Below are 56425 nucleotides of genomic sequence, written 5' to 3' on the forward strand. Positions count from 1 at the left end.
CACCCCGGCATGGACGCCCCGGAAATCCGGTACATGATGGACGCCCGCGCGGCCCTGGGCGGACCCGTGCCCGAACGCCGCCACACCCACACCCCCGTCACCCTGCCAGAGGCCAAGTCCTACGACGTCGCCAAACGCGGCTCCGGCAAACAACTTGCCGCGACCACCATGGCCTTCGTCAGGCTCCTGAAAGACCTCATGCGGGACAAGAACTTCGGCAAACGCTTCGTCCCGGTCGTCCCCGACGAATCCCGCACCTTCGGCATGGACGCGTTCTTCCCCACCGCGAAAATCTACAACCCCAAGGGCCAGAACTACCTCTCCGTGGACCGGGACCTCGTCCTGGCCTACAAAGAATCCCCCGCCGGCCAGCTCATCCACCCCGGCATCAACGAAGCCGGCGCCGTCGCCGCGTTCACCGCCGCCGGCACCGCCTACGCCACCCACGGCGAACCCCTCGTGCCGATCTACGTGTTCTACTCCATGTTCGGCTTCCAACGCACCGGCGACGCCTTCTGGGCCGCCGCGGACCAAATGACCCGCGGCTTCATCATCGGCGCCACCGCAGGACGGACCACCCTCACCGGCGAAGGACTCCAACACGCCGACGGACACTCCCCCCTCCTGGCCTCCACCAACCCCGCCGTGAAAACCTACGACCCCGCCTACGGCTACGAAATCGGCCACATCATCCGCGACGGCCTCGAACGCATGTACGGACCAGACTCCTCTGACCGTAACCTGATGTACTACCTCACCGTGTACAACGAACCCATCAGCCAACCCGCGGAACCGGAAAACCTCGACGTAGACGGAGTCCTGAAAGGCATCTACCTGCTCGCACCGGCCAAGCCCGCGGACCGGGACAAAAAGCGCCCCCGCGCGCAGCTCCTGGCCTCCGGCGTCTCCGTCCCCTGGGCCCTCGAAGCCCAGAAACTCCTCGCCGAAGACTGGGCAGTCTCCGCCGACGTCTGGTCCGTGACCTCCTGGAACGAACTCCGACGCGACGGACTCGCCGCCGAAGAACACGCCTTCCTGAACCCCGGCGAGGAACCACGCACCCCCTTCGTGGCCCAGCAACTCGCCGGCGCCACCGGACCCGTCATCGCCGTCACCGACTACATGAAAGCCGTCCCCGACCAGATCCGCCAATTCATCCCCAACGAATTCGCCTCCCTCGGCGCCGACGGCTTCGGATTCTCCGACACCCGCCAAGCCGCCCGCCGCTACTTCAAAAACGACACCCACTCCATCATCGTCAAAACCCTCCAACTCCTCGCCCGCCGAGGAGAAGTCGACCCGCAAGCGCCGTCGTACGCCATGGACCGGTACAAACTCCTCGATGTAACTGCCGGCACCACCGGAGGGGCAGGCGGCGAAAGCTGAGACCAGCATTTCCCCTGCAAAAAGGAATCGGCGGTAGTGCTCCCTGAGCACTACCGCCGATGTGTTCCTACGCGCCGATCGAGCGGCGATCCACCACGAATCCTGTGGCGGCATTCTCCCTGACTGCGTTGATACCGGCCACGAGTGCCGCAATATCCGGGAACTTGGGCGACACCGCCACTACCGTTCCATCATCGGCTTTCAAACGGAAACGGAACGATTGCTCCCCAGCTGTCAATATCTCGAAAATGCCAGACATAAACCCTCTTTCCACCGCGGATGCGTCCTTGCATCCCCTTCGAAGACCACGGACTCTCGTGAAGTCCCTAAGAGAATATCGGCCATGGAAGCCCGCTAGTAGGCCTACCCATGGGTAATATTCAACCTTTTTCGGTAGACCTATATCGCAATGCGAGGCGCGCCTGGAGACCTCCGGGCCCACGGATAGGGTGAACCCATGAAAAACTTCAGCACCTTGCCCACCACTGGTGTGCTGTTGGCCGGCGGCGCGGGGACGCGCCTGGGCCTTGGCCCCAAGGCGCTGCTGCCCTTCCGCGGCCGCACCTTGGTGGAGGTACTCGCCAAGACATTGCTCGACGGCGGATGCCTCAAGGTAGTCGTGGTGCTTGGCGCCGGAGCCGAGGATGTCAGGCACGCGACGAACCTGGACGAGTACCTCGTGGTGGACAACCCGGAGTGGGCGTCCGGCATGGCGAGCTCATTTCGTATAGGTGTTGCGGCGGCTCCCCCGGGCCACAACGTCATGGTGGCCCTGGTGGACCAGCCCGGATTGACCACCGACGTCGTCGCCAGGCTCTTGGCCAGGCACCAACGTGGCCGGGTGACCGCAGCCGGTTACCCGGAGAATGTCCACAACGGCAGCACCACATCAAAACTCCGGCGCGGCCACCCTTTGATCATCGATTCCACCCTCCGTGCCGACGTCGCCGAGACCGCTTCGGGCGACGCCGGAGCGCGCCGTTTTCTCAAGGCGCATCCCGGGCTAGTCGACGTCGTCGACTGCAGTGACCTCGCCGATGGCACGGACGTGGACACGAAGGAGCAACTTCACCTGCTCAACGATTAGCTCACACCAGTTGCATGGTGGCTGCGGCGTCCTTCAGCGCCAGGTAGATCTTGTCCCGCGCGATGGGGAGCGACGTGAACCTCACCCCGGTGGCGTTCCGGATGGCATTGCCCAGTGCAGGCGCCACGGGGTTGAACGGGCTCTCGCTCATGGATTTCGCACCGAGCGGCCCCATCTCATCGTTTGTTTTCGCGAAATAGACCTCGCTGCGCGGCACGTCCGCGAAGGACGGGATGTGGTACTGCCGCAGGATGTCAGTGGTGACCCGGCCGGCGTCGTTCACGCGGACTTCCTCATACAGCGCGACGCCGAGGGCCTGGGCGATTCCGCCCTCCACTTGGCCGCGGCATTGCCGCGGATTGACCACAACGCCGGCATCGGCCGCCTGCACGCTCTGCAGGATGCGCAACTCCCCCGTGCCGGTGTTCACGGCAACCCGGAATCCGTGGACGTTGAACGCGACTGAACGCGGAGTTCCGCCCCAACGCCCCTCGGAGGCGAGTTCAATCCCGGCTGCCTCGGCTCGGCTGGACAGCTCGGCAAGCGTGAGGCGCGTGCCGTGGGATTCCACGGCACCCTCCACCAAGACACAGCTCCCCGCATCGGCCCCGAGGATTCCCGCGGCAAACGCCCGGAGGCGAACGGCGAGTTCCTGGGCCGCGAGGAGCGTGGCCTGCCCGGCCACCACGGTGCCCGCGGAGCCGAACGCGCCGGTGTCATGCTCCACAAGGTCCGTGTCGGATTGGCGCACGGCGACGTTCGAGGCCGTCGTGGACAGCGCGGTTGCCGCCAGCTGCGCGTGCACCGTGGTGGTGCCGTTGCCGAACTCGGCGGTCCCGACGGCAGCGTCGAAGGTGCCGTCCGGCAGGAGCCTGAGGTGTGTGTGCGCGAAGTGTCCGCGCGGCGGAACGGTGTCGATCATCGACAGTGCCGAACCGACGCCGGTGACCCACTCCGGGCCGAGATCGTCGAGCCCGGCGGCCCGGTAGCGTTGGCCGCCGCGATCCAGGGCGTCCCGGACCAACACCACGCACTGGTCCAGTCCGTAGCTCCCGTAGAACACGTCCTCTTCCGGTTCCGGATTCGTTGACAACATGTGGTCCCCCGGCCGGACCATGTTCCTGAGCCGGAAGTCCAAGGGATCCATGCCGATTCCGACGGCAAGTTCGTCCATGGCGGATTCGATCGCGAAGATCATCTGGCTGAGGCCATAGCCGCGGAATGCGCCGGCCGGGACCGTGTTGGTGTAGACGGCCTGCGCGTCCACTTTCTTGTTGGCGCATTTGTAGACCGCGAGGGACTCGCCGCAACCGTGGAACATTACTCCGGGCGCGTGGTTCCCGTACGCGCCGGTATTGGTTACCACATCCACCTGCATCGCGGTCAAGTGGCCGTCGCTGTCGGTTCCGGCCTTGACCTTGATGGTGAACGGATGGCGTGTGGTGGCCGCAGTGAACTGTTCGGTGCGGGTGAACTCCACTTGCACGGGCCGGCGCAGTTTGAGGGCCGCCATGGCCACGAGGTCCTCGGTGAGCACTTCCTGCTTGCCGCCGAAGCCGCCGCCCACGCGGCCGGCCACCACGCGGATGCGGTCTTCGGGAAGGTCGAACAGGCGGGCAAGGGTCCGCCGGACCAGGAATGGAACCTGGCTCGAGGAACGCACCACGAGCCGGTCCTCCCCCGGGTTTCCCGAGGGCTCCACCCACGCTATGGAGCAGTGCGTTTCCATCGCGACGTGTTGCACTCTCTGGGTTTGGTAGGTGTCCTCGTGGATGAAGTCGGCCGCGGCGAATCCGGTTTCGACGTTTCCCAACTCGGAATGGACTTCCGCCACGACGTTGTTCTGCGGGCGGGAAATCCGGGCCGTTTCGCCGTCTTTCTCTCCGTGGATTGCGGGCGCACCGGGCAGCAAGGCGTCCTGCGGCGAGAAGACAGCGTCAAGGAGTTCGTACTCCACTCTGATAGCCCGTGCCCCGGCTTCGGCTGCGCCCACCGATTCGGCGACGACGGCGGCAACCCGCTGGCCGATGAAGCGCACCACGTCGTCGAGGACGCGGGTGTCGTCGGGATCGTCGGTGTAGAGCTCGTGCTGGGCCGTCGAGAACAAGCGGTCCGGCGCGTCCGCATGCGTAAAGACCGCGACGACGCCCGGTACCTGGAGGGCCGCCGTCGTATCGATCGAGACAATCCGGGCGTGTGCGTGCGGCGAGCGCAGCAGCTTGAGGTGCAGTAGTCCGGGGAGCTGTTCTGCCGGAACATCGAGGGTGTAGCGGGCGGTGCCGGTGACGACTGCCCGACCCGCGGGCGCGGGAACGTCGTCGCCGAGCTGGCCAGTTCCGGCGTCGTGGGTGCTGTGCTCCGCGCGGGCGACCCCGCACACCGCGTCCGCAATGGAGCGGTAACCCGTGCAGCGGCACAGGTTTCCTTTGAGGTTTCTCGGGAGGTTGGCTTTTTGTTCCTCGTCGAAGGTGGCGGCGGTCATCATCATGCCGGCTGTGCAGAAGCCGCACTGGAAGCCCTGGTGTTCCAAGAACTGTTGCTGTACCGGATGCAGTTCCTGCCCACGCGACAGCCCCTCGATCGTGGTGACCGAGTGCCCTTCGGCGCGCACCGCCGGGTAGATGCAACTGTGCACGGGAGTTCCGTCGACATGAACGGTGCAGGCGCCACAGTCCCCTCCGTCGCAGCCTTTCTTGACGCCGAAGTTGCCCTGTTCACGAAGGAACGTCCGGAGGCACTGCCCCGGGCGGGGGGCGGCCTCGGTGGTGGTTCCGTTGATCTCGATTGCCATGCTTAGGCCTCCTTCTGCTGTGCGGGTTGGGTGGACGGTTGCGGCGAGGTAGCGTGCGGCGGCCAGAAATCGCCTGAGACGGTGAGCGGTCCGCTTGGAACCGGGCCGCACAGCTCCGCGCGGATCTCCTCGGCGAGGCGGAAGGTCATGGCCCGGCGCCATTCCGGGAGTCCGTGGATGTCGTCGTGGTAAAGCTCCGCAGGGATCGAACGCTCGACGGCGGCTGCCAGCTGCCCGGCGTCGGGCAACTCCGCGGTGGCGAACCGCAGCTGCACGGGCCGCTTGGTGGCGGCGGTGACGGTGAGGACCAGGGTGCCATCGGCGTCGAGCCTTCCGATCAGCAGCACCCCGGATCGGCCGAGGTTGCTCAGCGAGAGCCTGCGGAAAGCCACCTTCGCTGCCAAGGCTGACGCCGGTAGCTGGATGCTGCGCAGGAGTTCGCCGGGTGCCAGGCAATTTTTCCCGTCCCCGACAACGAACTCGGCCACAGGAACGGTACGGCTGCCGCCGTGCCTGCCGAGGATGGTGGCCGTCGCATCCAAGCCGGCGCACAGCGAAATCATGGGTCCGGCCGGGAGCGATGTGCACAGGTTACCGCCCACGGTGGACATGTTCCACACCTTGAAGGAGGCCACGAAGGAGTCGCAGCACGGGCGGAGAAGCTCCAGTCCCGGCCAGTTCCGGCCTGCCACCGCGTCAGATATCGGGAGGGCGTAGAGCTCGGCAACAGTGCAGGTGGCGGCCAATTCAATGCCAGCGTCGTTCACGGTTACGGCCGGCCACCCTGCTTGCCCCAGGTCCAGGAGGCGCTTCAGCGGCTCTTCGCTGCCGACCGGACTCCCGTAGGAGAACAAGACTGTACCGCCGGCAAGCCAGGCGTCGCCCTCGCGCCACTGGCCTGGATCCGTGGTGGAAACCACGGACTCGATGGTGTTCATGTCCATGGGGTCACCTTGCTGTGTTCGGGGGTGTTGGTCTGGTGGATGGGTCCTGTCCCGTCCTTGAGCGGGCCCACGGTGGAAGCCGGGCGGCGGGACGCGAGGATTTCGGCGGTAATGGAAACGGCCACTTCGGCTGGAGTGACCGCACCTAGATCCAGTCCGATCGGAGAGTGCAGGCATTCGAGGGCCTCGGCCGGGACGCCGCAGTCAAGCAGTCCGTCAATCCGCTGCCGGTGGCTGCGCCTGGAACCCATGGCTCCCACATAGGCAAGATCCAAATCCAGGGCGGTTTGCAGCAGCGGGATATCGAACTTGGGATCGTGGGTCAGCACGCACACCACGGTGCGGGAATCGATCCGGCCGGCGGCCGCTTCGGCGCCAAGGTAGCGGTGCGGCCAGTCCGTGACGAGGTGGTCGGCGGCGAGGAATCGGCCCTGGTTCGAAAACGCGGGCCGGGCGTCGCACAACGTGACTTCGTAGCCCAGGAGTTTCCCGGCGGAGAGCAAGGCGGCGCCGAAGTCGTTGGCGCCAAAGATCAGCATCCGGGCCGCGGGCGAGCGGCTTTCGACGAAGAGGGAAATGGGTTCGGCTTCCGGCCCGGAGCTCCCGCAACCTTCGGCCGGGGCGAGCCGCACGAGTCCTGTGCGTCCTCCATGCAGTAGTGGCTCGAGCTGGGCCGCGGCCGCGCGGATCACGGCGTCATCCCCGCCGAGAAGGGTGGAAAGTTCCTGTGACCCAGCGGCGGAAAAACGCGCCGGATCATGAACGACGACGGCGCCTCCCGCGGCGTCGAGCCTGCGGATGAGTGCCAGGGAGGTCGAGCGGCCGCCGGATGCGCTGTTCAACCAGGTCAAGTCCAGGCCGCCGGCGCCGGATGGTTGGATTGGCTGGATGTGGACTTCCAGCTCGCCACCACAGCTAAGCCCGACGGCGAACGCGTCCTCGGCGCTGTAGCCGAACGACTCGAGGCGGCTGCCGCCGTCGTGCATTGCTTGAAGGGCTGCCTCGACCACGGCCCCTTCCACGCAGCCTCCGGAGAGGCTGCCAAGGATGTCTCCGTGTTCGGAAACCAGCATGGAGGTGCCGAGGGGCCGGGGCACGGAGCCGCCTGCGGCCACAATGGTGGCAACGGCGCAACGCTGACCGGAGACCGCGGGCCGCCAGGTGCCCAGCGAGGGCATCAACTCCAGCATGGCAAAACCTCCTTTACCGAGGTCCCGGACCAGAGACCGGTCCGGTGCAGTGTGCGATCTTGCCTCATATTCTCATTCCTTGCGTCTGTACAGGAGAGCTTCGGGTAAACAGGGAACCCGTTTGCGTGAAGAGGACCGGGGCGGGCCTCTCATTTCCCACCCCGGTCCTTGGCGGAGCGGCCGTACCTCACCGCCGCCCGCCGTCGTCGTCCGCATTGATGCGGTTGGCGACGATCGGCGGACGCCTATTCATTGCGGTGGCTCGCGGCCGGACCGCCGTCTCAATGGCCGGCTAACCTCCGAGGAGGGCGCTGATCGGCCCGCGGGCGAAGTAGATCACGAAGCCCACGGTCACCACCCACATGAGCGGATGGACTTTCCTGCCCTTCCCCGATGCCGCGTGGATCACGGCCCAGGAGATGAATCCGACGCCGATGCCGTTGGCGATGGAGTATGTCAGCGGCATGGTGACGATGGTGAGGAAGGCGGGCAAAGCCACGGAGAACTTGGAAAACTTGATCTCGCGGATCTGTGCCATCATCATGGCGCCTACCACCACCAGGGCAGCGGCCGCGACCTCGAGCGGAACCACGCTGGTGAGCGGGGTCAGGAACATCGAACCCAGGAACAACAGCCCGGTCACTACCGAGGCCAGGCCGGTGCGGGCACCTTCGCCAATGCCGGCCGCGGAGTCGATGTAGACGGTGTTGGAGGAGCCCGACGTCGCGCCGCCGGCTACCGCCCCGAGGCCTTCGACGATGAAAGCCGACTTGAGCTTCGGGAACGTTCCGTCCTTGTACGCCACACCGGCGCTCTTGGCGAGGCCGGTCATGGTGCCCATGGCGTCGAAGAAGTTGGTGAACACCAGGGTGAACACCAGCATCGTGGCTGCCAGGCCGCCGATCCGCGAGAACGAGCCGAAGAGGTCGAAGTGGCCCACCAGGCTGAAGTCCGGGGCGGATACCAGCTGGCCGGACAGTACCGGCGTGTTGAGGTGCCAGCCCCCGGGATTGGCGGCGCTGCCAGGCCCGATGTGCAGGACGGCCTCGACGACGGCGGCGAGGACCGTGGTGGCGACGATTCCGATCAGGAGGCCGCCCTGGATCTTACGTGCCACGAGGATTCCCATGACCAGCAGACCGACAATGAAGATGAGGGTAGGTATAGAGGTGATGGAACCATCGGTGCCGAGTTGTACCGGCGGTCCGCCTTTTGTGGCGCGGACGAAGCCGGAATCGACGAAGCCGATGAAGGCGATGAACAGGCCGATGCCAACGGTGATGGCGGCCTTGAGTTCCTTGGGGACAGCCTTGAAGATCGCGGTTCGGGCACCCGTGACGCCGAACAGGACAATCAGGATGCCGTTGATGACCACCAGACCCATGGCTTCGGGCCACGTGACCTCGTGGATCACGGCGACTGCCAGGAACGAGTTGATTCCCAAGCCTGCGGCGAGCCCGAACGGCAGGTTCGCGATGAGGCCGAAAAGAACCGTCATGACACCGGCGGTCAGGCCGGTGACGGCCCCCACCTGCGCGGCGGACAACCATCCGCCTGCCACGTCCGTGGGTGCGTTCTGGGCCGAGAATCCGCCCAGGATCAGGGGGTTGAGGATGACGATGTAGGCCATCGTGAAGAACGTGACGATGCCGCCGCGGAATTCGCGGGCCAGGCTAGAGCCACGCTTGGTGATCTGGAAGAAACGGTCCAGGAAGGAATTCGACGCCGGGGGCTTGGGGCTGCTGCCCCGCCGTGCTGGCTCTGCGGCCGCTTGAATTTCAGCGGGGTCCAGGATTGTCATTTTCAGCCACCGGCCCTAGTAGTCAATCCTGGAGTCAAGCGTGTTCCAGGTGTTGAACGGTGCCAGGATGGCCGGCGCTTGGGGGTCGACCAATTCCAGTTTGGTGACCGGCATGAGCGCGTCCCGGTCCTCGTTCTCGAAATATTCGTAGAAGACAGCGTCGTCGAAACCCACGGAGGCGGCGTCGTGCCGGTCCGCGGCGAAGACTACGTTGCCGATCCGTGCCCAGAGGGCCGAAGCCAGGCACATGGGGCATGGCTCGCAGCTCGTGTAGAGGGTGGCTCCGCTGAGGTCGAAGGTGCCGAGCTCGCGGCAGGCGTTGCGGATGGCGGTAACCTCGGCGTGAGCCGTTGGGTCGTTGCTTGCGGTGACCCGGTTGACGCCTTCGAAGGCGCGGCCATCCGCGGTGACAATGACGGCGCCAAACGGACCGCCGCTGTTGAGGACATTGGCTGTTGCCAGCTCAATGGAAGTGGCCAAGTAGTGTTCGGCCGTGACGGTGGTACTCATGTGCGACTTCCTTAGTGCTGAGGAAGCCTGTAACCAGGGGGCATCTGAACATGACAGAGCAGTGCTGCGATTACCAGGCTTCAGCATGTGCTTTTGAAGGTTTCGCCTGGTAGATAGCTTCCCGGAGTCCGGGTGCCCGCCTTTGGCAAATTGAGATTAGCACCGGAGAAGTGAGCTGCGCCATAGTTTCTGGAAAAAAGGTTTCGACATGTGAAATTAGCTGTCGGCCGGGGGTCAGGCGCCGGTCACATTGACGCACTTCGACGGCGCGCCTACGCTGGGTCCCACCGGCAGGGTCGACCCGCCGACACCTGGATCAGCAGACAGGAACCACTGAGCTGGAACGCAACTACGCCGACCAGACAAGGATCCCTGTGTCCCCGAAATCCGATTCCCAGCCAGCAGCCCCAATAACGACTCCAGGCTCGGCCCCAACCTCTCCGAGGATGTGGATCAAGAATCCCCTCGCCGTGTTCACCGCCAACGGGCTCGACGCCGGCGGCGGCATCGTGGTCAGCGACGGGAAGATCGCCGAACTCGTCCCCGCCGGAAAGCGCCCTTCCGCGCCATGCGATGAAACCTACGACGCCGGCCGCCACGTCCTGCTGCCCGGGCTCATCAACACGCACCATCACTTCTACCAAACGCTCACGCGGGCCTGGGGACCGGTGGCCAATGCGCCCCTGTTTCCATGGCTGCAGAACCTCTATCCCGTGTGGGCGCGGCTGACACCGGACAGCCTCGAACTCGCCGTGAAGGTAGCGCTGGCGGAACTCCTGCTTTCCGGCTGCACCACGGCAGCCGACCACCACTACCTCTTCCCTGCGGGACTCGAGGACGCGATCGATGTCGAGGTCGGCGTCGTGCGTGAACTCGGCATGCGTGCCATGCTCACCCGCGGGTCCATGACGCTCGGCGAGGACGACGGCGGACTGCCGCCGCGGTCCACGGTGCAGCGCCCGGAGGTGATCCTTGCAGACAGCGAACGTCTGATCGGGAAATATCACGAACGGGGAGAAGGAGCGGTCATCCAGATCGCCTTGGCCCCTTGCTCGCCGTTCTCCGTGACCAGGGAAATCATGTCCGAGAGCGCCGCCATGGCCGAACGCCTGGACGTCCGGCTCCACACACATCTCGCCGAAACCATCGACGAGGAAGATTTCTGCCGCGAAATGTTCGGACTGCGCACGGTCGACTACCTGGACAGCGTCGGCTGGCTCGGAAAGCGCACCTGGCTCGGCCACGGAATCCACTTCGACGACGACGAGATCGCCCGGCTGGGTGCCGCGGGGACCGCCGTCGCGCACTGCCCGACGTCGAACATGCGGCTCGCGTCCGGCACCGCACGGGTGCTGGAACTTGAGGAGGCCGGCGTTCCGGTGGGGTTGGGAGTGGACGGTTCGGCGTCGAACGACACCTCCAACATGATCCTCGAAGCGCGGCAAGCGCTCTACCTGCAGCGGCTGCGCTACGGCGCGGACGTCACCGTGGAGCGCGCCCTCGGCTGGGCGACCCGGGGATCCGCCGCAGTGCTGGGCCGCACGGACCTCGGCCAGCTTGCTCCCGGGATGCAGGCAGACCTCGCCATGTTCACCCTCGACGGGCTGCGCTTCTCCGGCAGCCACGATCCCGTCGCGGCATTGTTGCTCTGCGGGGCGGACCGCGCGGACCGCGTCATGGTGGCGGGAAAATGGCGGGTCGTGGACGGTCGTATTCCGGATCTGGACATCCCGGAACTTATTGCCAAACATTCAGCCGCCGCACAGAAAATGATCAGAGATTCGGAGTAGCCTCTCGACTAGATCGTAGATCAGGAGGCAAATCATGACCGTCCCCCAGCACAACACGCCGGCTCCTCCAGGTTGGTACCCGGACCCCTCGGGCTCCGGGCAACTCCGGTGGTGGGACGGTAGCGCCTGGACCGGAAACGCCTGGAACCCACCGGCCCAGGCCGGTGCGGGTCAGCCCGGCGCAGGTCAGCCCGGCGCGGGTCAGCCCGGCACTGGGTGGCCTTCGGCCTCGCGGCCAGGGCAATACGCGGGGCCAGGGCAATACGCGGGGCCAGGACAGTACGCGGGACCAGTCCAGCCCATCCCGCGCCCGGAAATCAGCCGTCAGACCCCGGTTTACAACCCATTTATCTGGCTCGTCACGCTACTGCCGGTGATCACGCTGATCATCCTGCTTATCTGGAATCCGGTCTTCCATCTGCGATATGCGGGCGCCAGGCGTGTGCCGGTCATCGATCCCAGCTCGTTCAGCGCTCCATACTTCCTGCTCATCGCCACTGGCTGGCTTATTTACGGGGTCAGCGTCCTCTTGGCCTACTTGGACTGGCAAAAGCTGCAAAGGGACGGGGTGGTCCGCCCGTTCCACTGGGCATGGGCATTCCTCGGCGCGGGAGTCTACGTAGTGGGTCGCTCCGTGATCGTCCACAAGGTCGCCCCACGGCGCGGACTCGCACCGGTTTGGGCACTGATTGGCCTGTTTGCCGTGAGCTTCATCCTGGTGGCCGTCAAAGTGAGCATGATTGCTTCGACCATCGCCAAGACCTTGCAAATGTAGGGTTCTCTCCGCGCCCTGTTGGCCGAGATCGTGGGTGTGGCCCGAGCGCTGCGTTCTGGAACGCAGCACCCGGGCCACACCCACGTACTCACCTAAAAGGGTGGCACTTAGGAACGCTGCCGGCCGAATACCGGAAGCGTGCGCAGCCAACGGGAGAAAGTTCCCGGCATGCGGTCACAATCGGCCGGAATGTAGAAGTCTGGATCCGTGGCGCCGAATGGCAGGTACAGTTCCTGGCCGGGCGCCGGGAATTCCACGACGTTGTTCTTATCCTGCGAGTCCATCTGTCCTCCTATTTCGTGCGCTCAAGTTCTCCGGGGATGCGGCCAAAGCCTTTCGTCGAGCCCATCGAGGGGTCGAGTTCTTCGTCGGAACGTTGCCAGACCCTTCGAAGCGTCAACTGCCAGATCCTCGACGATTTCAATCTCTGTAATTTTCCGCATTCCGGAAAACAGTTTTTGTTATATGGAAAGAGTAGTTGGGCTTGTCGAATCGCGTCAAGAGGTGCCCGCGAGGCCCCGAGCCTGCCGCCGGCAAACGTCGGTCACAATCAGAAAGTAGGTAACGATTCTTGGGAAGTGATGTACACCACTGGCAAACGTGGGCTACGCTTTTTCCAATTCGTGGCGCAGGTCACGTAACCTGGGAGCAGCAGGCAGGGTCGTAATGAGCTGGCATCAACGGATGCCGGCTCTTTTTTGTTGGGTCGGCTCCACCAGAAACGCGTACGAAACACGCGCTTAATTTCATTGGTGGACCTTAGTGGTTCCACCTCACAGAAGTTGGGATATGACCATGAGCAACAAGATCGTCCTCGGCGACAACCAGTACGGCAAGGCAGAAGTCCGCGTCGTCAAAGTCACCCGCGACACCGACCGCCACCAGATCGAAGACCTGAACGTCACCTCGCAATTGCGTGGCGACTTCCAGGCTGCGCACCTCCAGGGCGACAACGCACACGTCGTCGCCACGGACACCCAGAAGAACACCATCTACGCCTTTGCCCGCGACGGCGTCGGCTCCCCCGAAGCATTCCTCCTCCGTCTGAGCGAACACTTCACCTCGGGCTTCGAGTGGGTCACGGGTGGCCGCTGGGAAGCTGAGGCCTACACGTGGGACCGCATCCAGGCCCACGGCTCCGAACATGACCACAGCTTTGTCCGCAAGGGTCAGGAAGTCCGCACCGCCGTCGTGGTCCGCGAAGGTAACACGACGCACGTCATTTCCGGCCTCAAGGACCTGACCGTCCTCAAGACCACGCAGTCCGGGTTCGTGGGCTACCCCCGCGACCGGTACACCACTCTGCCCGAGACCACGGACCGCATCCTCGCCACCGATGTCTCGGCCCGCTGGCGCTACAGCACCGGGCTCGACGTTGCCGGGACCGACTTCAACAAGAGCTACGAGGACATCAAGGCCCTGCTCCTGGAAGGCTTCACGGAGAACTACTCCCACGCCCTGCAGCAGACCCTGTTCGACATGGGCAAGAAGGTGCTGGAGGCCCACAGCGAAGTCGACGAGATCAAGTTCTCCATGCCCAACAAGCACCATTTCCTGGTGGACCTCAGCCCGTTCGGCCTCGACAACCCCAACGAGGTCTTCTTCGCCGCGGACCGGCCGTACGGCTTGATCGAAGCCACGGTCCAGCGCGACAACACCACACCTGCCCCGGCTGCGTGGAACGGCATCGCCGGCTTCTGCTAAGCCCCAAGGCACCCGCCCGGCTGACTCGTAGCAGGACCGTTTTGGCGCCTCAACGTTTTGGCGCCTCAAAACGGCATCACATGCGAGTCAGTCGGGCAATCACCCGCACCCAAAACCCACATTGTTAGCCAGACATTGTTAGCCAGACAAAGACGTCGGCCATGAACCAAGAAAGTCTGCCATGAACACGAAGAATAAGACCCGCGCCGCCGAGTCCGGGCCAGCCCGCCCCGAGGACAAGCGCCTCTCGATCGGGAGCACGTTCGCCTACGGCTTCCAGCACGTCTTGACCATGTACGGCGGCATCATCGCTCCGCCGCTCATCATCGGAGCGGCCGCAGGCATGTCCTCGCAGGACATCGGCCTCCTGATCGCGGCCTGCCTGTTTGTCGGCGGCCTCGCCACCATTCTGCAGACCGTTGGCATCCCGTTCTTCGGATCGCAGCTCCCCCTGGTCCAGGGCGTGTCGTTCGCCGGCGTTTCCACCATGGTGGCGATCGTCAACGGCGGCGGCGGGATCCAGGCCGTGTTCGGCTCGGTCATGGTGGCGTCCCTGATCGGCCTGGTGATCACACCCCTGTTCTCCAAGATCATCAAATTCTTCCCGCCCGTTGTCACGGGCACCGTCATCACCACCATCGGGCTGACCCTCATGCCCGTCGCCGCCAACTGGGCCATGGGAGGCAACAGCGCCGCACCCAACTACGGCAGCGTGGCGAACATCGGACTCGCCGCGGCCACGATGGGCATCGTCCTGCTCCTGAGCAAGATCGGCAACGCGGCCATCTCGCGCCTTTCCATCCTCCTTGCCATGGTCATCGGAACAGTCATCGCACTCGCCACGGGAATGGCCGATTTCTCGAAGATCGGCCAGGGCCCGGTGGTGGCCTTCCCCGCGCCCTTCGCCTTCGGCGCTCCCACCTTTGAGATCGCGTCCATCGTTTCAATGCTGATCGTCATCCTCGTCACCCTGACCGAGACCTCAGCGGACATCATCGCCGTCGGAGAAATCGTCGGGACGAAAGTCGATTCACGCCGTATCGGCAATGGCCTCCGGGCGGACATGCTCTCCAGCGCCATCTCCCCGATCTTCAACTCCTTCACCCAGAGCGCTTTCGCCCAGAACGTCGGCCTCGTGGCCATCACCGGCATCAAGAGCCGCTTCGTGGTCAGCGCCGGCGGGTTCATCCTGGTGGTCCTCGGCCTTCTGCCGGTGCTCGGACGAGTTGTCGCAGCGGTTCCCACACCCGTCCTGGGCGGCGCCGGCGTCGTGCTCTTTGGCACTGTGGCCGCAAGCGGCATCCGGACGCTCTCCAAGGTGGAGTACCGCAACAACATGAACCTGATCATCGTGGCTGCGTCCATCGGCTTCGGCATGATCCCGATCGCGGCGCCGAAGTTCTACGACCAGTTCCCGGCCTGGTTCTCCACGATCTTCCACTCGGGCATCAGCTCGGCCGCCCTTATGGCCATCTTGCTGAACGTGCTCTTCAACCACTTCAAGACCGGCAACTCGGACAACCAATCGGTGTTCGTGGCGGGCACGGGACGCGTGGTCAGCGAAGCCGATATTGCGTGCCTGGCGCACGGCGACCGTTTCGAGAACGGCAAGCTGATCGACGCCGACGGCAAGGAAGTGCCGCTCAAGTCGGACACCCCGGCCGAGCACTGAGCCCCCTGAAAAGGGAATTAAGAGCGAATGCCGCCCGACACACGCGTGTCGGGCGGCATTCGGCGTCCTTGGTTCTGGTTCAGCTAGTTCTGGTTCAGCTCGGCCGAGATCGCAAGGGCGGCCTCGCGCAGCAAGGGCACGGCTCGGTCGGCAAAGTGCTGGTCCACGCGGGACACGGGTCCGGAAACGGAAATGGCGGTCGGCGTCGGAGCGTTGGGGACGGCCATCGCGAAGCACCGGACGCCAATCTCTTGCTCTTCCTCGTCAATCGAGTAGCCGCGTTCGCGGATCCGATTCAAATCGGCGATAAGGGAGTCGATATCCCCGATGCTCTTTGCCGTCGGAGTCGGCATACCCGTCCGGGCCACGATGCCGCGGACCACCTCGTCATCGAGCTGGGCCAGGATGGCCTTTCCGACGCCGGTGTCATGCGTATGGGCTCGGCGGCCCACCTCTGTGAACATGCGCATGGAGTGCAGCGACGGAACCTGGGCAACGTAGATGACCATGTCCGAATCCAGCACGGCCATGTTGGACGTTTCGCCGAGCCGGTCCACGAGGGACTTCAGCTGGGGCCGGGCCAGCGCTCCGAGTTGCTTGTTGGCGCCTTCGCCGAGCCGGATGAGCCGGGGGCCCAGGGCGTAGCGACGGTTGGGCAGTTGCCGGATGTAGCCGAGTGACACTAACGTCCGCAGCAGGCGGTGGATGGTGGGGAGTGGCAGGTCTGTCGAGGACGACAGTTCGCTCAACGTGACGTCTCCGCCGGCGTCTGTGATGAGTTCCAGCAGTTCGAAGACGCGCTCGACGGACTGCACGCCTCCCGAGGGCTTTTCAGCCATTCCGTTGTCTCCTATGGCTCGGAATCCGACAACTCTTATCCGCATCGTGAAAAGAATTGCTTAGAACACTCAAGATACAGCACACGACGGCGGAATGCTTGCTCACCGATCAGGGCTTGTGTTTCCACTTTGTAGATAATAATATCCATAATACGAAAACATTCGGTTTGAGCGGAGGCCCACCCGCGGGCCTGTACGAGGAGGAAATTCAATGGCGAACCCGAGCCCCGGAAATTCGATCACCCTGCGCGTCGCCGCGCCGTCGAGCTTCACTGCCACGAGCGAGCTGGCCGCGGCCGTCGCCGCCGCGGGCGCAGCAGTCACCGCGCTGGATGTGACCGAGTCCCACCACGACACCCTGGTTGTCGACGTCACCTGCAACACCACTGACGAAGGTCATGCCAACCGCGTCAAGGACGCCCTCAACGCGCTCGACGGCGTCGCAGTCCAGCATGTCTCGGACCGCACCTTCCTCATGCACCTCGGCGGCAAGCTTGAGGTGGTCCCCAAAGTGGCCCTGCGCAACCGCGACGACCTCTCGCGCGCCTACACGCCAGGCGTCGCACGCGTCTGCCTCGCCATTGCCGAAGATCCCGCCGCGGCCCGCAACCTCACGGTCAAGCGGAACACGATCGCCGTCGTCACCGATGGTTCCGCGGTCCTGGGCCTGGGCAACATCGGCCCCGCGGCCGCCCTGCCGGTCATGGAAGGCAAAGCGGCGCTCTTCAAGCAGTTCGCCAACGTCGATGCCTGGCCGGTCTGCCTGGACACCCAGGACACCGAGGAGATCATCAAGATCGTCAAGGCCCTGGCCCCGGTCTACGGCGGCGTGAACCTCGAAGACATCGCCGCCCCGCGCTGCTTCGAAATCGAGAAGCGCCTCCGCGACGAACTGGACATCCCCGTCTTCCACGATGACCAGCACGGCACCGCAATCGTCACCCTCGCGGCCCTTGTCAACGCCCTGCGCGTCGTGGACAAGAAGCTCAGCGAGGTCAAGATCGTCGTCTCGGGCGTCGGCGCCGCGGGATCCGCCATCATCCAGCTCCTCAAAGCCCAGGGCGCACAGCACATCGTCGCGGCCGGCCGTTCCGGTGCAATCCACTCGGGCGAAAAGTACGACGACGAACACCGCACCTGGATTGCCGCGAACACCAACGAGGAAGGCTTCTCCGGCACGCTTCACGAAGCACTCAAGGGTGCCGACGTCTTCATCGGCGTCAGCGCTCCCCACGTGATCGGCGAAGAGCAGGTGGCCTCGATGGCCGAGGACGCGATTGTGTTCGCCATGGCCAACCCCACCCCGGAGATCGACCCGGCGATTGCGTCCAAGCACGCAGCCGTGGTGGCCACCGGCCGGAGCGACTTCCCCAACCAGATCAACAACGTGCTGGCCTTCCCTGGCTTCTTCCGCGGACTGCTCGACGCCGGAGCATCGGACATCATCCCGGAAATGCTCGTGGCCGCCGCAGAGGCTATCGCCCATCGGGTTGCAGATGATGAACTGAATGCGAGCTACATTATCCCCAGCGTCTTCGACCCCCACGTTGCAGCCGACGTCGCCAGTGCCGTAGCAAACGCGGCATCCGCTGCCGCCGCCAAGGCCAACTAGCGCCACCAAGGAAAGGACCACCCATGGCTCTCACAGTCACAGACCCCCGGCCGATCGAACGAGCCGAGGAGATCCTGACTCCCAAGGCGTTGGCCTTCGTGGAGGAATTGCACCGCCGTTTCGCCGGCACCCGCAACGAGCTCCTGGCAGCGCGCGTCGCCAAGCGTGAAGAAGTCGCCCGCACGGGACGCCTCGACTTCCTGCCCGAAACCCAGGACATCCGCGACGGCGACTGGAAGGTCGCCGAAGCGCCCCAGGCCTTGCAGGACCGCCGTGTCGAGATGACCGGCCCGGCTTCCCCTGCCAAGATGGCCATCAACGCCTTGAACTCAGGCGCCAAGGTATGGCTCGCCGACCTCGAGGACGCCAGCACCCCGACGTGGGCGAACGTCATCGATGCCATCCTCAACCTCCGGGACGCGGCCCAGGGCACCTTGAGCTACACCTCCCCGGACGGCAAGGAGTACCGGCTCCGCACGGACGCCCCGCTCGCCGTCGTCGTCGCCCGCCCGCGCGGCTGGCACATGGACGAACGCCACTTGCTGCTCGACGGCGAACCCACCGTCGGCGCGCTGGTGGACTTCGGCCTGCACTTCTTCCACGTGGCGAAGCAGCTCTTGCTCAACGGCCACGGCCCGTACTACTACCTGCCCAAGATGGAAAGCCACCTTGAGGCGCGCCTCTGGAACGATATCTTCGTGTTCGCCCAGGACTACCTCGGCATCCCGCAGGGCAGCGTCCGCGCCACGATGCTGATCGAAACCATCCCGGCGGCGTTCGAAATGGACGAGTTCCTCTACGAACTGCGCGACCACGCCTCCGGCCTCAATGCCGGCCGCTGGGACTACCTGTTCAGCATCGTGAAGTACTTCCGCGACGCGGGCGAGTCCTTCATCCTGCCGGACCGCGCCTCGGTGGTCATGACGGCCCCGTTCATGCGCGCCTACACCGAGCTCCTGGTCAAGACCTGCCACAAGCGCGGCGCTTTCGCCATGGGCGGCATGGCCGCCGTCATTCCGAACCGCCGCGAGCCCGAGGTCACTGCCCAAGCCTTCGAGAAGGTCCGCGCGGACAAGACCCGCGAGGCGAACGACGGCTTCGACGGTTCCTGGGTGGCCCACCCGGACCTTGTCCCCACATGCCGCGAAGTGTTCGACTCGGTCTTGGGCGATCCGGAAAACGGCGGCAAGCCAAACCAACTGGACAAGCAGCGCCCCGAGGTCTCCGTGACCGCAGAGCAACTGCTGGACATCTCCTCCGCTGGTGGCCAGGTGACCGAGGCCGGGCTTCGCCTGAACCTCTATGTCGCCGTCGCGTACACCGCCGTGTGGCTCTCCGGCAGCGGCGCAGTCGCCATCCACAACCTCATGGAAGATGCCGCGACGGCGGAAATCTCCCGTTCCCAGGTGTGGCAGCAGATCCGCAACAAGTCCGTCCTGGCTGACACCGGCAACACGGTCACCCGCGAACTGGTCACCCGTATCCTCGGCGAAGAGACCGACCGCCTGCGGGGCGAGGTGGACGCAGAATCCTTCGAGAAGTTCTACGAGCCGGCGAGCCGCCTGATCGCGGAGATCTGCCTCTCCGAGGACTACACGGACTTCCTCACCACTCCCGCCTACGAGCTGGTGTAGGAATGGCCGCTTCCTCATCCTCTCCCTCCCTGACTCCGTCAGATCTCGCCGCCATCGATAAGCAGCTCGCCGCTACGGACCAGCTCCTCGAACGTAATTACCCCGGCGACGACGGCACCCGCCAGCCCGTGCACACGGTGTACGTGCCGGCGGACCGTTTCACGCCGTCGCTGTCCGCGGAATGGGGCGCCCAGGCGATCACGACGGCGGAGGCCCACGGCGGTCTCGAACGGCTCGGTACGTTGCTGGGCCAGGAGCCCGAACTGGCTGCCGCCGTCGCCTCCCGTGTCGCTGCCAAGCTGCACAGCGAACCGATCGAGGACTTGCGCCTCGACTTCGAGGACGGCTACGGCGACCGTGGCGACGAAATGGAAGACGTCGCCGCAGTGGCGGCGGCCCAAGCCGTCAGCGAAGCCGTTGCCTCAGGCTCCGCTCCGCCCTTCATCGGTATCCGGTTCAAGTGCTTCGAGGCTCCCACCCGGGCACGTGGCCTTCGCACGCTCGATCTGTTCGTCTCCACTTTGGCGTCCGCCGGCGAGTTGCCCGAGGGCCTCGTCCTGACCCTGCCGAAGGTCACCACGGTGGCCCAGGTGCAGGCAATGGACTTCGCGGTCTCCCGACTGGAAGAGATCCATGCCCTTCCTTCCGGCCGCCTGCGTTTCGAGGTCCAGGTGGAGACGCCCCAGCTGATCCTTGGCCCGGAGGGAACCTCCCCTGTGGCCCGGCTTCCGCACGCCGTTCCGGGGCGCATCAGTGCGTTGCATTACGGCACCTACGATTACTCTGCCTCGTTGCAGATCTCTGCCGAGTACCAATCCATGGAGCACCCTGTGGCGGATTTCGCCAAGGAAGTCATGCAGCTGGCCGTTGCGGGCACGGGCATCCGGCTTTCCGACGGTTCCACCAACATCATTCCGGTGGGCGACAACGTGGAAAATGCGTGGAAACTGCACGGCCGCTTGGTCCGCCGTTCCCTTGAACGCGGCTACTACCAGGGCTGGGACCTGCACGCTGCGCAGTTGCCCAGCCGCTTCGCGGCAACGTATGCCTTCTACCGCGAGGGCCTTCCCGCCGCCGCGGGCCGCCTCCGCAACTATGTGGAGCGCACCGAGGGCGGCGTCATGGACGAGCCCGCCACCGCCCGGGCCCTGGCCGCCTTCGTTTTGCGCGGCGTCCAGTGCGGAGCGGTGGGTTCCGAAGAAGTGCTGGCGCTTGCCGGCGTCGAACTCCCCCGGCTGACTGCACTGGCGCATCCTCGGCTCGCACACACCACCTCCAAGTAAAGGATCCAATGATGGGCAAGTACTACTATCCCCAGGGCGGCCTGCCGCCGCAGACCCACCTCACCACCGAACGCGCAATCGTCACGGAGGCCTACACGGTCATCCCCAAGGGCGTGCTGACCGATATCGTCACCAGCAACCTGCCTGGCTTCTCGAATACGCGTTCCTGGATCATCGCGCGGCCGATCTCCGGATTCGCCACCACGTTCTCCCAGCTGATCGTTGAGATCGGCCCGGGCGGCGGGGCTCCCAAGGCCGAGTTCGAGGCCGGCGTCGAAGGGGTCGTCTTCGTCACCAAAGGCAAGGTCAACCTGACCCTTGACGGCGAACTGCACCAGCTCGAGGAGGGGGGCTACGCCTACCTGGCCGCCGGTTCCAACTGGGGCCTGGAGAACGTCTCGGACGACATCGTTTCCTTCCATTGGATCCGCAAGGCCTACGAGCGCCTTGAGGGCTACGAAGCCAAGTCCTTTGTCACGAGCGACGACGAGGTCGAGGCCGGCGAAATGCCGGACGTCAACGGCGTCTGGGCAACCACCCGCTTCGCGGACCCCAACGACCTGGCCCACGACATGCACGTGAACATCGTGACATTCCAGCCGGGCGGGGTCATCCCGTTCCCGGAAACCCACGTCATGGAACACGGCCTGTATGTCCTGGAGGGCAAGGGCATGTACCTGCTCAACAACGACTGGGTCGAGGTGGAGGCAGGGGACTTCATGTGGCTGCGCGCCTTCTGCCCGCAGGCCTGCTACGCCGGCGGCCCGGGCCCGTTCCGCTACCTGCTGTACAAGGACGTCAACCGTCAGGTGAAGCTGACCTGAACGTTGACCCCTTTGCCTCCGAAGAGGACCATCGAAACTAGGGGCAAGGGCGCCCAGCCGTTGCCCTGCAGCGTAGCTTCAGGAGGCAGCCATGGCGGCTGCGCGAACCTCTCAGACTTCCCGTGTATCCCGGTGGGTCCTTGTCCTCGCGTTGGTTCTGGCTTCCGGCGCTTGCACCTACCCTCTGACCGCTGAGCCCCCCACAGCCAGCTCGTCCACCGATTCACAGACGGCGCTTCCGGAATCCCCGGTTGTGGATTTCTTCGCACATGAAATGCTCAACCGGGGCGCGCCGGCCGTCGTCGTCCAGATCAAGGTCCGGGGACGCGAATGGTCCCAGGCCTACGGAAGCCAAGACGTCGAGACCGGCGAGCCCGTTGCCGTGACAGACCGGATCCAGGCCGGAGGCATCACGCAGTCGATGGTTGCGGTCTCGGCGCTCAAGCTGGTCCAGGAAGGAAAGCTGGGCCTTGAGGACCCCGTCACCGACTACTTCCCGGAAATCGAACAGCTCCTCCATCCACCCGGCCCCGTAACTGTCCGTTCCCTGTTGAACCACAGCTCCGGCCTGCCCGACGCTCCGGAAGCCATCTTGAAGGCCATGCCGCCCAAGCAAGCCATCGACATGCCGTTCAGCATCCAGGAATACCTCCGGATGGCCGGAACCGTGCCGTGGACGCACGCGAACTTCCAGTTGTTCCGCTACTCAGATGCCAACTACTTCGTCCTGGCCGCGATTATAGAAAAACTCCGCGGCCGGCCGATCGGAGATGTCCTGGATTCAGAGATCTTCGTGCCGCTGGGAATGAACCACACCTCCCTGGCAGCCGAACCGGACCGGGATGCGCGCGACATGATCCAAAGCTATGAATTCATCGACGGCGAGCGCATCAATGCCTCACAGCCGGAGTACCTCGTCGGTTCACCCGCCGAGGGAGTCATCTCCACGGTGGGCGATATCAACACGTTCTACGCAGCGCTCATGCAGGGCTGGCTACTCACGGCGAGCACCCTCCGGGAAATGCAAACCATCGGGCAGGAGGACCACGGACTCGGGCTGCAGCGTTGGAATGACGAATGCACCAACGGTTTCTATTACGGCTACGGCGGCAGCACCTGGTTTGCGAGCATAGCGTTGTCCACGAGCGATGGGAGCCGCCAGATAGCCATGAGCTTCGCCTATCCCTCCGACACGGACAAGCACATTGAAACGACGGACGGCAGCGGCCAGCCGGAGTTCGAGCAACTCCGTGAGGTGGCAGTCGCCGCCATGAACGGACTCTGCTGAGTCGCGACGCATCCTGCTAGGGTCTGAGCCATGGATGAAAAATTGGGGAACTTCATCGAAGACTTCGCGACACTGACTCGTTTGGCGCAGTCCGGGTTGGACCATGCCGACGACGGCGAGCAGCTTCTACAGGCGCTGACCGGGCACCTCGGTGTGCCCGCATACGAACTGTCCGTGGTGGCTGAAGAGATACCGCCGCACCGCTTGGTAGATGTGGACATCATCATGGAAGGGCTTGCCGGCCAAGATCCCGACTACCGACTGGTAGGCATCGCTGGCGGCGATCAGCGCCACCACATGTCCTTCAGCGATATGCTCCAACATTCCCGCACTTACCCGCGCTTCCCGCTCGGCAGGCCGGATTACACCAACCTGGCCACAGGCCCGGAGCAGCAACGCCAGGCCGTCTCGCTGGGACTTTGGCTTTTCACCTATGGCGGCTCGCCTGTGGCGGTGCTCCAGCGCGAGGCCAGGATCGAACGTCACCGGCCAACCGCTTCGCTCGAAGTTCTGGCCACCCACCCCGCAGTCGCTTCCGGCCTGCTAGCCGAAGTACGGCGGGACATGGAGCACCGGAGTGTTTTCAAAGGCCAGATCATTGCCCTCACGGTGAACGATTACGCGCCGGGCATCAGTGGAGTGACCTTCGTCAGGCGCCCGCAACTCGCCAGCAGTGACGTGGTCCTTCCGGAGGGGCTCCTGGACAAAGTGGAGGGCCATTCCCTGGGTATTGCCCGCCAGGCGGACATTTTGGCTGCGCACGGGCAGCATCTCAAGCGCGGCCTCCTTCTTTACGGGCCGCCGGGCACGGGCAAGACGCACACCGTCCGGTACCTGCTGAGCCAAAGCGAGGGGACGACGGCGGTGCTCCTCTCCGGCGGTTCGCTTGCCCGGGTTGCCGAGGCAGCCAAGATCGCCCGGGCTCTGGCGCCGTCCATTGTGGTGCTGGAGGACTGCGATCTGATCGCGGAAGACCGCAGTTTCGGCCACGGGCCAAAGCCGTTGCTTTTCGAGGTGCTCGACGCCATGGACGGGCTGGACAACGACGCCGACGTCGCCTTCGTGCTGACGACCAACCGGGTGGATCTTTTGGAGCGGGCGCTCGCCCAGCGGCCTGGACGAGTTGACTTGGCGGTGGAGATCCCGCTTCCATCCCGACACGAACGGCTAGGACTCTTGAGCCTGTATTCGGGCGGACTCCCGTTCTCCCCTGCGGCGATCGACGCCGCCGCGGCCCGCACAGCCGGCACCACGGCGTCGTTCGCGAAGGAACTCATCCGACGCTCTGTGGTCGCGGCCGCACTGGCGGGCGAGACTCCCGGCGATTCGCACCTGGGCGAAGCGGTGGACCAGCTCATGGCCGACGGCGAGGCCCTGACCCGGAGCCTGCTCGGAAGCAACGGCCATCAGCCCGTCGCACAGGAGTAGCCGGCCCGAGTTCAGCACGCCAAAGGCGCGCTCACTCAGAGTTTGCTGCCTTCTGTTCGGGCTCCTGGTCCGCGGGCTCGGATCCGGGCTCCTGGTCCGCGGTTTCGGACCCGGGCTCCTGGTCCGCGGGCGTCCATGTGAGCTTGACCGTGGCTCCGCCGTTGTTCTCGTCGACCCTCAGGCGTAGTTCCTCGCCATACAGGAACTCGTGTTCAAAATGCCGTCCGTCAATGCGAGCCGCATCCAGGAGTTTCGTCATCGCCGTGGCCATGGCCCGGCCCCAGTCATGCGGATTCTTGCTGGACGCTTCTTCAAGGGCTGAATAGCTGACCATAGATCAATTGTTATCCGGCACGGGACGTTCTGCCAGCCCCGCCCGCTCGCGCAAGGGACGGTTCAGCTGGCACGGTCCGGCGGTAGGCGAAGACCCGCCGCGGCCATGTCCGCCCCCAGGACACCACCGAGCTTGGCATGCCCGGCAGCATTCAGGTGCACGCCGTCCACCAAGTCCCCGGCGACCTGGTATTTGGTGATCCAGTCGCCCACGCTGAAGAATGTCGCTCCGGCCTTCGCCGCGATGTTGCCGAGGAGTGCGTCAACCTCCGTACGGCGCCCACCGCCCGCATTGGAGCCCTTGGCGAGCGTTCCGATCATGGCGATCTTCGCCAGCGGATACCTCTTCCGGAGGGCAGCAATGAGCCTGTTGGCGTTGCTCGTGATCTGCTCATCGCTTACCTTGCGGGCAGCATCGTTGCCTCCGCCTTGGACCACGACCAGCGGGGGCGCCCCATAGGGCAATACCCAGTCTCCACGTTGCAGCGCATCGATGTAATTTCCCGTGTCGCTCGTGGCGGCTACGAAACCTGTTCCGCCGCGGCCCACCGTGTACACCTTGTAGCCGATGGAGCCCAGGGCTGCCCGTGGCCACGATCCCTCAGGCTGGGACTGGGAGTCACCAATGAGGACAGCTGTGTGCCGGACGTCCGCGAGGATGATTTCCTTCCGGTTGTTGGCGGGGTTTTTGTACAAGGACCCCACGGGAAGCTTTGAAGGATCCTGCCCGGAATCAGTCTTCTTGGGAGCTTGAGCCGCTGCCGCTGGGCTCCCTGAGGGCGCGGCGGGCGCTGCAGTCTGGCCGTCGCTGGATGGTTGGACGGAGGGCGCCTGTGAACAGCCGGCCAAAAGCACTCCGACCGCGATCACGGAAGCAGCGAAGCGGAATATGCGTGATTTGTCCATCGATCTGTCCCGGGCTTGCTTTCTGTTGGTCAAGGGTCGCAGGGCCAAACTTCGATTGCCCCATGGGCCGGTAAAACAACGAGCCGACCGCCTAGGTGGGAGTCTATTGGATCGGAACGGCGGAGGTCACGGCGACGTGGGAATTGTCCTCGACGGACGGACGGTGTGGAAGAATTTCATTTCGCACCCCATCCTTCCGACGCACAGATAGGAACCCCGTGCACGCACCGGCGCCCGAGCCGGGAACCGATCCTGTCCCCGACGTCCACCTGCGGCGATCGTGGATGGGAAGACTGCGCTCGGCGCAGCTCACTTTGGGTTTTGTCATCGTTTTCTGGGGATTGGGAGCCCTGACTTCAAGTCTCGCCACCGGCCCGGATGCGCAATGGCGGCTTAACGTCGCCTTGACGCCCCACTCCGTGCCTGATCATTGGTGGGCCGCTGTGGCGTCCGTCGCGTGGGCCAGGGACCTGACGGGATATGTGCTGGATTCGGCGTTGGTGCTGCTGCTTGGCGTTCCCTTGGAACGGCGGATGGGACGGCGGGCGTACGCTATCGCTGCGGTCTCCAGCCAGGTCCTCGGCGTCGGCATCGCCCTTGGATTCCTTGCCTTGGCCAGCGGCTTGCTCGGAAGCTGGACTGAAGAGATAGGCGGCCACCTCTTCATGGGTCCGAGTGCCTTTATCATCGGTACCGCCATGGCCGGCACGGCGTCGATGGCAACCCTCTGGAGGCGCCGGATCCGGCTGGTTGTTTTCGCCTTATTATTCCTCTTGGCCTTGTACAGCGGGGGGTTTGCGGATCTGGTCAGGCTCGGCGCCGCAGGCGCGGGAACAGCTCTCGGGCCGTTCCTGATGGGGCGACGGCCACGGTTTGCCCGCCCGGTCAGTTCCCGGCACGAAGGCCGGGTGCTGCTTTCGCTGCTCATTGCCGTATCGGCAATCGGACCTGTAGTTGCCGGCCTTATCCCGCATGCGGTGGGACCGCTGTCCATCCTGCGATTCCTGTTTACGAACATCCAGCCGGTCGATCCCCAAACCCTCCAGAGCCTCTGCTCGGATCCGGCGCAAGCGAAGGATTGTGCCGTCGCACAGCTGCAGTTGCGCGCCGGTGCCGGCGGCCTCTTCATGGCCATACTTCCGTCCTTCCTCCTCCTGTTGCTTGCGGAGGGGCTCCGCCGCGGTCGGCACTTTGCCTGGATGGGGACCCTGGTGATCCAGGTAGGCCTTTCCGTCCTGGCCGGAATTGCCCTCGCCGGAGTCTTGCAGCCGACTGCTCCGGACACCGGTGCCAGCGAGGGGATTGTCGCAATCGAAGGATCGGCTTCCTCGCAGCCGTTCACCTTGGCGCTGCCTCTCCTTCTGCCCGTTGCCCTGACGATCATTCTGCTCGCAACCCGGCGGCTGTTTCATGTCCGGGCCCCGAAAGGGACCTACAGGCGCCTCGCCGTCAGGGTACTTTCGATGGCTGCTGTCCTGAGTGTCATCTATGTCCTCGCCGGGCTCTTCCTCGCCCGGGAGTTCTCCCCTGTTCCAGGGCTGCCGGATCTGCTGGCGGACGTCCCTGATCGCTTCCTGCCGTTGGGTTACGTCCTGGATGTGCCCCCAGCCATCTTCCCCATGGGCACAGCAGCTGTCCTCGTGTACGAAGGCGTCGGGGTCGTTTTTTGGGCGGTCGCCGGTGTCCTGATCTTCAGGACTTTCCTCCACCAGTCCCCCGCCCGGCACGACGCCAGCACCGAGCGTGCCCGGAGAGTCATCAAGACGTGGGGAGGAAGCTCGCTGTCCTGGATGACCACATGGCCGGGAAACATGTACTGGTTCTCGCCTTCCGGGCAGTCCTTTGTCGCGTACCGGGTCAGCGCGGGGGTTGCCCTCACGCTCGGCGGCCCGGTGGGACCCAGGTCCGAGGTGAACGCCGTCTTCACGGAATTTGCCGACTATTGCAGGGGCAACGGCTGGACTCCGTGCTTCTACTCCGTACCCCAGGAATTGCGCGACCATGCGGATTCCTCCGGATGGAGTTCGGCACAGGTGGCCCAGGAGACGGTGCTGCCCCTGCATTCGGTCTCCTTCAAGGGAAAAAAGTTCCAGGACATCCGTACTGCGTTGAATAACGCCGCAAAGGCAGGCATCCGCTACGAATGGACGCGTTACGCCTCGGCTCCCTTCTCTGTCCAGGTCCAGATCGAGGAAATCTCCGAAGAGTGGGTGGCAGATAGGAACATGCCCGAAATGGGCTTTACCTTGGGCAGCCTTGACGAGCTCGACGACCCGGAGGTCCGCTGTTTGCTCGCCATCGACCGGCGCCACACAGTTCACGCAGTCACGTCTTGGCTGCCCATATACCGTAACGGGCACATCGTGGGCTGGACCCTGGATTTCATGCGGCGCCGTAGCAGCGGCTTCCGTGCCAGCATCGAATTCCTCATTGCTTCCGCGGCCCTCAGCCTCAAGGACGAAGGGTGCGAATTCGTGAGCCTTTCCGGAGCACCCTTGGCACGTGTCGAAGAGGACCCTTCCGAGACGCAGCGCCCGAAGCCCCGGTCCCGGCCTCCCGGCAACCTCGACCGCTTGCTCGACTGGTTGGGGGCCACTTTGGAACCGGTGTACGGGTTCAGGTCCCTCTTGGCGTTCAAAGCGAAATTCCGGCCCCGGTACGAGCCCCTCTACATGCTTTACCCCGATGCCGCTTCCCTGCCTGCCGTTGGAACCGCGGTGGCACGGGCCTACCTGCCAAGGCTGAACCTCGGGGCGGGGCTGGCCCTGGCACGCCGGATCTTCCTCTGGCCCAAGCGCTCCGGGACGTCAGGGCAAAGCCGCACCTGAAGCCGCTGACGACGGTTCTGACGGAGAGCCCGACGCCGGGACCCCGCCGATCGGGACATTGCTGTGGTGCGCTTTGCCGTGGTGAAGTTGCAAAGCACTGAGCACCAAACCGAAATGGCTGAAGGCCTGTGGCGTGTTGCCGAGTTGCCGCCCCGCTTGGGCGTCCCATTCTTCGCTGAGCAGGCCCACATCATTGCGCAGGGCCAGAAGCCTCTCGAAGAGGGCTGTGGCTTCCGCCCGTCGCCCCGCTCCCAGGAGTGCGTCCACCATCCAGAAGGAACACGCAAGGAAGACGCCCTCCCCACCCGGCAGTCCGTCGTCGCTGTCTTGCGGACGGTAGCGCAGCACAAAGCCGTCTTCCGTCAGCTCGCGCTGGATGGCGTCAATGGTTCCGATCACGCGCGGATCGTCGTGCGGCAGAAAGCCGACTTTGGGAATCAGGAGCAGGCTCGCGTCCAGCTCCTTGCTCCCGTAGGACTGCACGAAAGTGTTACGGTCGGCGTCGAATCCATGGGTCATGACTTCGTCGTGGATGGTGTCCCGCAAAGCCTCCCAGCGATCGAGCGGACCGGGCATCCCGGATTCACGGATTCCGCGGACCATCCGGTCAACCGCGACCCAGGCCATCACTTTCGAGTGCACGAAGTGGCGCCGCGGGCCGCGTACTTCCCAAAGTCCGTTGTCGGGCTGGTCCCAGGTGCCTTCAAGGTGGCGCATCAGGGCGGTCTGGACGTCCCAGGACTCATCGCCGATGGTCATCAACGATGCGCGGGTCAGGGACAGGCAGTCCAGGACTTCCCCCCACACGTCCAACTGAAGCTGCTCCGCTGCGGCATTTCCGGTCCGCACCGGCGTCGAGCCCTGGTACCCCGAAAGCCACGTCAGTTCCGTCTCGGGCAATCGCCTGCGTCCGTGCAGGCTGTACATGATCTGGAGGTCGGCGGGGTCGCCAGCCACTGCGCGGAGTAGCCAAGCCCGCCACGCGCTGGCCTCCTCGGTATAGCCCGCAGCGAGGAAGGCTTGAAGGGTCAAGGTGGCATCACGCAGCCAGCAATAGCGGTAGTCCCAGTTCCGCGGCCCGCCGATCTGTTCCGGAAGTGAAGTGGTGGCGGCCGCAACGATGCCCCCGGTAGGCGCATAGGTGAGGGCTTTCAGCGTGATCAAAGAACGCTGTACGGCTTTCCGGTAGGGCCCCCGGATGGTGGAACGCTTGGACCATTCCGTCCAGAAAGCTTCCGTATCGTCGAGGGCGATGTCTGCCTCGACCGTGCGTGGCCGCCGTTCGTGGCTGGGCGCCCAGGTCAGGACGAAGGGGACGTGGTCACCGGCTTTCACCGTGAACTCGCTGACCGTGGTGAAGTCCTTGCCTTTCAACGGCGCCGGTGTCTTGACGTAGACGGAGTCCGGACCGGCAACCGCTCGGAGGCCATGCCTGTCGCGGCGTACCCAGGGGACCACGTGTCCATAGTCGAACCTCAGGATCAGCTCCCCGCGCATCTTGACCGTCCCGCGGATCCCTTCAACCACCCGCACGATGTCCGCGACTTCATCGCGCGGCGGCATGAAGTCGATGACCCGCACGTGCCCCTCTTTGGTTTCCCAGTCCGTTTCCAGGATGAGGGTCCCGTCCCGGTACTTGCGGCGCGTGCAAGTTCCTCCGCCCTCAGGCGCCAAGAGCCATCGCCCGGCCTTGGGGGAATCCAGGAGCGCAGCGAAACACGCGGGCGAATCGAAACGTGGGAGGCACAGCCAGTCTATGGAGCCTGCCGTGCTGACCAGGGCCGCGGTGTGCAGGTCCCCGATCATTGCGTAGTCTTCGATTCTTTGGCCGGTAGATGGTTGACCGTTCACAGTCCCTTTCCTGGTGCTGGTCCTAGTGCTGATTCAATGGCTGCTATGGCCTTGGCAGTGATCTCTTCCCGCTGGCCGGAACCATCCACGGCGAGTACGATCCCGCGCTCCGAGTATCGCTCAACCACGGCCTTGGTCTCGCTGCGGTAGAGCTCCAGGCGACGCCGGATCACCGGCGCTGTGTCATCGCTTCGGCCCTGTTCCTGCGCCCTGCGGAGCATCCGCGCCAGAAGCTCGCCGTCGCCGACAGCTAGTTCGACCACGGCATCCAGTTGCTGTCGGTTGGCCGCCAGGATGCCATCCAACGCCTCGATCTGCGCCGTCGTGCGTGGATATCCGTCCAGCAGGAAACCTCCCAGGACATCGGCGTCGCCAAGCCGCTGCCGGATCATGGCATTGGTGACGTGATCCGGCACGAACTCGCCGTTGTCCATGTACTTGCTGGCTTCGGCTCCGAGTTCCGTGCGCCCTCCGACGTGGGCGCGGAAGATGTCTCCGGTGGAAATGGCAGGAATGCCGAAATGCCCGGCGATGTGCTCTGCCTGGGTACCCTTGCCCGAGCCAGGCGGGCCCATGATTATCAATCGCGTCATGCCACTGTCCGTTCGTGAAGCGGTTTTGCGTGCCCCGGCATTGTGGCTCGAGCTTAGCAACTGCGGGGCGCCCGTGGCAGGGCCGCCGCGGCGCCCCGCTTCAGACCGTGGCGGGGTCGGTGTTGGCGCCGCAGAGGATCACAGCCACGCGTTCCCCCTCTGCCGGAACATATGCTCCGGAGTCGACGGCCGCGAAAGCGGCGGCCGCGCCATGTTCGACCACAATCCGGTACTGATCCCAAAGCAAGGTGCGCGCCGCGGCGATGTCGTCGTCGGACACCAGGACGGTCCGGACGCCCGTGCGGACGGCCACCTCGAAACCGATCCGGCCGATCTGCCGGGCACCTAGGGAATCCGCGGCGATCCCGGACACGGCAACATCAACGGGTGCCCCTGCAGCGAGGGCCGAAAAGAGCGTGGGAGCATTCTCCGGCTCCACGCCAACCACCCGGGCGTGACCTTCGACGGCGGCCGCGATACCGGCCATAAGGCCGCCGCCGCCAACGGCCACTAAGACGGTGTCCACTTCGCCCAACTGCTCCAAAAGCTCCGAGCCTACTGTCCCGGCGCCCGCGGCGATCTCGGCTTGGTCGTAGGCGTGGCAGTAGACCGCGCCCGATTCTTCGGCGTAGGCCAAGGCGGCCTCGAACGCTTCGGCGTACTCAGTTCCGCGCTGGACCACCCTGGCTCCGCTGGCCTTGAGCTTCTTGACCTTCACGGCAGGTGCGGTCTCGGGGACAAATACGGTTGCGGGCACGCCCAGTTTCGCTGCGGCGTAGGCATTCGCCAGCCCCGCGTTGCCTCCCGAGGCGACGACGATTCCAACATCGTCCTTCAGCTCGCCGCGCTCCCGGGCAGCCAGCACGCGGTTGAAGGCACCCCTCGCCTTGAACGTCCCAGTGTGCTGCATGAACTCGCACTTGAACCACAATTGCCCCGGCACCGTCCCGGCATCCGCCTCGAAGACGGGTGTGCGGCGGATCCTCCCCGTAATCCGGGCGGCAGCTTCGTCGACGTCGACGCGAGTGATCATAGGAAGTCCTCGTTCCGTTGGTGCCACCCAGACCGGGTATCAGCGGGATTCGACGTCGGCCGTTCCGAGCTGCTGCCGGCGAGCCTCGCGGTTCCGCCACCAACGCCGGACAAGGTCCACTGCGGCCCAGATTCCAGCGAGCGGAGACAGCACAACCACACCGTAGATGAAGATCAACCACGTCAGGATGGCCAGTGGCTGCTGCGCTCCGCTCAACCAGGACAACCCGCCGAGCAGGCCGATTGTCCAGAACAAAACCACGCCCACGAGTACGGCTCCAGCCGGAAAATACTCGCTCCTCACAACAGCCATTAGTGTCTCCACCGGCTGCCACCTGCCTTCCATCACCGCGCCCGAATACCTTCAGTATGCATCCGGAAAAACGCCGGACACGGTCAGCGCGCGGGCGAAGTGACGAACATAACCGCGGGGGGCGTGTCGCCACGTATTTCGGGGCCTATGTGACAGCGGAATGGCGGCGTACTCTATAAGCACGCACGGTCGATAGCTGGAAAAATGGCTTCGAAGAAGAACCGGAAAATTGGTTTGGCCAAGTTCCTGCGAAGGGTCATCGGATTCTTCGTGGTGAGTGCACTTTGCGGCGTATTGGCCGCCGGGCTTCTAGTCCCCGGTGTGGCATCGGCCGGGATGGCCGTCAGCGGTTCGATCCAGTACTTCAACAACCTCCCGGGCGACCTGGTGGTCAATGCGCCGTCCCAGTCCACGAAAGTGCTCAGTGCGGACGGAAAGACGATCGCCACCTTTTATGCCGAAAACCGCGTGCGGGTCAGCTTGGACCAGATGTCGCCCTACATCAAGGACGCCATTGTCGCGATCGAGGACAACCGCTTCTACGAACACGGCGGCGTCGACCTCCAAGGGATTCTCAGGGCGCTGGTATCCAACCTGACTAAGGGCTCCAACGAGGGCGCGTCAACCCTGACCCAGCAATACGTGACCAACGTACTCAACGAGTCCCGCTTGGCGGCAGGCCAGACGGGACAAGTTGTGCTCAGCGGGCAGAAAAACCTGGGTGACAAGGTGCGCGAAATGAAGCTCGCCATCGAACTCGAGAAGAAATTCACCAAGGACCAGATCCTGGAGGGCTACCTCAACATCGTTTTCTTCAACCGGGACGCGTACGGCATCGAAGCCGCGGCACGGCACTTCTTCAGCGTTTCCGCCAAGGACCTGAGCCTTCCCCAGGCCGCCCTGCTCGCCGGGCTGGTCAACAGTCCTAGCTACTTCGACCCCACCGTCCATCCGGACAACGCCATCCAACGCCGCAACCTGGTGCTGTCCGACATGCTGGCCCAGCATAAGATCCAGCAGGCAGCGTATGCGGCCGCCGTCGCTACTCCCCTCAAGCTGGCCATCACACCAGCGAAGCAAGGCTGCGCTGCCGCAAACATGGCCGTGTACTTCTGCGACTACATTTCGCACCTCATCCTCAACAACCCGGCCTACGGTGCCAGCGTCTCGGACCGGGAACAGCTTCTGTACCGCGGCGGCTTGACGATCACCACCACCTTGGACAGCCGCCTCCAGGCAGTCGCACAAGCCCAGGTCGATGCCACGGCAGGCGCGAACCCGGACAAATGGGGAGCCTCCTTGGTCACGGTGCAGCCGGGCACGGGCAAAATCCTGGCCATGGCACAGAACACGGTGTTTCTTGCCGAGCCCGGCAAATTCGATTCCCAACTCAACTTCAACGTTGATGCCAAAGACGCCAATGGCAACGACTTGAACGGAGCCGGAGGGTTCCAGCCAGGTTCCGCCATGAAGCCGTTCACTTTCACGGAGTGGCTCAACGAGGGCAAGGCCATAACCACTGTTGTGGACGCGTCGCGGAGGGAATATCCACTCGGATTCCCCTGGAGGGACAGCTGCGGGAAGGTGCTGGGCGCCTACAGCACAGCCCAGAAAAACGCCGGCCTTGGCGCAGCCGACGATCTGCGCAACAACGACGAGGGGTATTACCGCCCGATGCCCGTCAACTACGGGCTCTACAACTCCATCAACACCGCAACCTTTGCCGAGGCTGCCCAACTGGACTTCTGCGGCATCCAGAAGGTGGTGGATGCGGTAGGTCTCCACAGCGGCGTGGACAACGCGCCAGTGAACATGCACCAATTGGGCAATCTCCTCGGCGGCACCGAGGTGGCTCCTCTTGTCCTGGCCGATGCCTTTGCCACCTTCGCCGACGACGGCACCTACTGCGGGCCGATCGCTATTGTTGGCATCACTGATCCATCCGGGGCGAAGCTGCCTGCCCAAGCCAGTTCATGCCACCCGGCCATCAAGCCCGACGTTGCCCGCGGCGTCAACTCGGTTCTCCAGGACGTCCTCAAACGGGGCTCCGGCGTCTACATTCAACCGAAAGTCCAGGACTTGTTCCCCACCGCGGCAAAGACGGGAACTAACAACAGCAACGGCTCCACGTGGGTGGTCGGGTACACCACGGGGATGGCCACGGCATCGTTCTTCGGCGACACCATGGCGGGACAGAGCCGGGCCGGCCGGAACGTCACCATCAACGGCAAGTTCTACCCCGCAATCGACGGCTACATGCTTGCGGGACCGCAATGGGCCAACTACATGACCCAGGTTGGCCGTCTATACCCGGCGGCCCCGTTTCCGGCCCCGCCCGGGTCCATGATTGGGACCCCGACGCCGTAGCCCCGGGGGTACGCGGATTTCCTGTGAGTTTCGGAAGAGTTCGGCTACCCGCAATTGAACCTGTCATGAACGTTTTAGCGGTGGGACCCAATCGGCGCGACGGAGGCCTTCCCGGCAATAAGAATCATCCGGGGACGCATTCTCGATCGATAAGAACGCAATAGCGAAGGGTCTTACTTTGATGAAGACAGCCAAGAAAAGCAGGCTTGCCACAGCGGCGGTCCTGGGAGCCGTACTGATGGCCGGAGCCGCAGTAGCGCCGGCGATGGCCGACGACGGTTCCCGCGGGAACCAGGACGTCCAGGGCCGGCAGGAATCAGGCAACAACGAGGGCCGGGACCACGGCGGCCAGGGCGAAACGTCCAAGCATGTCCTGCTGCTTTCGGTGGACGGCCTCCACCAGAAGGACTTGGATCTGTACGTGAAGAACCACCCGACGTCGGCACTGGCGGCGCTGGTCAACCATGGCACCAGCTACACGCACGCCCAGACTCCCGTGCCTTCCGATTCCTTCCCAGGCATGGTGGGCCAGCTGACCGGCGGCAATCCCGGGACCACGGGCGTCTACTATGACGACACCTTCAACCGGGCACTCCTGCCAGCAGGCACCACAGATTGCAAGAACGCGGCGCCCGGCGCCGAAGTGGCCTTCACCGAAGCCGCGGACAAGGACCAGAACGCCCTCGACGCCGGCCAGGGCCTGCCCGGACTTCCCGGCAGCATCCTGAACATGACGGGACAGCCCGCCTCACTTCTTGACCCGGCAGCCCTCCCGGTCGACCCGGCAAGCTGCAAGCCCGTCTACCCGCACCAGTACTTGAAGGTGAACACGGTCTTCGAAGTAGCGAAGAGTGCCGGCCTGACCACGGCGTGGTCGGACAAGCACCCGGCGTACGAAATCCTGAACGGCCCGTCAGGCAAGGGCCTGGATGACCTGTTCACGCCGGAAATCAACAGCAAGGCCGGCGCTCCCTTCACGGGCGACTGGACGCAGGACAACGCCGCAACCCAGCAGTACGACGGTTACAAGGTCCAGGCCGTGCTGAACGAAATCGACGGCAAGGACCACTCCGGCACCAAGACAGCCGCGGTACCGGGCATCTTCGGGATGAACTTCCAGTCCGTCTCTACGGCGCAGAAGCTCCCGACGTCGGACGGCCTCACCGGCGGTTACCTTCAGGGCGGCACCGTTCCCGGACCGCTCCTCAGCAAGGCTTTGGACTTCGTCAACGCTTCCGTCGGTAAGTTCGAGTCCGAACTGGAAGCTTCCGGCCACGCGAAAGACACCACGGTGATCCTTTCCGCCAAGCATGGACAGTCCCCGATGGACTCTTCGACGCTGACCAGGGTTCCTGACGGCGCAATCATCGATGGCCTGAACGCAGCATGGAAGTCGGCCCACCCGGGCTCCGCGGACCTCGTAGCGTTCTCCACCGACGACGACATCATGCAGCTCTGGCTTTCGGACCACTCCCAGGCGGCAGCCCAGTTCGCCAAGGACTACCTGGCAGCGCACTCGGCTGCGGGTAACGACGTCAACGGTGCCGCTAAAACGGTAGCAACCTCGGGGTTGAGCAAGGTCTACGCGGGCAGCGAAGTCGCAAAGTACTTCGGCACCCAAACCAGCGATGCACGCTACCCGGACATCCTGGGCATCGCCCAGACCGGCGTGGTTTACACCGGCGGCAAGGCCAAGATCGCCGAACACGGCGGGGCCAGCGCTGACGACCGCGATGTGCCGCTCGTGATCTCCGGTGCCAACGACGAACACGCACGGACCGTGACCACCACGGTCGAGACCACGCAGATTGCGCCTACCATCCTGAAGACCCTCGGCCTGGATCCGAACAAGCTGCAGGCCGTGCAGATCGAGGGGACGAAGGCACTCCCCCAGCGCTGATCCAACGCGTTTCGAACACTGGAGGGGTTCCTCGGCCGGACGGCCGGGGGACCCCTCCCTTGTGATCATCCGACCTTGGGATGCACGCAATAGACCCTTCCGCTGGCCAAACCGGCATTGGGGCGCCACGCCACGTCTGCTTACAATCAAACGTCAGCAACTACTGAGGGAACCATGAAGAAAATCACCACAGCCCTGCTCGCGGCCGGGCTCGTCCTCTCCGCATCAGCTTGCTCCGCACCGCAGCAGCTGAGCACCGCGGACACCTGCAGCCGGGTCAAGACCGTCATCTCGAACCCCACGAACAGCACGGACAAAACGGGAACCATCCGGGTAGCCAACCAGCTGCGCCCGATTGAAGCCGTGTCCTCAGATGAGCTGAAGCCCACCCTGAAGACGATTGTGGACTACCTGGATGAGTCCTCGAAGGATAGCCCCGACACCGCGAAACTCAACGCGATGAAGAACGACTACCAGAACGCGGGCACCAATTACGGCAAGTACTGCGGCGGGTAAGGGAAGTTTCCCTTCCATCCCCGGGGACTGGCCATTGGCGCCCAGTCCCCGGGTGGCTGACACCCGCGCGGGTGTCAGCCTTACCGGCGTCAGCCTGCCCGTGAACGGGCGGCCTACGTTATAGCGCGCTGTGCTTCCCAAACGGATGATGGCCGGTGGCTGGCTGCCCGTGGCTTCCCAGCCATTCAGCCAAGGCCTCGCGCAAGATCTCGCTCGGCGTGAGGCTGAGCGTTTGTGAAGCTGACTCCAAGGCACGGTCCAGTTCATCAGGAATCTGGAAATCCAAGGGCGAAGGACGGCTGTCTTCCTGCGAGTCGGAAGGCACGCCATCGCCGCGCAACAGCTTGCCGACAGCTGGTTTCATGTCGTTTTCAGTCCATGCCGACAGGCGCTCGAAATGACTCACGTCTCGTGTCATGATTTTCCCTCCCAACATTCAAGCATCCTCCGTTGTAGGGCCGCAGTCACCATCTACGAGTAACTACTCGCTAACTATCGGAAATTGCATCGAACGCGGCGGGGCCACGGCGGTATCTCACGGTTCGGAGGCCTGCCCCGGCGGTCCCAGGGAGGTCGACCGGGTCCGTTCGGGAACCCAGGAGTCGCAGAACGGACCCGGCGCTCACACTTGGGGGTGAGACCGCGACGGACATCGCTCAGCGCAAGGCTGGTGCCGTCAGAGTGATCTTAGGGCCTGGGCCGAGTCCCGGTCTAGGGAAGGGGAGGGCCGGCCTCGGAATCCCGCCAGCCCGGTCTTTCCCTGCAGGGGGCCTAGTGGGAGGATGCCTATAGGTGCGGACCGGCGACGAAAAGGACGGGAAACGACATGTCCACCCAGGAATCCGTGGAGACAGAACGCAAGTACGACGCTGACTTGGAAACGCCTCTTCCCGCGTTCGTGGACATCACCGGCGTCGAACAGGTCGCTGACCCTGCCGATCATCAACTCGAGGCCGTCTACTTCGACACGGATGGCCTCACCCTTGCCAAGCACCGCATTACCTTGCGGCGCCGCACAGGGGGCACCGATTCAGGCTGGCATCTGAAGCTGCCGGCAGAGCGGGACTCCCGCATGGAAATCCATGCACCGCTGGGGCAGCCTGAGACCGTTCCCGAGGAACTGGCGGAGAGGCTCCTGGTGTTCACCCGCGGCGAAGAGCTCAAGCCCGTGGCCCGGATCCATACCCGCCGGACGTTGCACCGGCTGCACGGAAGCGAGGACGTCACCCTGGCCGACTTCGTGGATGACCACGTGACGGCCGAGACGTTGCACCCTATGCAATTGGAGCGGCGATGGCGTGAATGGGAAATCGAGCTGGTCCACGGCGATGAAGCATTGTTTGAGAGCGCGGAGCGTGTTCTGTCGGGGGCGGGCGCAACACCTTCCGGGCATGTTTCCAAACTGGCCCGTGCCTTCGGGACCGCCTGGCCATCGCCCGTCCCCGCACCACCGAAGGCCCGCCCGAAGGGTTCTGCGGGAGACGCGGTGGTCGCCTACATCGCCGCCCAGCTCGCTGAAATCACCGCACTGGACTCCAGCGTCCGGCAAGGCGTCGACGACGCCGTTCACCGCATGCGCTCGGCCACACGCAGGCTCCGCTCGGCTTTGTCCGCCTACGGCAGGCTCTTCGACGCCGAAGCAGGTGACCGCCTCAAGACCGAACTGAAATGGCTGACCAAGGTCCTGGGCAAGGCCCGGGATGCAGAGGTGCTACGCGACCGGATCGGGGAACTGCTGAATGATCAGCCCGATGGCGCTGTCCCCGCCGCTGCCGCCTCCAGGATCCATGACGAGCTTGAGACTGCCTTCAACTCCGGGTACCGCGAGATGCTCCGCTCCTTGGGAACGAAACGGTATTTCTTGCTCCTGGACGCCCTTGAGAAGTTCCGCGACGAGCCTCCTACAAGACCAAGAGCCGACAAGAAGGCCCGTCCGGTCACGGCCAAGCTCGCCGCGAAAGCGATCAAGCGGGTGCGCCGTTCCCAGAAGGAAGCGGCCCGGCAGGCGGGCTCAGAGCATGACACGGCATTGCACCAAATCCGCAAGGATGCAAAGCGGCTGCGGCATACAGCCGAGGCCTTGCAGGACGTCCATGGTAAACCGGCTGCCAAGTTGGCCCGTCGCGCCCAGAAGGTCCAGAAGGTCCTAGGAGAGCATCAGGACAGCGTTGTAAGCCGTTCGGTGCTGCTGCGCCTCGCAAACGACGCGCACGGATCAGTGGAGGGCAACTCGCCGTATGGCCCCCTGCTCGCTGCAGAAGAGCAGCGAGCAGCTGACTCGAAGGCCCGCTATGAAAAGATCGCCAAGAAACGCTTGAATCCCCTGTGAGGAACGCCACTGCGAGGGAAGGGATTCTGAGGGACCGGGCTTGCCCTCAGAGACTCAGCCCTCGCACTCCACGCAGTACGCGTGGCCGTTCTTTTCACGGGCGATCTGGGAACGGTGACGGACGAGGAAACATGAGTAGCAGGTGAACTCGTCTTCCTTCTGGGGAACGACTGCGATGATCAGTTCCTCGGCGACGAATTCGCCGCCTGGTACCTCGTTGCCTTCAAAAGCGTCAGCCTCGTCCAACTCCCGCACAACGCTGCGCGCGTCCGGAGCATTGGCAGACTGCAGTGCCTGAAGTGACGTGCTTTGGGATTCCGCGACGTCGGAGCGGAGTTCGTCGTAATCGGTTGCCACCTGGGGTTATCTCTTCTCTTGTGTATTTGCTGGCGAATGTGCAACATACACCATGCGGCTGCTATTCCCCACATAGCGGCCAAAATCGTGGCGCCATCGTCATGAAGCTCCCGACGGCGGCGCGCGGGCCCGAGCGCCCGATCAGGCCTGACGTCCGACGTCGCGTCCGACGTCGCGATGGAGGTCCGCGTCCAGCCCGTGGACGCTGGCGAGCTGTGCGAGCAACTCGCCGAGTTGCGTGATCTGTTCGTCTGTCAGCGGGGCGAGAAGCTCGGCTTCGTGCTGTTCGGCAATGCCGCGGAGTTCCCGCAGTACGCGTTTGCCGGCGTCCGTGAGGCGGAGTTCATAGTTCCGCCGGTCCGTACTGCTGCGCACCCTGTCCACGAGGCCGCGCTCCTGAAGCGAGTCGATGAGTGAAACCACCCGGCTAGGGACGGCGCCGAGCCTGTCCGCGAGGGAGCGCTGGCTCAACCCGGGGGCGCGTCCGAGCAGGCGGATGACACCGGCGTCGCTGGGCGTGAGGCCGATCTCCCGCGTGCGGTCGGCGAAGCGCGACGACGCTACGGCGCCTAGCTGCGACAAGAGAAAAGCGGTCCGATTCGGCCGGCCCGGTGTGGCTGAGTCCATGGATTCAGGATACATGCTTGACAGAACAATTCTAGAGGTGAACTATTTCAGTAGTGATGCAATTACGGAATGTCCAGCCACTACTAGAAAGGTTCAGCCATGAGTAGTCGTTCGATTCCCGATGAAGATCGTCCAACCCGGTCCGGCGGCCCGCACCCCGGCATTCTTGCCCTCATCAGCTTGGCCATTTTCCTTGCCAGCCTCATCATGTCCGCAATCCTGACAGGCGGCCAGACCTTCGTCTCGCCGTTTTCCCCGACGCGGCAGGTGGCCGCATTCTTCCAGCAAAACGTCGCTGCGATGCGGGTCGGCGGCATGCTCCAGTTCGGCTCCGCCGTGCCATTGGGGATCTACGCGGCCACCGTCTACGCCCGGCAGCTCCGTCTCGGCGTGCGCGTTCCCGGACCGGCCATTGGCTTCTTTGGCGGGATCAGCGCAGCCGTCTTCCTGATGTTGTCGGGTTCCGTGACCTGGCTGTTGAGCCGGCCCGAAATCACCACGGATGGAACGCTCACCCACGCACTCGCTTTCCTCGTGTTCATCACCGGCGGGGTGGGGTTCGTCGTCGGGATCGGGCTCCTCATGGCGGGCATGGCCGTCCCGGCCCTGATCCTGGGCTTCATGCCGCGTTGGCTGGCCTGGACCGGACTGGTGATTGCCGCACTGTCCGAATTGAGCTTCCTGTCGATGGCGATCGAGCCTCTTCAGTTCCTTCTGCCGATAGGACGATTCGGCGGCCTCCTGTGGCTCGCCGCCGCGGGCTTCGTGTTGCCGCGCACCCGGGCGGCGGCGAACCAGGCCCCGCGGGCGCACGCGCCGCGCCAAAGCCGGATGCACGGCCAGGGCCGGACAGTGCGATGACGACGGCGGATCACGTCCCGCCGCTTTCCGGCAAGGTCGCGCTCGTGACCGGAGCCAGCCGCGGTATCGGTGCGGAGATCGCAACTGCACTGGTTGGCGCCGGTGCACACGTTGTCTTTGCCTCACGTGACAGCGCCAGCCTGTCCCAGCACGTCGACGCCGTGACGTCGGCCGGCGGACATGCCGTGGCCATGACCGTGGATGTGGGCAACGAGGAATCGGTGAAGGCGCTGATGGCCCAGGTCCGGGACCGCTTCGGCCGGCTCGACGCCGCGGTCAACAATGCGGCAGGAGGCGGCCGGACCCCGGCGCCCCTGGCCGATTGGTCGAGCGCGGAATTCGACAGCACAATCTCGGTCAACCTGCGCGGGGTGTTCCTCTGCCTGAAATACGAAATCGAGCTCATGCTGGCAAGCGGAAACGGCGGTGCGATCGTGAACATGTCCTCCACCGCCGGCGAACAAGGCGTCGCCGGCTTGAGCGGTTACGTTGCGAGCAAGTTCGGCGTCGGCGGCCTGACCCGGGTGGCCGCGCTCGATTACGCGGCTCAGGGCATCCGCGTCAACGCGATCGCTCCTGGGCCGATCCTCACCGAACGCCTCGCCGGCGCGGGCCAAGCGGCCCAGGACCGCGTCGCAGCGGCCGTGCCGCTCGGCCGGATTGGCTCCACGGCCGACGTCGCCGCTGCCGCCCTGTGGCTCTGCTCGGAGCAGTCCTCGTTTGTCACGGGAACCGTCCTGGCGGTCGACGGCGGCAGGCTGGCGGGAACGCCCGCGTTCAACACCAGCAGAAAGGGAAACCTGCCATGAATGAATCCCATTCCGACGCCGGGAGCGCAGCCTTCTTTGGGCGAGCGCAGAACGGAACAACGACGCCACTCCAGACCCCGCCCTAGAACGGCGGGGGTTCTGGCCGCTGGAGCAAATGGACCGTCCTGCCAACATCTGCTGCTTCGGTCGTATATTGCCGGCCGAGGGGTGACTTCCACTCGAGGTCGCCGGTTGGCGAGGACTGTTTATAGCTCCAGGCGCCGATGGACTTCAGCGCGTGGTGCTTTCGGCAGAGCATTGCAAGGTTGCCGGCGTCAGTAGTGCCGCCATCCTGCCACTCGATGATGTGGTCGGGTTCGCAAGCGACAACCCTCCGCGTGCACCCGGGGAACCGGCAGGTCCCGTCACGGCATTGCAGGTACCGGCGAAGAGCCTTCGGTACACGGTAGGCCGTGCGCCCCACACCCAGGACCTGGCCGCTGGTGCAATCCGTGAACAGCCGTTGCCACGTTGGCGCAAGGGCCGCCATGCGCCGGGCCGTTGCACCGTCTATGGGTCCGTATCCTTCGAGTTCAGCTGTATCGAACTCGCCACCGCCGGGCACGACGCTGCCGCCAAAGACGGATCCAACGGGAATGGTCATCACGACCTCGGCGCGGAATACCCCGGATTCGGACACGTCAGATCCGCCAAGCAGCTCGCCTGATCTACTTAAAAGCCGGTCAGACCCACCAAAGAGACGGTATGCCAGCGCATCCGCGCGGAGCTCCGAAAGTGTGCGGGAATCGGGGGCAGCACCAAAATCGGGTGTAGGGTGCGGCCCGGGAAGGCCTCCCAGCTCCGCAGCCCGTGCACTGGCCTGCCGTGCATCGTGGTCGAGCCCGTTGTAAATGGCCATCCCGACTTCCGCCGTGAGGAACGCGGAGAGCGTGCACATACCGTCCGGCTCGGCCGTGAACCATACACCGCGCTGCCGCTGGGCAGACTCTTTGCGGGCGGTGATGCTTTCGGGGTGCACATGCTCGCGCAGCCGCCGCAGGCAGGCGCGGAACTCGGACAGCGTGCGGCGCCGGCCTTGCCGCGTCCGCGTGCGCAGCAAGGCCACGGTAGCGAATTTTTCGGCGTGCCCGGCCGGGAGCGAACGGGCCTGGTCGAGAATGATCCGGGCGTGCATTTCAGAGATATCCCCGGCCTCGACCGCCTCGAGGACTCCCCACTGGGACGTCGTGAGATCCGCGGCATCATGAAGCAAACGCGCGGCCATGCCTTCCGTCAAGGCACAGGCGGTGGACACTTCGGAGACGGCCAGGGCATGGGCCTCATCCCCACCGAACCGTACCGGCTGCCTCTCTTTCCTCCGCGGGGATTCTTCATCGATTACTTCTTCAACTCGGGCCAGGGCCTGATACTTCATGGCGGTTGCCCAGGCAATGAGCCTATCGGCCGATTCCACAGCACTGAGCGCATCGTCGGCACTGAGGAAGGAAGCGAGCGGCAGGCTCATGGTGCCAAGCAGCGGCGAATCCTCCCGGTCCGTGAAACTGACGGCCGGAACCCACGCATCGCTTTCCGTTCCGAACACCCGGTCTTCCACGCCTGCCCCCTCCTGGATTCCTGGCCCTGAAACCATGCGGACCTTTCGGCCGCCTGACAGTTTCAGGCTAGGGGGAGGGTCTGACATTTATGGGCCGGCGGACAGCCACGGGGAACATTCATCGCAGCTGCCAAGCGTTCCCTAGCCGGGACCGTTCCAGATGCGACGCCACCACGGCCGCTTGCCCGCACGTTCCCGATTTACGGCTTCCTGGGCGGCCGTGGCCGCGCCAGCCGCCGCCCGGCGCTCGCGCCAGCGTTCCAGTTCGACGCCGACGTCGCGGGTTTTCGTGATCACCGGCGGGCCGCCTTGTAGCTGGCGCCGCGCGTCAATGACCCGGGCGTTGAAGTCCTCCACCAGCTCGCGCACCTGGTTTTCCGAGTACAGTGCGTCGAGCTTGGCATCCAATTCCGCATCCTCGGTGCGGAGCAGAATGGCCTTCGGGCCAAGGCCGCTAAGATGCTCGCGCTGAATGAGGCCTTTGACCCACCAATCGGGATCGTAGCGCTCGCCCAGCCCTGGGATCGGTTTGCCTGCGTACTTCAGGTTGTCGAACTTCCCTTGCGCCATGGCGTCCCGGATCAGGTATTCCACCCGCGCGGCGTCGTCTGTCTTCTTGCGCTTCCGGCGCTCTTCCTCGCCCGCGGCCTCAAGTTCGGCCTCTTCCTCTGCCGTCATGCCAGTCGCGCGGACATTCCGCAGTTCCATGGCGCGCTCCAGCCGGCGCTTGAACGCACTGTTTTCACCATTCACGGTTAATCACCGCCTTCGCTTGCGGAAATCCTTGAACTGCCTCCAAGTATTCCGCAAACGGGAGCCCTCCGGGATGGCCCTCGCGATCACAGCCCCTGTTCACACCCGGCGCAGCTTACTAACCTGACTGGTAACGGCTAGCTCAGGAAGAGGTCACCATGGACGAACAGGGCATTCTGAACCGTATCCAATCGCTGGTGGAAGAGGAGCGGGAGCTCCGGGAGAAGGCAGAGGCGGCCCCGCCAGGTCCCGCGCACGCGCCGGACCGCGCAAGACTGGAGCACATCGAACAGGACCTGGATCAGTGCTGGGACCTGCTGCGGCAACGTCGGGCCAAGAGACAGTACGGGGAGAACCCGAACGAGGCCAAGCCACGGCCCCCGAAGCAAGTGGAGGGCTACACAGGCTGAAGCCGCAGGGAGCGTAAATGGCAGTTCGAAGCGCGGGCATCCTGTTGTACCGTCGGAGCTCCACTGGCGAATTGGAAGTATGGATAGCCCACATGGGCGGCCCGTTCTGGGCGCGCAAAGATGAGCGCGCTTGGTCCATCCCCAAAGGCGAATACCTTGACATCGAGGACCCCTTGGTGGCCGCCAAGCGCGAGTTCGCCGAGGAGATGGGTGTTGCTGCTCCCGCCGTCGACTTTTCCGAGCTGGGCATCTTCCGGCAGCCGTCCGGAAAACTCATCACTGCCTTCGCTGCGGAGACGGACTTCGCGCCCGAGAAGATCGTCAGCAACACCTTCGAGCTGGAATGGCCGCGCGGATCAGGCCTCATCCGGAGCTACCCGGAGATCGACAACGCGATGTGGGCCACGGAGGCTGTCGCCCGCACCAAACTGGTCAAGGGCCAGGTGCCCATCCTCGACGCCCTGGTCCGGCGCGTTGGGAGCGGTTAGGCCTTCTAGTCGGCGTCCAAGACCGGTCAGGAATGGAGAAGCGCCGCTCCGGGGCCGCGCCTAGAATTGCGGTCATGGACAACCGTCCACGCCAGCTCGGCCCCTAAATAACTTCAGGAGTGATCATGGGCGACTCTTCCAACGAGGGAATCAAGACAGTGCTGCATCCCGTGTCCGACCTCGCAGCCGCGAAGTCGGTGTACACGGCCTTGCTCGGGACCCCGCCGCAGGCCGACGGCCCGTATTACGTCGGCTTCGACGTCGCCGGCCAGCATATCGGGCTCGTCCCGGGAGGCGGACCGCAAGCCATGACGTCGCCCGTCGCCTACTGGCACGTTTCAGACATCGAGGCAAAGCTGGCCGAGGTGACTGCCGCCGGCGCTACCCTGAAGGAAGCAGCCCACGACGTCGGAGGCGGCCGTTTGGTGGCTACCGTCACCGACCCTGACGGCAACGTCCTCGGGCTGCTTCAGGATCCGCACTAGCCAAGCGCGCACAACCAGATGGAGACACGATGAGCACGGCCACGGGCACCGACACGCAGTCGCCTGAGCTGCATATTGCAGACACCCACGATCTGATTCGCGTACAAGGCGCGCGGGAGAACAACCTCAAGGACGTCAGCATCGAGCTGCCGAAGCGCAGGCTGACGGTGTTCACGGGCGTCTCCGGTTCGGGCAAGAGCTCCCTCGTGTTCGCCACGATCGCCGCGGAGTCGCAGCGCATGATCAACGAGACGTACAGCACCTTCGTCCAAGGTTTCATGCCCACCATGGCGCGGCCGGACGTCGATCTGCTCGAAGGACTGACGACCGCGATCATCGTCGACCAGGAGCGGATGGGCGCGAACCCCCGCTCCACCGTGGGTACCGCCACGGATGCCAATGCCATGCTGCGCATGCTCTTCAGCCGGCTCGGCCAGCCGCACATCGGATCGCCCCAGGCATTCTCGTTCAACGTGGCTTCCGTCTCGGGCGCGGGAGCAGTCACTTTCGAGCGGGGTGGGACGACCACCAAAGAGCGGCGGAGTTTCAGCATCACCGGCGGTATGTGCCCGCGCTGTGAAGGGCGGGGCTCGGTCACCGACTTCGACCTGACCGCACTGTACGACGGAAGCAAGTCGCTTGCCGGGGGCGCGCTCACCATCCCCGGTTACAGCATGGACGGCTGGTACGGCCGCATCTTCAGTGGTTCGGGTTTCTTCGACATGGACAAGCCGCTCAGCAAGTTCACCAAAAAGGAACTCAACGATCTGCTCCACAAGGAGCCCACCAAAATCAAGGTCGAAGGAATCAACCTGACGTACGAGGGGCTGATTCCGAAGATCCAAAAGTCCATGCTCTCCAAGGATCCGGAGGGAATGCAGCCGCACATCCGCGCCTTCGTGGAGCGGGCCATCACCTTCACCACCTGCCCCGAATGCAATGGCACACGGCTGACCGAAGCTGCCCGCTCGTCCAAGATCAAGGGAATCAGCATCGCCGACGCGTGCTCGATGCAGATCAGCGATCTCGCCGAGTGGGTGCGCGGCCTGGACGAACCGTCGGTCGCACCGCTCCTCAAGGGGCTTCAGCACCTCCTCGACTCGTTCGCGGAGATCGGACTGGGCTATCTCTCGCTCGACCGGCCGGCAGGTACGCTCTCCGGCGGTGAGGCGCAGCGAACCAAGATGATCCGGCACCTGGGCTCCTCACTCACAGACGTTACCTACGTCTTCGACGAGCCCACCATTGGCCTACACCCGCACGACATCGAGCGCATGAACAAGCTGTTGCTGCAACTGCGGGACAAGGGCAACACCGTGCTCGTCGTCGAGCACAAACCGGAGGCGATCGCGATCGCCGACCACGTCGTCGATCTCGGTCCCGGTGCGGGCACCGCCGGTGGCGAAGTGGTCTTTGAAGGCACCCTCGAAGGACTGCGTTCCAGCGGCACCCTGACCGGGCGCCACCTTGAGGACCGCTCAACCCTCAAGCAGGGCGTGCGGACATCCACGAGCGCACTGGAGATCCGTGGCGCGAGTGAGAACAACCTGCGCAACGTCAACATCGACATTCCGCTTGGGGTCCTGGTTGTCGTCACGGGCGTCGCCGGTTCGGGCAAGAGTTCGTTGATCCATGGCTCGTTGTCCAAGCGGGACGGCGTCGTTTCGATTGATCAAGGAGCCATCAAAGGCTCACGGCGGAGCAACCCCGCCACCTACACCGGGCTGCTCGAGCCCATCCGCAAGGCGTTCGCGAAGGCCAATGGCGTGAAGCCGGCGCTGTTCAGCGCGAACTCGGAGGGTGCATGCCCCACCTGCAACGGCGCGGGCGTCATATATACGGACCTCGGATTCATGGACACGGTGGCCACTCCGTGCGAGGAATGTGAAGGCAAGCGGTTCCAGGCTTCCGTGCTCGAGTACCGGCTCGGCGGGCGCAACATCGCGGAGGTATTGGCGATGTCGGTGAAAGAGGCCGAGGAGTTCTTCTCCGCGGGCGCATCCAGGATCCCGGCAGCCCATGCGATCCTGCAGCGGCTCACCGACGTCGGGCTCGGTTACCTCAGCCTCGGCCAACCGCTCACCACCCTTTCCGGCGGCGAGCGGCAGCGGATCAAGCTGGCCACCCACATGGGTGAAAAGGGCGGCGTGCTCGTTCTCGACGAGCCCACCTCGGGCCTGCACCTCGCCGACGTCGAACAGCTGCTCGGTTTGCTCGACCGGCTCGTGGACTCCGGGAAGTCGGTCATCGTCATCGAGCACCACCAAGCCGTCATGGCGCATGCCGACTGGATCATCGACCTTGGCCCGGGCGCCGGTCACGACGGCGGACGGATCGTTTTCGAGGGAACGCCCGCCGATCTGGTTGCCGGGCGTTCCACCCTCACCGGCGAGCACCTGGCTGCCTACGTCGGCCGCTGAACTGGCGGGAGGGAGTTACCGTGAAAGTTGAGCGCCGCCTGCGGGCCTTAAGCCACCAGCTCCGCGGCGGCGCTGTCCATGTGCTCGAGAATGGTCTTGCGTGCCAGGGATGCATCCCCGGTTTCGATGGCGGCCACGATGTCGTGATGCCGCTCGACGCTCATGTTCTTGACGCCCTTTTCCAGTCCGGCGAACATGATGGACATCCGGATGGATCCCTCCAGCGATTCCCACGAATGGAGAAGGGTCTCGTTGCCCGTGAGCCGGCACATGGTGCGGTGGAATTCCAGGTCGGATTCGATCCGTTCCTCGAGGCTTCCCTTGGCTGCGTCCGCCATGGCGTCAATGGCGGAGCGCAGTGAGCTGATCACCTGGTTGCGGTCCGGCAGTTCGCAGAGCGTGCGCGCGGCGAGGGACTCCAGGGCTGCCCGTACGGAGTAGATATCGCGGATTTCCTTCGCGTCCAAGTGGCGGACGGAGAGCCGGCCGCGGGGTCCGGCCGACAGCAGGCCTTCCTGCTCGAGTTGCCGCAGGGCTTCCCTGAGCGTTCCGCGGCTGATCTGGAGCATGTCCGACAGCTCGGTCTCGACGAGGTGGCGGCCGGGCTCCAGCTCGCCGCTCGTGATGGCCGTGCGGAGGGCAGAGAGCGCCTGCTCCCGGAGGCTTTTCTTTTCCAGTCCCAGAAGGGGTGCTGTTGCTCCGGCCATCGTGTCCGTCCTCAATGTCAGTGGTCGACTGTTTACAGTCGCTGTGTTAACTGTTGATCTTACGTCAGGAGCGCGGAACAGGCCCCACGCCCGCTCCGCGCTCCTGCCAAGGAATCACCCGGCTTAGCCCAGTTCCGCCAGAACCTTCGCCACGATCTGCTGCACCGACAGTCCGTAGCGTTCGTGCAGGGTCGGCAGCGCACCGGCGTCGAGGAACTCATCGGGAAGCGCCACGGGCACCACGCGCTTGCCCAGGCCGGCCGTGACCACCGCCGAGGCCACCGTCTCGAACAAGCCACCCACCACGCTGTGGTTCTCCAGGGTAACGGCCAGGCGGTCAGTGTTCAGTTCCGCCAGGACGGTGGAGGCGTCGAACGGTTTGATGGTGGGCGCATGCACGACGGCGACATCCACCTTGTGCGCGGCCAGCGCCTCCGCTGCCTGCAGCGCGCGCATGGTCATCAACCCGCTGGAGACGAACACGACGTCGTTGCCCCCGCGCAGCACCTTTGCCCTGCCGAGTTCGAACGTGTAGTCGTACTCGTCCAGCACCCTGGGAACGTTGCCTCGGAGGAGGCGCAGGTAGGTGGGACCGTCCGAAGCGGCCAGTTGTGGCACAGCTTGTTCGATGTCGACGGAGTCGCATGGATCAACGATGGTCAGGTTCGGCATGCCGCGGAAAATCGCCATGTCCTCGGTAGCCTGGTGGCTGGGGCCGTAGCCCGTGGTCAGCCCAGGGAGTGCACCCACGATGTTCACGTTGAGGTTCGGCTCGGCAATGTCGAGGCACAGAAAGTCGTAGGCGCGGCGGGCGGCGAACACTGAGTACGTGGAGGCGAAAGGCACCAGCCCGGTCTCCGCGAATCCGGCGGCTGCGCCGAAGAGCAACTGCTCAGCCATGCCCATTTGGAAGAAGCGTTCCGGGAATGCCTTCGCGAAGATGTGCATGTCCGTGTATTTGCCGAGGTCGGCGGTGAGCCCGACGATCCGCGGGTCAGCCTCGGCGGCCTTCACCAACGCATGGCCGAAAGGCGCGGAAGACGTCTTCTGGCCCGGGTCGGCGAACGAGGCGATCATGGCCGAGGTTTTCAGCTTGGGCGCTTTCACAGTGGTGCTCATCGCTGGGCCTTCCCGTTGAATCCTGCGGTCAGTTGCTGGCGGCAGAGCTGCCATTCGTGTTCTTCGATGCGCATGAAGTGCGCCTTTTCACGTTCCTCGAGAAGCGGCACGCCGCGCCCCACCTTCGTGTCGCAAAGGACCACGGAAGGACGCCCGACGGCGGCGGCCTGGGCCGCTGCGTTGTCGAACGCGGCCAGCAACGCACCGACGTCGTTCCCGTCTACGCGCTGCGCGTACCAGCCGAAAGCTTCCCACTTGTCCGTCACCGGCTCGGTGCGGAGGACCGTGTCCGTCTTGCCGTCGGCCTGCAGGGCGTTGATGTCTACCATCGCGGTGAGGTTGCCCAGTTGGTGGTGGTGCGCGCCCATGGCGGCTTCCCACGTGGAACCTTCGTCAAGCTCGCCGTCGGAGAGGAAGTTGTACACCCTCGCGCTGGAGCCCTGATGCCGGAGGCCGAGGGCAATTCCGACAGCGATGGCAAGCCCGTGGCCAAGCGAGCCTCCGGAGATTTCCATGCCCGGCGTGTACGTCGACATTCCGGACATGGGGAGCCGGGAATCGTCGGAACCGTAGCTTTCGAGTTCCTCCACCGGAATGATCCCGGCCTCGGCCAAGGCGGCGTAGTGGCCGATCGCGTAATGGCCCGTGGAAAGGAGGAAACGGTCCCGGCCCGCCCACTCGGGATCGTTGGCGCGGTAGCGGAGCTGGTCCGCATAGGCGACAGCAAGCATGTCCGCCGCTCCAAGTGCCTGGCCGACATAGCCCTGCCCCTGGACTTCGCCCATGTTGAGGGCGTGGTGACGGATCCGATGAGCGGCTGCGCCCACGCGTTCGATGCGTTCCATCGCGGTTTCTCCGATGTGTTGTTTCCGGGTCTCGAGCGAATGCGTGACGCCCATCAGGCATTCACCGGCTGGGGAGTGCTTTTGGTGGCCTCATCGGCCAACTGACGCTCGCGTTTGCCCCAGGTTTCCCGGGTGGCAAGGGCAGCCCAGAGCCCGATCAGGGCGTAGGCGCCGAAGAGCAGGGCCGGCCCCATCCAGCCGAAGCTGACGAACAGCAGGGTGGTGATGAAAGGCGTGAAGCCGGAGATCATGGCCGAGATCTGGTAGGCCAGCGAAGCGCCGGAAGCCCGGGTCTTGGCTTGGAAAAGCTCGGGGAACCAAGCGCCTTGCGCTCCGGCAAGGGAGTTCTGGCAGATCGCGTAGGAGATGACAATGGTGGCGATGATGAAAATGAACAGGCCGGTGTTGACCAGAAGGAACATGGGAATGGCGAACACGACGGCGAAGGCGCAGGACCATACGTAGAGTGGGCGGCGGCCGATGCGGTCGGTGAGCGCTCCCCAGGCCTGGGTCGCGAAGATGCCAATGGCGGAGGCAATGCACAGGGCCACCAAGGTCTGGGTTTTGTCCGCGAGATGCTGGCTGTTGAGGTAGGAAATCATGTAGGTGATGGACACCGCGTAGCCGGCGGTCTCTGCGATGCGGAGGCCGATGCCCTTGACGATGTTGCGCCAGTCGGTCTTGAGGACCTCAACGATGGGAGCCTTGACGATGTCGCCGGATTCCTTGACTTCGTCGAAGACAGGGGACTCCGGGACCTTGGAGCGGATGACCAAGCCAACGATGACCAGGAAGAGGCTGGCGAGGAACGGGATGCGCCACGCCAGTTCGCTGCCGAGCTGGACGCTGAACAGGAAGACCAGGTTGGCGAGCAGGAGGCCCACCGGGAAGCCTGCCTGGACGATGCCGGTGTACTTACCCTTGGATTTCCACGGCGCATGCTCATAGCTCATGAGAATGGCGCCGCCCCACTCCGCGCCGAAGGCCAGGCCTTGGACGATGCGGACGAACACCAGCAGTGCCGGAGCGAACAGCCCGACCATTGCATAAGTGGGGAGCAGGCCGATGGCAAACGTGGCCAGGCCCATCAGGATCAGGGAGGCTACCAGCACGGGCTTGCGCCCCAGTTTGTCGCCGAGGTGGCCGCCGATGATGCCGCCAAGCGGGCGGGCCGCGAAGCCGACGCCGAGGGTGGCGAAGGATGCAAGGGTGCCGGTCACCGGATCGCTTCCCGGGAAGAAGGCATGTCCAAAGTAGAGGGCAGCCGCGGTGCCGAAGCCGATGAAGTCATAAGTTTCGATGACCGCACCCACACCGGAGCCGATGGCGACGCGCCTGGCGTCTTTGGTGCCGTGGACCGGACCGCGCAGGGTCAGAGCTTCTTTGCTCATTGGTGAATCCCTTTCGAAGAGCGACTGAGCCACAGGGCTTCAGCACTGTCGACTGTTAACACATGATATGCCAGTGTGACCTGCGCCATCTACCCCTGTCAACAGTCAACTTCAAAGGTTGACTGTTGACAGTTAACCTAGCTATTGTGGTTCCCATCACTACTGCCCTCGGGCACGACTGGAGGAAACGAAGATGTTCGACTCCCGACTCGGTTGCTCGTCAATCAGCTTCCGGCACCAGGATCTATCTACTGCATTGCGCACCATCAACGGCCTGGGCTTTGAGGAAATCGACCTCGGCGCACTGCCCGGCGTCTGCGATCACGTACCTTATGAGCTTGATTCCGACGCCGTCGCGGACGTGACTGCGGAGGTGGCCGCCTCAGGGTTGCGGATCCGCTCGGTCAACGGCGATATAGGCGACCTCAATGCAGTGCTCGACGGCGGCCAGCGGGCCGCGCGGGCACGGCACCTCGACGCTTTGCTCACTCTGACCGCCAACACAAGCGCGAAGGCCCTGGTCCTCCCCTGTGGCGCCTTGAACCACAATCCCGTCCGCGGCATCGAAGAAGACCTGGACACCATCGCGGCCCAACTCATAGGTGCCGGACAGCGCGCGGCGGAATTCGGCGTCGAACTCTGGACCGAATCCCTGCACTTCCTCCGGTTCTGCTGGAACTTGGACCGAGCCGAACAGCTAGCGGCGCGCCTCGCGGACTCCGGCGTCGGTATTGTCATGGACTTCAGCCACATCGTTGCGGCGGGCGAAGACCCGCTCGAGTACATCGAACGCCATCGAGGCCGGATCGCCCACGTCCACCTCAGGGACGCGGTTCCCGGCAACATCAACCTCAGCATCGGAAACGGGCAGGCGGACTTCGCCGCCGGACTCAGCTCGCTGGCAGCCGCCGGTTACAACGGCCATTTCTCGCTCGAACTCGAGACCCGCGACGTCACCCACGAAGAACGCCCAGCAGCGGCCGCCAAAGCTGCCAGCTTCATCACAGACCTCATCTAGTCACCACCAACGAACAAATCCAAGGAGCATCATGACCACCACTATCCAGCGCACCGCCGTCCTCACCGGGGCTACCTCCGAGCGGGGCATCGGCATCACCACCGCGCACCGCTATGCCAGCAACGGCTGGGCCGTGGTGATCCTGGACCTCGACGGCGAGAAGTCCGCCAAGGTCGCAGCGGAAATCGGCAACCAGTACAACGTGCCTGCGTTCGGTTACGAGATCGACGTCGCCAACGAAGCTTCAGTCGACGCGGCGTACAAGGCAGTCGCCGCGGAAATCAAGGCCGGCAACCTCCCCGTTGTCGGCGCCTTGGCCAACATCGCCGGCATCACCTCGCCTGTGCCGTTCCTAGAAACCACGCTGGAACTCTGGCACAAGATCATGGATGTGAACGCCACAGGTACCTACCTCGTGACCAAGGCCTTCCTGCCCGATATGATCACCAGCGGCTGGGGCCGGATCGTGAACATGTCCTCCGTCTCAGCCCAACGTGGCGGCGGCGTTTTCGGCAAGGTCCCCTACTCGGCCGCGAAGGCCGCCATCCTCGGCTTCACCAAGGCGTTGGCCCGTGAAATCGGCGCCACCGGCGTCACCGTGAACGCCATTACTCCGGGCGCCGTGGACACCAACATCCGCGTCGGCAGCACCGACGAACAGGAAGCCGCCATCAACGCCGGGATCCCGCTGGGCCGCAACGCCACCACGGAGGAAATCGCCGCGGTCATCACGTTCCTGTCTTCCGAGGAATCCGCCTATCTCACAGGCACCACCATCGACATCAATGGTGGAAGCCACATCCACTAACAGCCTCCATCCGTAGCCGAAAGAGCCCACGATGACCCGTATCTTCAATGATCCAGCCGACTTCGCCGACGAAGCCCTCGCCGGTTTCTGCGACCTCCATGCCGGCCTGGTGCGCCAGGTTCCCGGCGGGGCCGTGCGTCGCCACCGTCCCGGCCAGCCCAAGGTCGCAGTCCTGGCCGGCGGCGGATCCGGACACTACCCCGCTTTCGCCGGACTCATCGGCGCCGGACTGGCCGACGGTGCCGTCGTGGGCAATATCTTCACGTCGCCGTCCGCGCAACAGGCCTACTCCGTGGCCAAGGCTGCCGACAGCGGCGCCGGAGTGGTGTTCACCTACGGCAACTACGCCGGGGACGTCTTGAACTTCGGCATGGCCAGCGAACGCCTGGCCGCGGAGGGCATCGCTGTCGAGAACGTCCTGGTGACGGACGACATCGCCAGTGCCACGCCGTCGGAAGCCGACAAGCGCCGCGGCATCGCGGGCGACTTCACGGTCTTCAAGGTCATGGGTGCCGCCGCGGAGCGAGGCGATAACCTTGCCGACGTCGTGCGCTTGGGCCGGAAGGCCAACAGCATGACCCGCACCATCGGCAGCGCCTTCCACGGTTGCACCTTCCCGGGAGCGGAAGCACCGCTGTTCACGCTCAAGGACCGGCAGATGGGGCTCGGCCTCGGCATTCACGGCGAGCCCGGCCTGCTGGACACCGAACTCCCGCCGGCAAAGGAACTCGGGCAGGAACTCGTGGCGCGGCTCCTGGCCGAAACGCCCGCGGGCGCGGGAAACCGGATCGCGGTGATCCTCAACGGACTCGGTTCCACCAAACACGAAGAGCTCTTCGTGTTGTGGCTGACCGTGGCTCCGTTGCTGCGCGCGGCCGGCTACACCCTGGTCATGCCGGAGGTCGGCGAGCTGGTCACGAGCCTGGACATGTCCGGCGTCTCCCTCACCATTACGTGGCTGGACGAGGAACTCGAACCGCTCTGGACGGCACCGGCCGAAACGCCCGCTTACCGGCGCGGCAACGCTGCCCTGCTGTCCGGCGGTCAGCTTACGGAGGAAGCGTTCGACGGCGGCCCTGCCGCCGTGGAATTCGCGGCAACTCTTGCCTCCCACAACTACGCCGCAAATTGCGCGGCCGCTCTCGAGGCAGCCCGGAAAGCGCTGCACGACGCCGAATCGCACCTTGGCGACATGGACGCGGTAGCGGGCGACGGCGACCATGGCCGCGGGATGGTCCGCGGAATCGATGCTGCCACTTCGGTCGCGGCAAGGACCCTGGCCGATGGTGCCGGTGCCGGCGATATGTTGGCAGCCGCGGGCGACGCCTGGGCGGATAAAGCCGGCGGAACGTCAGGCGTCCTGTGGGGCGCAGGCCTCCGGGCGTTCGGCGAGTCCCTTGGCAATGACCAAGCGCCGGAACCGGCTGAACTTGCCGCTGCCGTGACAGCTTTCGCTGCGCGGATCAGTGGTCTGGGCAAGGCCGAAGTGGGCGACAAGACCATGGTGGATGCCCTGCTCCCCTTCGACGAAACCTTCAGCAAGCGCATCGCCGAAGGCGTTCTTCCGGATATTGCATGGGCTGAGGCGGCGGCTGCGGCCACCTCGGCGGCGCGAGCCACGGCCTCGCTCCGCCCGCTCAAAGGTCGGGCCCGTCCCCTGGCGGAGAAGAGCCTGGGCACAGCTGACCCGGGAGCCACCTCGCTGGCAATGATCTTCACAGCCATGGGACCGCACCTTGCGCACGCCTCCGACCGTGCAGCGCCCGCGGCCACGGCCGCAACCACCCGAGCGATCGCATGACCACGAAAGGAGAGGCAATGGGTTTCCGACTCATCCTTGGCGCCGATGAAGCAGGCGTGGACTACAAAGACCGGATCATGGCGGACCTGCGGGACGATCCGCGGATCACCGAGATCATCGACATCGGCGTCAACCGCGGCGATTCCCTGGAAGACTTCACCACGCCCTACCCGTACGTCGGGATCAAGGCGGGCGAGCTCATCCGGGACGGCCATGCAGACCGGGCCATCCTGTTTTGCGGCACCGGAATCGGCGTGGCCATCGCGGCGAACAAGGTGGACGGCATCCGCGCCACTACCGCCCACGATTCCTTCTCCGTGGAGCGCTCCATTCTGTCCAACGATTGCCAAGTGCTCACCATGGGCCAGCGCGTGGTCGGGGTGGAACTGGCCAGCCGGCTGGCACGGGAATGGCTTGGCTATGCCTTCGACCCCGCCTCGGCGTC

At 64.5% G+C, this 56425-nt stretch carries 50 protein-coding genes (1 of these 50 cut by a window edge); 27 read left to right on the top strand and 23 right to left on the bottom strand.

Annotated features, from left to right (window positions below; translation table 11 throughout):
- A partial coding sequence (locus J2S96_RS17710) for a transketolase-like TK C-terminal-containing protein (RefSeq protein ID WP_442320020.1) occupies positions 1-1386 on the top strand: 1386 nt, incomplete at its 5' end.
- A 67-nt stretch (positions 1387-1453) separates the two neighbouring features.
- Here J2S96_RS17710 and J2S96_RS17715 read toward each other — a convergent pair.
- Positions 1454-1645, bottom strand: a complete 192-nt coding sequence (locus J2S96_RS17715; RefSeq protein WP_306866375.1) for a YegP family protein — start codon at positions 1643-1645, stop codon at positions 1454-1456.
- Between the two features lie 198 nt (positions 1646-1843).
- Here J2S96_RS17715 and nboR point away from each other — a divergent pair, with 198 nt between their 5' ends.
- Complete coding sequence (gene nboR / locus J2S96_RS17720; RefSeq protein WP_306866376.1) at positions 1844-2473, top strand: nicotine blue oxidoreductase; 630 nt, start codon at positions 1844-1846, stop codon at positions 2471-2473.
- A 1-nt stretch (position 2474) separates the two neighbouring features.
- On the opposite strand, the gene J2S96_RS17725 is transcribed toward nboR, so the two are convergent.
- The 5 genes from J2S96_RS17725 to J2S96_RS17745 all read right to left on the bottom strand — a co-directional run bounded on the left by J2S96_RS17725 (position 2475) and on the right by J2S96_RS17745 (position 9709).
- Positions 2475-5264, bottom strand: a complete 2790-nt coding sequence (locus J2S96_RS17725) for a molybdopterin-dependent oxidoreductase (RefSeq protein ID WP_306866380.1) — start codon at positions 5262-5264, stop codon at positions 2475-2477.
- Positions 5265-5266: 2 nt separating this feature from the next.
- Positions 5267-6208: an FAD binding domain-containing protein gene (locus J2S96_RS17730; protein WP_306866383.1), complete on the bottom strand. Its 942-nt coding sequence runs from the start codon at positions 6206-6208 to the stop codon at positions 5267-5269.
- Positions 6199-7398 carry an XdhC family protein gene (locus J2S96_RS17735; RefSeq protein ID WP_306866385.1) on the bottom strand — a complete coding sequence of 400 codons (1200 nt, stop codon included), beginning with the start codon at positions 7396-7398 and terminating at the stop codon, positions 6199-6201. The genes J2S96_RS17730 and J2S96_RS17735 overlap by 10 nt, the downstream gene beginning before the upstream one ends.
- A gap of 292 nt (positions 7399-7690) precedes the next feature.
- Positions 7691-9199, bottom strand: a complete 1509-nt coding sequence (locus tag J2S96_RS17740) for an NCS2 family permease (RefSeq protein WP_306866387.1) — start codon at positions 9197-9199, stop codon at positions 7691-7693.
- Positions 9200-9214: 15 nt separating this feature from the next.
- Complete coding sequence (locus J2S96_RS17745) at positions 9215-9709, bottom strand: nucleoside deaminase (protein ID WP_306866389.1); 495 nt, start codon at positions 9707-9709, stop codon at positions 9215-9217.
- Positions 9710-10155: 446 nt separating this feature from the next.
- Between J2S96_RS17745 and J2S96_RS17750 the strand changes: the two genes are divergently transcribed.
- Both J2S96_RS17750 and J2S96_RS17755 read left to right on the top strand, forming a co-directional pair.
- Entirely contained in the window at positions 10156-11499 is a 1344-nt protein-coding gene (locus J2S96_RS17750) for an 8-oxoguanine deaminase (protein ID WP_306866392.1), read from the top strand.
- A gap of 34 nt (positions 11500-11533) precedes the next feature.
- Positions 11534-12274, top strand: a complete 741-nt coding sequence (locus J2S96_RS17755; protein ID WP_306866394.1) for a DUF2510 domain-containing protein — start codon at positions 11534-11536, stop codon at positions 12272-12274.
- Between the two features lie 107 nt (positions 12275-12381).
- On the opposite strand, the gene J2S96_RS17760 is transcribed toward J2S96_RS17755, so the two are convergent.
- Positions 12382-12558 carry a hypothetical protein gene (locus J2S96_RS17760; RefSeq protein WP_306866396.1) on the bottom strand — a complete coding sequence of 59 codons (177 nt, stop codon included), beginning with the start codon at positions 12556-12558 and terminating at the stop codon, positions 12382-12384.
- A 505-nt stretch (positions 12559-13063) separates the two neighbouring features.
- On the opposite strand from J2S96_RS17760, the gene pucL reads away from it, so the two are divergent.
- Positions 13064-13978: a factor-independent urate hydroxylase gene (gene pucL, locus J2S96_RS17765; RefSeq protein ID WP_306866399.1), complete on the top strand. Its 915-nt coding sequence runs from the start codon at positions 13064-13066 to the stop codon at positions 13976-13978.
- 181 nt (positions 13979-14159) lie between these two features.
- Positions 14160-15650, top strand: coding sequence for a nucleobase:cation symporter-2 family protein (locus J2S96_RS17770; RefSeq protein WP_306866401.1), 1491 nt, complete (start codon positions 14160-14162; stop codon positions 15648-15650).
- Positions 15651-15733: 83 nt separating this feature from the next.
- Here J2S96_RS17770 and J2S96_RS17775 read toward each other — a convergent pair whose 3' ends face one another.
- Positions 15734-16489 carry an IclR family transcriptional regulator gene (locus J2S96_RS17775; protein WP_306866404.1) on the bottom strand — a complete coding sequence of 252 codons (756 nt, stop codon included), beginning with the start codon at positions 16487-16489 and terminating at the stop codon, positions 15734-15736.
- Between the two features lie 211 nt (positions 16490-16700).
- On the opposite strand from J2S96_RS17775, the gene J2S96_RS17780 reads away from it, so the two are divergent.
- The 6 genes from J2S96_RS17780 (at position 16701) to J2S96_RS17805 (ending at position 24558) form a co-directional block, all read left to right on the top strand.
- Entirely contained in the window at positions 16701-18101 is a 1401-nt protein-coding gene (locus J2S96_RS17780; RefSeq protein ID WP_306866407.1) for an NAD-dependent malic enzyme, read from the top strand.
- Between the two features lie 23 nt (positions 18102-18124).
- The gene (aceB, locus tag J2S96_RS17785) at positions 18125-19735 is read left to right on the top strand and encodes a malate synthase A (protein ID WP_306866410.1); all 1611 of its coding nucleotides are present in this window, start codon (positions 18125-18127) and stop codon (positions 19733-19735) included.
- A gap of 2 nt (positions 19736-19737) precedes the next feature.
- Positions 19738-21018, top strand: a complete 1281-nt coding sequence (locus J2S96_RS17790; RefSeq protein ID WP_306866413.1) for a DUF6986 family protein — start codon at positions 19738-19740, stop codon at positions 21016-21018.
- Between the two features lie 11 nt (positions 21019-21029).
- The gene (locus J2S96_RS17795) at positions 21030-21842 is read left to right on the top strand and encodes a bifunctional allantoicase/(S)-ureidoglycine aminohydrolase (RefSeq protein ID WP_284753733.1); all 813 of its coding nucleotides are present in this window, start codon (positions 21030-21032) and stop codon (positions 21840-21842) included.
- 91 nt (positions 21843-21933) lie between these two features.
- The gene (locus J2S96_RS17800; protein WP_306866417.1) at positions 21934-23130 is read left to right on the top strand and encodes a serine hydrolase domain-containing protein; all 1197 of its coding nucleotides are present in this window, start codon (positions 21934-21936) and stop codon (positions 23128-23130) included.
- A 30-nt stretch (positions 23131-23160) separates the two neighbouring features.
- Positions 23161-24558, top strand: a complete 1398-nt coding sequence (locus J2S96_RS17805; RefSeq protein WP_306866420.1) for an AAA family ATPase — start codon at positions 23161-23163, stop codon at positions 24556-24558.
- 31 nt (positions 24559-24589) lie between these two features.
- Here the strand turns inward: J2S96_RS17805 and J2S96_RS17810 are convergent, their stop codons facing one another.
- Complete coding sequence (locus J2S96_RS17810) at positions 24590-24892, bottom strand: hypothetical protein (RefSeq protein ID WP_306866423.1); 303 nt, start codon at positions 24890-24892, stop codon at positions 24590-24592.
- A 62-nt stretch (positions 24893-24954) separates the two neighbouring features.
- Entirely contained in the window at positions 24955-25797 is an 843-nt protein-coding gene (locus J2S96_RS17815) for an SGNH/GDSL hydrolase family protein (RefSeq protein ID WP_306866425.1), read from the bottom strand.
- A gap of 218 nt (positions 25798-26015) precedes the next feature.
- Between J2S96_RS17815 and J2S96_RS17820 the strand changes: the two genes are divergently transcribed.
- Positions 26016-28625, top strand: a complete 2610-nt coding sequence (locus tag J2S96_RS17820) for a bifunctional lysylphosphatidylglycerol flippase/synthetase MprF (protein WP_306866427.1) — start codon at positions 26016-26018, stop codon at positions 28623-28625.
- On the opposite strand, the gene J2S96_RS17825 is transcribed toward J2S96_RS17820, so the two are convergent.
- From J2S96_RS17825 to J2S96_RS17840, 4 genes are all read right to left on the bottom strand, one after another.
- Complete coding sequence (locus J2S96_RS17825; RefSeq protein ID WP_306866545.1) at positions 28605-30431, bottom strand: glycoside hydrolase family 15 protein; 1827 nt, start codon at positions 30429-30431, stop codon at positions 28605-28607. The two genes, J2S96_RS17820 and J2S96_RS17825, sit on opposite strands and share 21 nt — an antisense overlap.
- Positions 30432-30472: 41 nt before the next feature.
- Positions 30473-31069 (bottom strand): adenylate kinase, encoded by a 597-nt coding sequence (locus J2S96_RS17830; RefSeq protein ID WP_306866429.1) that lies wholly within the window; start codon positions 31067-31069, stop codon positions 30473-30475.
- Between the two features lie 100 nt (positions 31070-31169).
- On the bottom strand, positions 31170-32102 hold the full coding sequence (locus J2S96_RS17835) for a threonine/serine dehydratase (RefSeq protein ID WP_306866431.1): 933 nt from the start codon (positions 32100-32102) through the stop codon (positions 31170-31172).
- A gap of 39 nt (positions 32103-32141) precedes the next feature.
- On the bottom strand, positions 32142-32414 hold the full coding sequence (locus J2S96_RS17840; RefSeq protein ID WP_306866432.1) for a hypothetical protein: 273 nt from the start codon (positions 32412-32414) through the stop codon (positions 32142-32144).
- A 204-nt stretch (positions 32415-32618) separates the two neighbouring features.
- Between J2S96_RS17840 and J2S96_RS17845 the strand changes: the two genes are divergently transcribed.
- From J2S96_RS17845 to J2S96_RS17855, 3 genes are all read left to right on the top strand, one after another.
- Positions 32619-34781, top strand: a complete 2163-nt coding sequence (locus J2S96_RS17845; protein ID WP_306866433.1) for a transglycosylase domain-containing protein — start codon at positions 32619-32621, stop codon at positions 34779-34781.
- A gap of 181 nt (positions 34782-34962) precedes the next feature.
- A complete protein-coding gene (locus J2S96_RS17850; protein ID WP_306866435.1) occupies positions 34963-36681 on the top strand; it encodes an alkaline phosphatase family protein in 1719 nt (572 codons plus the stop codon).
- A 174-nt stretch (positions 36682-36855) separates the two neighbouring features.
- Positions 36856-37197, top strand: a complete 342-nt coding sequence (locus J2S96_RS17855; protein WP_306866438.1) for a hypothetical protein — start codon at positions 36856-36858, stop codon at positions 37195-37197.
- A 118-nt stretch (positions 37198-37315) separates the two neighbouring features.
- On the opposite strand, the gene J2S96_RS17860 is transcribed toward J2S96_RS17855, so the two are convergent.
- Complete coding sequence (locus tag J2S96_RS17860; protein WP_306866442.1) at positions 37316-37615, bottom strand: hypothetical protein; 300 nt, start codon at positions 37613-37615, stop codon at positions 37316-37318.
- A gap of 408 nt (positions 37616-38023) precedes the next feature.
- Between J2S96_RS17860 and J2S96_RS17865 the strand changes: the two genes are divergently transcribed.
- Positions 38024-39526 (top strand): CYTH and CHAD domain-containing protein, encoded by a 1503-nt coding sequence (locus tag J2S96_RS17865; protein WP_306866444.1) that lies wholly within the window; start codon positions 38024-38026, stop codon positions 39524-39526.
- Positions 39527-39580: 54 nt separating this feature from the next.
- Here J2S96_RS17865 and J2S96_RS17870 read toward each other — a convergent pair whose 3' ends face one another.
- Positions 39581-39883: a DUF4193 domain-containing protein gene (locus tag J2S96_RS17870; protein WP_059389433.1), complete on the bottom strand. Its 303-nt coding sequence runs from the start codon at positions 39881-39883 to the stop codon at positions 39581-39583.
- Between the two features lie 141 nt (positions 39884-40024).
- Positions 40025-40510 (bottom strand): MarR family winged helix-turn-helix transcriptional regulator, encoded by a 486-nt coding sequence (locus tag J2S96_RS17875; RefSeq protein ID WP_306866448.1) that lies wholly within the window; start codon positions 40508-40510, stop codon positions 40025-40027.
- Between the two features lie 99 nt (positions 40511-40609).
- Between J2S96_RS17875 and J2S96_RS17880 the strand changes: the two genes are divergently transcribed.
- Complete coding sequence (locus J2S96_RS17880) at positions 40610-41371, top strand: hypothetical protein (RefSeq protein WP_306866451.1); 762 nt, start codon at positions 40610-40612, stop codon at positions 41369-41371.
- Positions 41368-42180 (top strand): SDR family NAD(P)-dependent oxidoreductase, encoded by an 813-nt coding sequence (locus J2S96_RS17885; protein ID WP_306866454.1) that lies wholly within the window; start codon positions 41368-41370, stop codon positions 42178-42180. The genes J2S96_RS17880 and J2S96_RS17885 overlap by 4 nt, the downstream gene beginning before the upstream one ends.
- Positions 42181-42262: 82 nt before the next feature.
- Here J2S96_RS17885 and J2S96_RS17890 read toward each other — a convergent pair whose 3' ends face one another.
- Together J2S96_RS17890 and J2S96_RS17895 are read right to left on the bottom strand one after the other, a co-directional pair.
- Positions 42263-43771, bottom strand: coding sequence for an HNH endonuclease (locus J2S96_RS17890; RefSeq protein ID WP_306866457.1), 1509 nt, complete (start codon positions 43769-43771; stop codon positions 42263-42265).
- A 105-nt stretch (positions 43772-43876) separates the two neighbouring features.
- On the bottom strand, positions 43877-44488 hold the full coding sequence (locus J2S96_RS17895; RefSeq protein WP_306866460.1) for a J-domain-containing protein: 612 nt from the start codon (positions 44486-44488) through the stop codon (positions 43877-43879).
- A gap of 158 nt (positions 44489-44646) precedes the next feature.
- On the opposite strand from J2S96_RS17895, the gene J2S96_RS17900 reads away from it, so the two are divergent.
- From J2S96_RS17900 to J2S96_RS17915, 4 genes are all read left to right on the top strand, one after another.
- The gene (locus J2S96_RS17900; protein WP_306866463.1) at positions 44647-44898 is read left to right on the top strand and encodes a DUF2630 family protein; all 252 of its coding nucleotides are present in this window, start codon (positions 44647-44649) and stop codon (positions 44896-44898) included.
- A 17-nt stretch (positions 44899-44915) separates the two neighbouring features.
- Positions 44916-45386, top strand: a complete 471-nt coding sequence (locus J2S96_RS17905) for an NUDIX domain-containing protein (RefSeq protein ID WP_306866466.1) — start codon at positions 44916-44918, stop codon at positions 45384-45386.
- Between the two features lie 125 nt (positions 45387-45511).
- Positions 45512-45871, top strand: a complete 360-nt coding sequence (locus J2S96_RS17910) for a VOC family protein (protein WP_306866469.1) — start codon at positions 45512-45514, stop codon at positions 45869-45871.
- A 29-nt stretch (positions 45872-45900) separates the two neighbouring features.
- Positions 45901-48291, top strand: coding sequence for an excinuclease ABC subunit UvrA (locus J2S96_RS17915; protein ID WP_306866471.1), 2391 nt, complete (start codon positions 45901-45903; stop codon positions 48289-48291).
- Positions 48292-48338: 47 nt separating this feature from the next.
- Here J2S96_RS17915 and J2S96_RS17920 read toward each other — a convergent pair whose 3' ends face one another.
- The 4 genes from J2S96_RS17920 to J2S96_RS17935 form a co-directional block, all read right to left on the bottom strand.
- On the bottom strand, positions 48339-48998 hold the full coding sequence (locus J2S96_RS17920) for a GntR family transcriptional regulator (RefSeq protein WP_306866474.1): 660 nt from the start codon (positions 48996-48998) through the stop codon (positions 48339-48341).
- 123 nt (positions 48999-49121) lie between these two features.
- Positions 49122-50117: a transketolase family protein gene (locus tag J2S96_RS17925; RefSeq protein WP_306866476.1), complete on the bottom strand. Its 996-nt coding sequence runs from the start codon at positions 50115-50117 to the stop codon at positions 49122-49124.
- Positions 50114-51016: a transketolase gene (locus tag J2S96_RS17930; RefSeq protein ID WP_306866479.1), complete on the bottom strand. Its 903-nt coding sequence runs from the start codon at positions 51014-51016 to the stop codon at positions 50114-50116. The genes J2S96_RS17925 and J2S96_RS17930 overlap by 4 nt, the downstream gene beginning before the upstream one ends.
- Complete coding sequence (locus J2S96_RS17935) at positions 51016-52353, bottom strand: MFS transporter (protein ID WP_306866481.1); 1338 nt, start codon at positions 52351-52353, stop codon at positions 51016-51018. The genes J2S96_RS17930 and J2S96_RS17935 overlap by 1 nt, the downstream gene beginning before the upstream one ends.
- A gap of 193 nt (positions 52354-52546) precedes the next feature.
- On the opposite strand from J2S96_RS17935, the gene J2S96_RS17940 reads away from it, so the two are divergent.
- The 4 genes in view from J2S96_RS17940 to J2S96_RS17955 are tightly spaced (at most 31 nt apart) and all read left to right on the top strand, a layout consistent with a single transcriptional unit that may run on beyond the window.
- Positions 52547-53371, top strand: coding sequence for a sugar phosphate isomerase/epimerase family protein (locus J2S96_RS17940; protein ID WP_306866484.1), 825 nt, complete (start codon positions 52547-52549; stop codon positions 53369-53371).
- Between the two features lie 31 nt (positions 53372-53402).
- A complete protein-coding gene (locus tag J2S96_RS17945) occupies positions 53403-54179 on the top strand; it encodes an SDR family NAD(P)-dependent oxidoreductase (RefSeq protein ID WP_306866490.1) in 777 nt (258 codons plus the stop codon).
- Positions 54180-54210: 31 nt separating this feature from the next.
- Positions 54211-55980, top strand: a complete 1770-nt coding sequence (locus tag J2S96_RS17950; protein ID WP_306866493.1) for a dihydroxyacetone kinase family protein — start codon at positions 54211-54213, stop codon at positions 55978-55980.
- Positions 55977-56425, top strand: partial view of an RpiB/LacA/LacB family sugar-phosphate isomerase gene (locus J2S96_RS17955; RefSeq protein WP_306866495.1) — the 5' portion only. It continues 43 nt past the right edge of the window; 449 of the gene's 492 nt are visible here — the first part of the coding sequence; it begins with the start codon at positions 55977-55979; the stop codon falls past the right edge of the window. Before J2S96_RS17950 ends, J2S96_RS17955 begins: the two co-directional genes overlap by 4 nt.

It is taken from the genome of Arthrobacter bambusae (assembly GCF_030812595.1).
GTDB classification, from domain to species: domain Bacteria; phylum Actinomycetota; class Actinomycetes; order Actinomycetales; family Micrococcaceae; genus Arthrobacter; species Arthrobacter bambusae_B.

What these genes read in the sequence shown, in the direction of transcription:
- J2S96_RS17715 (WP_306866375.1), bottom strand. Translation starts at nt 1,645, where the DNA reads ATGTCTGGCATTTTCGAGATATTGACAGCTGGGGAGCAATCGTTCCGT.
- nboR (WP_306866376.1), top strand. Translation starts at nt 1,844, where the DNA reads ATGAAAAACTTCAGCACCTTGCCCACCACTGGTGTGCTGTTGGCCGGC.
- J2S96_RS17725 (WP_306866380.1), bottom strand. Translation starts at nt 5,264, where the DNA reads ATGGCAATCGAGATCAACGGAACCACCACCGAGGCCGCCCCCCGCCCG.
- J2S96_RS17730 (WP_306866383.1), bottom strand. Translation starts at nt 6,208, where the DNA reads ATGGACATGAACACCATCGAGTCCGTGGTTTCCACCACGGATCCAGGC.
- J2S96_RS17735 (WP_306866385.1), bottom strand. Translation starts at nt 7,398, where the DNA reads ATGCTGGAGTTGATGCCCTCGCTGGGCACCTGGCGGCCCGCGGTCTCC.
- J2S96_RS17740 (WP_306866387.1), bottom strand. Translation starts at nt 9,199, where the DNA reads ATGACAATCCTGGACCCCGCTGAAATTCAAGCGGCCGCAGAGCCAGCA.
- J2S96_RS17745 (WP_306866389.1), bottom strand. Translation starts at nt 9,709, where the DNA reads ATGAGTACCACCGTCACGGCCGAACACTACTTGGCCACTTCCATTGAG.
- J2S96_RS17750 (WP_306866392.1), top strand. Translation starts at nt 10,156, where the DNA reads ATGTGGATCAAGAATCCCCTCGCCGTGTTCACCGCCAACGGGCTCGAC.
- J2S96_RS17755 (WP_306866394.1), top strand. Translation starts at nt 11,534, where the DNA reads ATGACCGTCCCCCAGCACAACACGCCGGCTCCTCCAGGTTGGTACCCG.
- J2S96_RS17760 (WP_306866396.1), bottom strand. Translation starts at nt 12,558, where the DNA reads ATGGACTCGCAGGATAAGAACAACGTCGTGGAATTCCCGGCGCCCGGC.
- pucL (WP_306866399.1), top strand. Translation starts at nt 13,064, where the DNA reads ATGACCATGAGCAACAAGATCGTCCTCGGCGACAACCAGTACGGCAAG.
- J2S96_RS17770 (WP_306866401.1), top strand. Translation starts at nt 14,160, where the DNA reads ATGAACACGAAGAATAAGACCCGCGCCGCCGAGTCCGGGCCAGCCCGC.
- J2S96_RS17775 (WP_306866404.1), bottom strand. Translation starts at nt 16,489, where the DNA reads ATGGCTGAAAAGCCCTCGGGAGGCGTGCAGTCCGTCGAGCGCGTCTTC.
- J2S96_RS17780 (WP_306866407.1), top strand. Translation starts at nt 16,701, where the DNA reads ATGGCGAACCCGAGCCCCGGAAATTCGATCACCCTGCGCGTCGCCGCG.
- aceB (WP_306866410.1), top strand. Translation starts at nt 18,125, where the DNA reads ATGGCTCTCACAGTCACAGACCCCCGGCCGATCGAACGAGCCGAGGAG.
- J2S96_RS17790 (WP_306866413.1), top strand. Translation starts at nt 19,738, where the DNA reads ATGGCCGCTTCCTCATCCTCTCCCTCCCTGACTCCGTCAGATCTCGCC.
- J2S96_RS17795 (WP_284753733.1), top strand. Translation starts at nt 21,030, where the DNA reads ATGGGCAAGTACTACTATCCCCAGGGCGGCCTGCCGCCGCAGACCCAC.
- J2S96_RS17800 (WP_306866417.1), top strand. Translation starts at nt 21,934, where the DNA reads ATGGCGGCTGCGCGAACCTCTCAGACTTCCCGTGTATCCCGGTGGGTC.
- J2S96_RS17805 (WP_306866420.1), top strand. Translation starts at nt 23,161, where the DNA reads ATGGATGAAAAATTGGGGAACTTCATCGAAGACTTCGCGACACTGACT.
- J2S96_RS17810 (WP_306866423.1), bottom strand. Translation starts at nt 24,892, where the DNA reads ATGGTCAGCTATTCAGCCCTTGAAGAAGCGTCCAGCAAGAATCCGCAT.
- J2S96_RS17815 (WP_306866425.1), bottom strand. Translation starts at nt 25,797, where the DNA reads ATGGACAAATCACGCATATTCCGCTTCGCTGCTTCCGTGATCGCGGTC.
- J2S96_RS17825 (WP_306866545.1), bottom strand. Translation starts at nt 30,431, where the DNA reads ATGATCGGGGACCTGCACACCGCGGCCCTGGTCAGCACGGCAGGCTCC.
- J2S96_RS17830 (WP_306866429.1), bottom strand. Translation starts at nt 31,069, where the DNA reads ATGACGCGATTGATAATCATGGGCCCGCCTGGCTCGGGCAAGGGTACC.
- J2S96_RS17835 (WP_306866431.1), bottom strand. Translation starts at nt 32,102, where the DNA reads ATGATCACTCGCGTCGACGTCGACGAAGCTGCCGCCCGGATTACGGGG.
- J2S96_RS17840 (WP_306866432.1), bottom strand. Translation starts at nt 32,414, where the DNA reads ATGGCTGTTGTGAGGAGCGAGTATTTTCCGGCTGGAGCCGTACTCGTG.
- J2S96_RS17845 (WP_306866433.1), top strand. Translation starts at nt 32,619, where the DNA reads ATGGCTTCGAAGAAGAACCGGAAAATTGGTTTGGCCAAGTTCCTGCGA.
- J2S96_RS17850 (WP_306866435.1), top strand. Translation starts at nt 34,963, where the DNA reads ATGAAGACAGCCAAGAAAAGCAGGCTTGCCACAGCGGCGGTCCTGGGA.
- J2S96_RS17855 (WP_306866438.1), top strand. Translation starts at nt 36,856, where the DNA reads ATGAAGAAAATCACCACAGCCCTGCTCGCGGCCGGGCTCGTCCTCTCC.
- J2S96_RS17860 (WP_306866442.1), bottom strand. Translation starts at nt 37,615, where the DNA reads ATGACACGAGACGTGAGTCATTTCGAGCGCCTGTCGGCATGGACTGAA.
- J2S96_RS17865 (WP_306866444.1), top strand. Translation starts at nt 38,024, where the DNA reads ATGTCCACCCAGGAATCCGTGGAGACAGAACGCAAGTACGACGCTGAC.
- J2S96_RS17875 (WP_306866448.1), bottom strand. Translation starts at nt 40,510, where the DNA reads ATGGACTCAGCCACACCGGGCCGGCCGAATCGGACCGCTTTTCTCTTG.
- J2S96_RS17880 (WP_306866451.1), top strand. Translation starts at nt 40,610, where the DNA reads ATGAGTAGTCGTTCGATTCCCGATGAAGATCGTCCAACCCGGTCCGGC.
- J2S96_RS17885 (WP_306866454.1), top strand. Translation starts at nt 41,368, where the DNA reads ATGACGACGGCGGATCACGTCCCGCCGCTTTCCGGCAAGGTCGCGCTC.
- J2S96_RS17890 (WP_306866457.1), bottom strand. Translation starts at nt 43,771, where the DNA reads ATGGTTTCAGGGCCAGGAATCCAGGAGGGGGCAGGCGTGGAAGACCGG.
- J2S96_RS17900 (WP_306866463.1), top strand. Translation starts at nt 44,647, where the DNA reads ATGGACGAACAGGGCATTCTGAACCGTATCCAATCGCTGGTGGAAGAG.
- J2S96_RS17905 (WP_306866466.1), top strand. Translation starts at nt 44,916, where the DNA reads ATGGCAGTTCGAAGCGCGGGCATCCTGTTGTACCGTCGGAGCTCCACT.
- J2S96_RS17910 (WP_306866469.1), top strand. Translation starts at nt 45,512, where the DNA reads ATGGGCGACTCTTCCAACGAGGGAATCAAGACAGTGCTGCATCCCGTG.
- J2S96_RS17915 (WP_306866471.1), top strand. Translation starts at nt 45,901, where the DNA reads ATGAGCACGGCCACGGGCACCGACACGCAGTCGCCTGAGCTGCATATT.
- J2S96_RS17920 (WP_306866474.1), bottom strand. Translation starts at nt 48,998, where the DNA reads ATGGCCGGAGCAACAGCACCCCTTCTGGGACTGGAAAAGAAAAGCCTC.
- J2S96_RS17925 (WP_306866476.1), bottom strand. Translation starts at nt 50,117, where the DNA reads ATGAGCACCACTGTGAAAGCGCCCAAGCTGAAAACCTCGGCCATGATC.
- J2S96_RS17930 (WP_306866479.1), bottom strand. Translation starts at nt 51,016, where the DNA reads ATGGGCGTCACGCATTCGCTCGAGACCCGGAAACAACACATCGGAGAA.
- J2S96_RS17935 (WP_306866481.1), bottom strand. Translation starts at nt 52,353, where the DNA reads ATGAGCAAAGAAGCTCTGACCCTGCGCGGTCCGGTCCACGGCACCAAA.
- J2S96_RS17940 (WP_306866484.1), top strand. Translation starts at nt 52,547, where the DNA reads ATGTTCGACTCCCGACTCGGTTGCTCGTCAATCAGCTTCCGGCACCAG.
- J2S96_RS17945 (WP_306866490.1), top strand. Translation starts at nt 53,403, where the DNA reads ATGACCACCACTATCCAGCGCACCGCCGTCCTCACCGGGGCTACCTCC.
- J2S96_RS17950 (WP_306866493.1), top strand. Translation starts at nt 54,211, where the DNA reads ATGACCCGTATCTTCAATGATCCAGCCGACTTCGCCGACGAAGCCCTC.